The organism is Undibacterium sp. RuRC25W, from assembly GCF_049339825.1.
Taxonomy (GTDB): domain Bacteria; phylum Pseudomonadota; class Gammaproteobacteria; order Burkholderiales; family Burkholderiaceae_D; genus Undibacterium.
This window is the reverse complement of record NZ_JBMPPD010000013.1, coordinates 1-57,671: the sequence shown is the minus strand read 5'-3', so window position 1 is coordinate 57,671 and position 57,671 is coordinate 1. Positions and strand designations below refer to the sequence as shown.

Annotated in this window: 48 protein-coding genes, 2 pseudogenes and 1 riboswitch (1 of these 51 running past the window's edge); of the genes and pseudogenes, 23 read left to right on the top strand and 27 right to left on the bottom strand. The window is 47.5% G+C overall.

Going from position 1 to position 57,671, the window contains the following annotated elements; translation table 11 throughout:
- The 9 genes from pilQ to ACO0KV_RS08090 all read left to right on the top strand — a co-directional run.
- A protein-coding gene (pilQ, locus tag ACO0KV_RS08130; protein ID WP_423041688.1) for a type IV pilus secretin PilQ crosses the window boundary here: on the top strand, positions 1 to 206 show its 3' portion. It extends 1,942 nt beyond the left edge of the window; only the last 206 of its 2,148 coding nucleotides appear in the window; the start codon falls outside the window, past its left edge; it ends in the stop codon at positions 204 to 206.
- Between the two features lie 50 nt (positions 207 to 256).
- Positions 257 to 2,524 (top strand): beta strand repeat-containing protein, encoded by a 2,268-nt coding sequence (locus ACO0KV_RS08125; RefSeq protein ID WP_423041686.1) that lies wholly within the window; start codon positions 257 to 259, stop codon positions 2,522 to 2,524.
- Between the two features lie 111 nt (positions 2,525 to 2,635).
- A complete protein-coding gene (gene aroKB, locus ACO0KV_RS08120; protein WP_423041684.1) occupies positions 2,636 to 4,288 on the top strand; it encodes a bifunctional shikimate kinase/3-dehydroquinate synthase AroKB in 1,653 nt (550 codons plus the stop codon).
- Between the two features lie 2 nt (positions 4,289 to 4,290).
- Positions 4,291 to 5,445 (top strand): deoxyguanosinetriphosphate triphosphohydrolase, encoded by a 1,155-nt coding sequence (locus ACO0KV_RS08115; RefSeq protein ID WP_423041682.1) that lies wholly within the window; start codon positions 4,291 to 4,293, stop codon positions 5,443 to 5,445.
- 57 nt (positions 5,446 to 5,502) lie between these two features.
- Positions 5,503 to 6,213 carry a DUF4197 domain-containing protein gene (locus ACO0KV_RS08110; protein ID WP_423041680.1) on the top strand — a complete coding sequence of 237 codons (711 nt, stop codon included), beginning with the start codon at positions 5,503 to 5,505 and terminating at the stop codon, positions 6,211 to 6,213.
- Between the two features lie 639 nt (positions 6,214 to 6,852).
- Positions 6,853 to 7,998 carry an ABC transporter substrate-binding protein gene (locus ACO0KV_RS08105; RefSeq protein ID WP_423041742.1) on the top strand — a complete coding sequence of 382 codons (1,146 nt, stop codon included), beginning with the start codon at positions 6,853 to 6,855 and terminating at the stop codon, positions 7,996 to 7,998.
- A gap of 190 nt (positions 7,999 to 8,188) precedes the next feature.
- Positions 8,189 to 9,079 (top strand): branched-chain amino acid ABC transporter permease, encoded by an 891-nt coding sequence (locus ACO0KV_RS08100; RefSeq protein WP_423041678.1) that lies wholly within the window; start codon positions 8,189 to 8,191, stop codon positions 9,077 to 9,079.
- Between the two features lie 9 nt (positions 9,080 to 9,088).
- Positions 9,089 to 11,053: an ABC transporter permease subunit gene (locus ACO0KV_RS08095; RefSeq protein WP_423041676.1), complete on the top strand. Its 1,965-nt coding sequence runs from the start codon at positions 9,089 to 9,091 to the stop codon at positions 11,051 to 11,053.
- Positions 11,054 to 11,063: 10 nt separating this feature from the next.
- Positions 11,064 to 11,792 carry an ABC transporter ATP-binding protein gene (locus ACO0KV_RS08090; protein ID WP_423041674.1) on the top strand — a complete coding sequence of 243 codons (729 nt, stop codon included), beginning with the start codon at positions 11,064 to 11,066 and terminating at the stop codon, positions 11,790 to 11,792.
- A 373-nt stretch (positions 11,793 to 12,165) separates the two neighbouring features.
- On the opposite strand, the gene ACO0KV_RS08085 is transcribed toward ACO0KV_RS08090, so the two are convergent.
- From ACO0KV_RS08085 to ACO0KV_RS08050, 8 genes are all read right to left on the bottom strand, one after another.
- Positions 12,166 to 13,260: an enoyl-CoA hydratase/isomerase family protein gene (locus ACO0KV_RS08085; protein WP_423041672.1), complete on the bottom strand. Its 1,095-nt coding sequence runs from the start codon at positions 13,258 to 13,260 to the stop codon at positions 12,166 to 12,168.
- A gap of 164 nt (positions 13,261 to 13,424) precedes the next feature.
- Complete coding sequence (gene hpf / locus ACO0KV_RS08080) at positions 13,425 to 13,769, bottom strand: ribosome hibernation-promoting factor, HPF/YfiA family (RefSeq protein ID WP_423041670.1); 345 nt, start codon at positions 13,767 to 13,769, stop codon at positions 13,425 to 13,427.
- Between the two features lie 109 nt (positions 13,770 to 13,878).
- Positions 13,879 to 15,363 carry an RNA polymerase factor sigma-54 gene (locus ACO0KV_RS08075; RefSeq protein WP_423041668.1) on the bottom strand — a complete coding sequence of 495 codons (1,485 nt, stop codon included), beginning with the start codon at positions 15,361 to 15,363 and terminating at the stop codon, positions 13,879 to 13,881.
- Positions 15,364 to 15,373: 10 nt separating this feature from the next.
- Positions 15,374 to 16,138, bottom strand: a complete 765-nt coding sequence (lptB, locus tag ACO0KV_RS08070; protein WP_423041666.1) for an LPS export ABC transporter ATP-binding protein — start codon at positions 16,136 to 16,138, stop codon at positions 15,374 to 15,376.
- Positions 16,139 to 16,157: 19 nt separating this feature from the next.
- Complete coding sequence (lptA, locus tag ACO0KV_RS08065; RefSeq protein WP_423041664.1) at positions 16,158 to 16,724, bottom strand: lipopolysaccharide transport periplasmic protein LptA; 567 nt, start codon at positions 16,722 to 16,724, stop codon at positions 16,158 to 16,160.
- Between the two features lie 38 nt (positions 16,725 to 16,762).
- A complete protein-coding gene (lptC, locus tag ACO0KV_RS08060) occupies positions 16,763 to 17,386 on the bottom strand; it encodes an LPS export ABC transporter periplasmic protein LptC (RefSeq protein ID WP_423041662.1) in 624 nt (207 codons plus the stop codon).
- Entirely contained in the window at positions 17,383 to 17,919 is a 537-nt protein-coding gene (locus ACO0KV_RS08055; RefSeq protein ID WP_423041660.1) for a KdsC family phosphatase, read from the bottom strand. The genes lptC and ACO0KV_RS08055 overlap by 4 nt, the downstream gene beginning before the upstream one ends.
- The gene (locus ACO0KV_RS08050; RefSeq protein WP_423041740.1) at positions 17,919 to 18,893 is read right to left on the bottom strand and encodes a KpsF/GutQ family sugar-phosphate isomerase; all 975 of its coding nucleotides are present in this window, start codon (positions 18,891 to 18,893) and stop codon (positions 17,919 to 17,921) included. Before ACO0KV_RS08050 ends, ACO0KV_RS08055 begins: the two co-directional genes overlap by 1 nt.
- 209 nt (positions 18,894 to 19,102) lie before the next feature.
- Here ACO0KV_RS08050 and ACO0KV_RS08045 point away from each other — a divergent pair, with 209 nt between their 5' ends.
- The 7 genes from ACO0KV_RS08045 to ACO0KV_RS08015 all read left to right on the top strand — a co-directional run bounded on the left by ACO0KV_RS08045 (position 19,103) and on the right by ACO0KV_RS08015 (position 26,668).
- Entirely contained in the window at positions 19,103 to 21,094 is a 1,992-nt protein-coding gene (locus tag ACO0KV_RS08045; protein ID WP_423041658.1) for a cation:proton antiporter, read from the top strand.
- Positions 21,095 to 21,127: 33 nt separating this feature from the next.
- Positions 21,128 to 21,670 (top strand): adenine phosphoribosyltransferase, encoded by a 543-nt coding sequence (locus ACO0KV_RS08040; protein WP_423041656.1) that lies wholly within the window; start codon positions 21,128 to 21,130, stop codon positions 21,668 to 21,670.
- A gap of 247 nt (positions 21,671 to 21,917) precedes the next feature.
- Positions 21,918 to 22,064, top strand: a riboswitch (S-adenosyl-L-homocysteine riboswitch).
- A 39-nt stretch (positions 22,065 to 22,103) separates the two neighbouring features.
- The gene (ahcY, locus tag ACO0KV_RS08035; protein ID WP_423041654.1) at positions 22,104 to 23,513 is read left to right on the top strand and encodes an adenosylhomocysteinase; all 1,410 of its coding nucleotides are present in this window, start codon (positions 22,104 to 22,106) and stop codon (positions 23,511 to 23,513) included.
- 75 nt (positions 23,514 to 23,588) lie between these two features.
- Positions 23,589 to 23,933 (top strand): phage holin family protein, encoded by a 345-nt coding sequence (locus ACO0KV_RS08030; protein ID WP_423041652.1) that lies wholly within the window; start codon positions 23,589 to 23,591, stop codon positions 23,931 to 23,933.
- On the top strand, positions 23,930 to 24,757 hold the full coding sequence (gene metF / locus ACO0KV_RS08025) for a methylenetetrahydrofolate reductase [NAD(P)H] (protein WP_423041650.1): 828 nt from the start codon (positions 23,930 to 23,932) through the stop codon (positions 24,755 to 24,757). Before ACO0KV_RS08030 ends, metF begins: the two co-directional genes overlap by 4 nt.
- Before the next feature lie 122 nt (positions 24,758 to 24,879).
- Positions 24,880 to 25,596: an IS6 family transposase gene (locus tag ACO0KV_RS08020; RefSeq protein WP_423041648.1), complete on the top strand. Its 717-nt coding sequence runs from the start codon at positions 24,880 to 24,882 to the stop codon at positions 25,594 to 25,596.
- Positions 25,597 to 25,885: 289 nt separating this feature from the next.
- Positions 25,886 to 26,668, top strand: coding sequence for an MBL fold metallo-hydrolase (locus tag ACO0KV_RS08015; RefSeq protein ID WP_423041646.1), 783 nt, complete (start codon positions 25,886 to 25,888; stop codon positions 26,666 to 26,668).
- Positions 26,669 to 26,718: 50 nt separating this feature from the next.
- On the opposite strand, the gene ACO0KV_RS08010 is transcribed toward ACO0KV_RS08015, so the two are convergent.
- Complete coding sequence (locus tag ACO0KV_RS08010; RefSeq protein WP_423041644.1) at positions 26,719 to 27,201, bottom strand: Lrp/AsnC family transcriptional regulator; 483 nt, start codon at positions 27,199 to 27,201, stop codon at positions 26,719 to 26,721.
- Positions 27,202 to 27,354: 153 nt separating this feature from the next.
- On the opposite strand from ACO0KV_RS08010, the gene metC reads away from it, so the two are divergent.
- On the top strand, positions 27,355 to 28,560 hold the full coding sequence (metC, locus tag ACO0KV_RS08005; protein ID WP_423041642.1) for a cystathionine beta-lyase: 1,206 nt from the start codon (positions 27,355 to 27,357) through the stop codon (positions 28,558 to 28,560).
- Positions 28,561 to 28,656: 96 nt separating this feature from the next.
- On the opposite strand, the gene ACO0KV_RS08000 is transcribed toward metC, so the two are convergent.
- From ACO0KV_RS08000 to metK, 8 genes are all read right to left on the bottom strand, one after another.
- Positions 28,657 to 29,166 carry a hypothetical protein gene (locus ACO0KV_RS08000; RefSeq protein ID WP_423041640.1) on the bottom strand — a complete coding sequence of 170 codons (510 nt, stop codon included), beginning with the start codon at positions 29,164 to 29,166 and terminating at the stop codon, positions 28,657 to 28,659.
- A 244-nt stretch (positions 29,167 to 29,410) separates the two neighbouring features.
- The gene (locus ACO0KV_RS07995) at positions 29,411 to 31,678 is read right to left on the bottom strand and encodes a penicillin-binding protein 1A (RefSeq protein ID WP_423041638.1); all 2,268 of its coding nucleotides are present in this window, start codon (positions 31,676 to 31,678) and stop codon (positions 29,411 to 29,413) included.
- A gap of 9 nt (positions 31,679 to 31,687) precedes the next feature.
- Complete coding sequence (locus ACO0KV_RS07990; RefSeq protein ID WP_423041636.1) at positions 31,688 to 33,460, bottom strand: ABC transporter ATP-binding protein; 1,773 nt, start codon at positions 33,458 to 33,460, stop codon at positions 31,688 to 31,690.
- The gene (locus ACO0KV_RS07985) at positions 33,450 to 35,201 is read right to left on the bottom strand and encodes an ABC transporter ATP-binding protein (protein WP_423041634.1); all 1,752 of its coding nucleotides are present in this window, start codon (positions 35,199 to 35,201) and stop codon (positions 33,450 to 33,452) included. The genes ACO0KV_RS07990 and ACO0KV_RS07985 overlap by 11 nt, the downstream gene beginning before the upstream one ends.
- A 173-nt stretch (positions 35,202 to 35,374) precedes the next feature.
- A complete protein-coding gene (locus ACO0KV_RS07980) occupies positions 35,375 to 37,486 on the bottom strand; it encodes a prolyl oligopeptidase family serine peptidase (RefSeq protein WP_423041632.1) in 2,112 nt (703 codons plus the stop codon).
- Positions 37,487 to 37,701: 215 nt separating this feature from the next.
- Entirely contained in the window at positions 37,702 to 39,537 is a 1,836-nt protein-coding gene (locus ACO0KV_RS07975; RefSeq protein ID WP_423041629.1) for a M4 family metallopeptidase, read from the bottom strand.
- A gap of 348 nt (positions 39,538 to 39,885) precedes the next feature.
- Positions 39,886 to 40,869, bottom strand: coding sequence for a M14 family zinc carboxypeptidase (locus ACO0KV_RS07970; protein WP_423041627.1), 984 nt, complete (start codon positions 40,867 to 40,869; stop codon positions 39,886 to 39,888).
- 24 nt (positions 40,870 to 40,893) lie between these two features.
- Complete coding sequence (metK, locus tag ACO0KV_RS07965; protein ID WP_423041625.1) at positions 40,894 to 42,078, bottom strand: methionine adenosyltransferase; 1,185 nt, start codon at positions 42,076 to 42,078, stop codon at positions 40,894 to 40,896.
- Between the two features lie 232 nt (positions 42,079 to 42,310).
- Here metK and ACO0KV_RS07960 point away from each other — a divergent pair, with 232 nt between their 5' ends.
- From ACO0KV_RS07960 to ACO0KV_RS07950, 3 genes are all read left to right on the top strand, one after another.
- A complete protein-coding gene (locus ACO0KV_RS07960) occupies positions 42,311 to 43,171 on the top strand; it encodes a lysophospholipid acyltransferase family protein (RefSeq protein WP_423041623.1) in 861 nt (286 codons plus the stop codon).
- A complete protein-coding gene (locus ACO0KV_RS07955) occupies positions 43,168 to 44,037 on the top strand; it encodes a lipid A biosynthesis acyltransferase (protein WP_423041621.1) in 870 nt (289 codons plus the stop codon). The genes ACO0KV_RS07960 and ACO0KV_RS07955 overlap by 4 nt, the downstream gene beginning before the upstream one ends.
- 316 nt (positions 44,038 to 44,353) lie before the next feature.
- Positions 44,354 to 45,199, top strand: a complete 846-nt coding sequence (locus ACO0KV_RS07950) for a DUF2087 domain-containing protein (RefSeq protein ID WP_423041619.1) — start codon at positions 44,354 to 44,356, stop codon at positions 45,197 to 45,199.
- A gap of 106 nt (positions 45,200 to 45,305) precedes the next feature.
- On the opposite strand, the gene phhA is transcribed toward ACO0KV_RS07950, so the two are convergent.
- On the bottom strand, positions 45,306 to 46,199 hold the full coding sequence (gene phhA, locus ACO0KV_RS07945) for a phenylalanine 4-monooxygenase (protein WP_423041617.1): 894 nt from the start codon (positions 46,197 to 46,199) through the stop codon (positions 45,306 to 45,308).
- Positions 46,200 to 46,309: 110 nt separating this feature from the next.
- Positions 46,310 to 47,425 carry a 4-hydroxyphenylpyruvate dioxygenase gene (gene hppD, locus ACO0KV_RS07940; protein ID WP_423041615.1) on the bottom strand — a complete coding sequence of 372 codons (1,116 nt, stop codon included), beginning with the start codon at positions 47,423 to 47,425 and terminating at the stop codon, positions 46,310 to 46,312.
- A gap of 215 nt (positions 47,426 to 47,640) precedes the next feature.
- On the opposite strand from hppD, the gene ACO0KV_RS07935 reads away from it, so the two are divergent.
- Positions 47,641 to 48,147, top strand: coding sequence for an Lrp/AsnC family transcriptional regulator (locus tag ACO0KV_RS07935; protein WP_423041613.1), 507 nt, complete (start codon positions 47,641 to 47,643; stop codon positions 48,145 to 48,147).
- A gap of 65 nt (positions 48,148 to 48,212) precedes the next feature.
- Here the strand turns inward: ACO0KV_RS07935 and ACO0KV_RS07930 are convergent.
- A pseudogene (locus ACO0KV_RS07930) lies at positions 48,213 to 48,458 on the bottom strand (Crp/Fnr family transcriptional regulator); the annotation flags it as partial.
- A 33-nt stretch (positions 48,459 to 48,491) separates the two neighbouring features.
- Between ACO0KV_RS07930 and ACO0KV_RS07925 the strand changes: the two are divergent.
- Positions 48,492 to 49,397 (top strand): annotated as a pseudogene (locus ACO0KV_RS07925) (phenylacetate--CoA ligase family protein); the annotation flags it as partial.
- 234 nt (positions 49,398 to 49,631) lie between these two features.
- On the opposite strand, the gene ACO0KV_RS07920 reads toward ACO0KV_RS07925, so the two are convergent.
- From ACO0KV_RS07920 to ACO0KV_RS07905, 4 genes are all read right to left on the bottom strand, one after another.
- Positions 49,632 to 50,300, bottom strand: a complete 669-nt coding sequence (locus tag ACO0KV_RS07920) for a GNAT family N-acetyltransferase (protein ID WP_423041610.1) — start codon at positions 50,298 to 50,300, stop codon at positions 49,632 to 49,634.
- Between the two features lie 95 nt (positions 50,301 to 50,395).
- Positions 50,396 to 51,628 (bottom strand): multifunctional CCA addition/repair protein, encoded by a 1,233-nt coding sequence (locus tag ACO0KV_RS07915; RefSeq protein WP_423041608.1) that lies wholly within the window; start codon positions 51,626 to 51,628, stop codon positions 50,396 to 50,398.
- Positions 51,629 to 51,630: 2 nt separating this feature from the next.
- Positions 51,631 to 52,344: a glutathione S-transferase family protein gene (locus tag ACO0KV_RS07910; RefSeq protein WP_423041606.1), complete on the bottom strand. Its 714-nt coding sequence runs from the start codon at positions 52,342 to 52,344 to the stop codon at positions 51,631 to 51,633.
- The gene (locus tag ACO0KV_RS07905; RefSeq protein ID WP_423041604.1) at positions 52,344 to 54,314 is read right to left on the bottom strand and encodes a transglycosylase SLT domain-containing protein; all 1,971 of its coding nucleotides are present in this window, start codon (positions 54,312 to 54,314) and stop codon (positions 52,344 to 52,346) included. The genes ACO0KV_RS07910 and ACO0KV_RS07905 overlap by 1 nt, the downstream gene beginning before the upstream one ends.
- 62 nt (positions 54,315 to 54,376) lie before the next feature.
- Between ACO0KV_RS07905 and ACO0KV_RS07900 the strand changes: the two genes are divergently transcribed.
- On the top strand, positions 54,377 to 54,937 hold the full coding sequence (locus ACO0KV_RS07900; RefSeq protein ID WP_423041602.1) for a 5-formyltetrahydrofolate cyclo-ligase: 561 nt from the start codon (positions 54,377 to 54,379) through the stop codon (positions 54,935 to 54,937).
- A gap of 71 nt (positions 54,938 to 55,008) precedes the next feature.
- Here ACO0KV_RS07900 and ACO0KV_RS07895 read toward each other — a convergent pair whose 3' ends face one another.
- The 3 genes from ACO0KV_RS07895 to ggt form a co-directional block, all read right to left on the bottom strand.
- Complete coding sequence (locus tag ACO0KV_RS07895) at positions 55,009 to 55,212, bottom strand: hypothetical protein (RefSeq protein WP_423041738.1); 204 nt, start codon at positions 55,210 to 55,212, stop codon at positions 55,009 to 55,011.
- On the bottom strand, positions 55,209 to 55,493 hold the full coding sequence (locus ACO0KV_RS07890; RefSeq protein ID WP_423041600.1) for a hypothetical protein: 285 nt from the start codon (positions 55,491 to 55,493) through the stop codon (positions 55,209 to 55,211). Before ACO0KV_RS07890 ends, ACO0KV_RS07895 begins: the two co-directional genes overlap by 4 nt.
- Positions 55,494 to 55,637: 144 nt before the next feature.
- Entirely contained in the window at positions 55,638 to 57,377 is a 1,740-nt protein-coding gene (gene ggt / locus ACO0KV_RS07885; RefSeq protein WP_423041598.1) for a gamma-glutamyltransferase, read from the bottom strand.
- Between the last annotated feature and the right edge of the window lie 294 nt (positions 57,378 to 57,671).

The window sequence follows — 57,671 nt, the reverse complement described above, 5'->3', positions numbered from 1 at the left end:
TGGTTTTGGTTGAAAATGGGGGGACCGTTGTATTGGGCGGTATTTATCAGCAAACAGAAAATGATAGCGTGACAAAAATTCCATTTTTTGGCGATTTGCCTTTATTGGGTAACTTGTTTAAGACAACGGGTAAAAGTAATCAAAAAACTGAATTGTTGATTTTTATTACTCCCAAAATTATGACTGACCGTTTAGGTTTAAAGTAAACTTAACTTTTTTGAATATTTAAATGCTCTCGCTCAACTACAGGTGTTACATGAAAAGCTTTTTCCGGATAATTTCTGGCCTATTTTTACTGGCACTCATGTCAGCTTGTGGCGGCGGGGGTGGTTCACCTGGTGCGACGGGATCGAAAACCATTCTCAGTACATCTGCCAACTCGACCGTTACGGTTGCTGCTGGTCAGAGCCAGACTTTCACAATCACTGGTGGAGTTCCAAATTATCTGGTGACGAGTAGTAACATCAGTGCGCTCACAGTGACCAGTACGAATGCCAACTCGTCGACTGCAGCACAATTCACGGTTACAGGTATCTCTTCCGGTGCTGCCACAATAAAAATTGTTGATAATGCTGGAACAATCATTAGCATTGCAGTGACTGTTAGCGGAACTACGTCTACTACCTTAGCCACCTCTGCCGCTGTTAATAATAATTTAGCAGTTGGCGCGGCAGGTGTTTATCGCGTTACAGGTGGAACGCCTCCGTGGACAGTGTTTAGCAGCAATCAAAGTGCCGCCGGTGTGTCAATTTCTAATAATGTTATTACGGTGACTGGTAAAGCCGTGGGCTCGTCTACGATCACGGTGTTTGACTCATTGACGCAATCAGCAAGTTTTGCTGTGCAAGTGGCATCTTCTGGGAGTCTGGCGACGGCAGCACCCAGTTCAATTACTGTTGGTTCTGGGAACAGTACCGCTCCAGGGTATCAAATCTTCGGCGGTAGCCAGGTCTACGCCGTCGCAAGTGCTAACACTGCTATTGCTACCGCAAGTTGCACCACACCTTGTACTGCATTTACCGTGTTTGGCATCAGCCCTGGTACAACTAACGTTCAGATATCTGACACGGCAGGTGCATCGGTTCAGATTAATGTGACTGTAACAGGTACAGCAAGTACGCCATTGTACACAACCGCTCCTCTTGCAATTACGATGAGCGTTGGTACGCCAACCAACTACCTAATAGGTGGCGGTACGCCAAACACAACTTCACCAAAGTATTTTGCTGTGAGTAGCAATACCAGCGTTCTCACCGCGTCAGTTGATCTTACTGGAATCTTGACAATTAGCCCTCTTGCATCGGGTGTGGCAACAGTCACAATTAAAGATGCTGTCGGTGCAGCGTTAACGCCGATCTCAGTTACTGTCTCGGGTGGTACAACGAATGCGATGTACACGACAGCACCTGCGTCGATTTCCTTGAATATTAACGATACGCCTAGTTATTTAGTGAGCGGTGGTGTTCCATTTATTGATTCGAAAGTTGCGCAATATCAGGTCGTAAGTAGTAATGCGTCAATCGCTCAGGTCGTATCGACGCCGGGAAGTGCCAACTTCACGGTGATAGGTATCGCTTCTGGGTCTGCCACTCTCCAGATCAATGATTCAACGGGTACCAAACCTATCACTATTAAAGTGACAGTGGGCACAACGGGCGTACTATTTTATACGTCCGCACCCGGCACACTGACGATTGGCGCACCATTGGCTGGTGTGACACCGACTGCTTCCGTGTATGCGCTGGGCGGAGGTACACCGCCATACAATGCCAGCTCGAGTGATGTCACTGTTGCGACCGTTGTAGCGAATCCGAATAGTTTACAGATTACTGGGATATCCCCTGGAACTGCGACTGTGCAGATCGTTGACGCTGCGGGTACTCCCCTTTCGACGAAGGTTAACGTCGTTGCAACCACGAGTACAACCATGGCGGTCTCACCATCTGCGGTAGGTAATGCTTATGTCGGTGATGTGCTGACATTCCGTATTGATGGTGGTACTCCGCCATATACAGTGATATCGAATAACCCTGCTAGCGTTTCGATTCCAACAGGTACCGTGTCCGCGAGCGGAGGAACTTTCACTGCGACTATGGCGAACATCAACACGGGTGTCATTATTACCGTGTCGGATAAAAATGGTGCCCCAGTCCAAGTGACAATCGGTACTATCGCCGCTAAATCCGCGTCGTTAACCTTAAGCCCAAGTTCGTTTATTCTGGGACAGACTTCGCCAGTGGCTACGCCAGCACCAGTACCATTAACCTTATCGGGGGGCAACGCACCGTTCCAGGCATTTACGGATAACCCAGTGGTCAGCGTCAATGATGCATCGACTAACCTTCCCGTCGCAACCTTCTTCACAAACAGAAGTTTGTCAGTAGTAACACAATCAAGTGTGTGCACATCCAAGACCGCTTATACGGTCAATGGAGTCACAATCAATGGCGCAAAAATTACTATTACCGTCATTGATAATTTGAATAATGTGACGAAGAGTTTGATGTATGTAAATTGCCCTTAATAAAAGCGAGTAATTGGCGCTCATTAAGTAGGTTAAAGAAGTTGTAAAAAGTTGTGCAGGAGACTTTGTGAGTGTCCAGGCGCTGAATTTAATTTGCCCCAGGAAATTGCGATGTCTGGCAATATTTTTTTAGTAGGTCTTATGGGGTCCGGGAAGACGACAGTCGGCCGGGCCCTGGCGAGAAAGTTAAACAAACGTTTTATTGATTCTGATCATGAAATTGAGGCGCGTACCGGCGTCTCAATTCCTGTGATTTTTGAGATAGAAGGTGAAGCTAGTTTTCGCCAAAGAGAGGCAGATGTTATCTGTGATCTAACCGCCCAAAACGATATTGTATTGGCGACAGGCGGTGGTGCCATTCTCAACCCAGAAAGTTTGAGATACTTGCATGAGCGCGGCACGGTTATTTATCTCCGAGCTGGTATCAATAGCATTCTTCAGCGTACACGGAACGATAAAAATCGTCCTCTGTTGCGCACGGCTGACCCACGGAAAAAGCTTGAAGAGTTAGAGGCGCAACGCCATCCTTTGTATCAAAAAGTGGCACATTTGGTCATCGAAACAGGTCGTCCGAATGTACAGCATCTTGTCCAAAGCATTCTGGAAAAGTTACCTAAACCATTAATAGAAACATACCTTCAATCTCATTTTACTGATATGCATTCTGTACAAAACGGCACAATTAATACTTTGAACGTTCAGTTAGGTGAGCGCAGCTATTCGATTTCCATTGGTCAAGAACTCCTCGATAATATAGCCTTGTTAGAAGAAAAAATCCGTGGCAAGCATGTGGTGATCGTGACTAACACCGTTGTCGCTCCTCTCTACCTTGCGCACGTTGAGGCGCAATGCAAGGCTTTGGGTAAAGTAAGTAGCGCAGTTGTTTTGCCTGACGGTGAAGCGCATAAAAATTGGGACAATCTGAATTTAATTTTCGATCATCTACTTAATCACAAATGCGATCGTAAAACGACGTTAATTGCCCTCGGTGGTGGCGTGATTGGCGATATGACGGGATTTGCTGCAGCTACGTATATGCGTGGTATTCCGTTTGTGCAAATTCCCACCACGCTCTTGTCGCAAGTTGATTCGTCAGTTGGTGGTAAAACGGGTATTAATCATCCACTTGGTAAGAATATGATCGGAGCGTTTTATCAGCCGCAGGCGGTTATTGCTGATACCACAACATTAAACACATTACCGGACAAAGAGCTATCAGCAGGTTTGGCCGAGGTCATTAAGCACGGAGCGATCATTGATGCGACCTTCTTTACATGGCTCGAGCAAAATATGACGAAATTACGCGCCAAAGATCCGCAAGCATTAGCTTATGTGATTGCGCGCTCCTGTGAGATCAAAGCAGACGTGGTTCAACAGGATGAGCGCGAAGGCGGGTTACGCGCAATTTTGAATTTTGGTCATACATTCGGGCATGCAATTGAAGCTGGTCTAGGGTTCGGTACGTGGCTGCACGGCGAAGCTGTCGGCTGTGGTATGGTGATGGCTGCCGAGTTGTCGTTCAGACTTGGTTATATCGATTATGTGAGCAAGACACGAATCAAGCAATTGGTCGAAGACGCAGGTCTCCCAGTGATTGCCCCAGATCTTGGTGAGCAACGCTGGTTAGAACTGATGGAAGTGGATAAGAAAAATGAAGGTGGGCAAATTAAATTTATTTTGCTAAAACCGCTCGGAGCGTCGATTATTACCAGTGTGCCAGAAGTCGTGTTATTGGAAACTTTACGCCACTGTATTTTAGAATAGTGATGACATTGACTGACCAACATCTAGCATCGTATGCCGCCCAATCAACTACGTCGAGAGGGCGGCTTTTTATTGAGCCTGCGTCAAGCTCGCGTAGTGAATTTCAACGTGACCGCGATCGCATCATTCACTGCTCGGCATTCCGCCGTCTTGAATATAAAACGCAGGTCTTTGTCAATCATGAGGGCGATCTATTTCGTACTCGATTAACGCATAGCCTTGAAGTTGCACAAATTGGTCGTTCTATCGCCAGAAATCTGCATTTAAACGAAGATCTGGTCGAAGCGATCGCACTCGCACATGATCTTGGTCACACGCCGTTCGGACATGCTGGACAAGATGCTCTGAATGCTTGTATGCATCCTTATGGCGGCTTTGAACATAATCTCCAGAGCTTGCGTATCGTCGATAAACTCGAAGAGCGGTACGCCGCTTTTGATGGACTAAATCTGTGTTTTGAAACCCGCGAGGGGATACTCAAACATTGCTCGCTGAAAAATGCCGAATCGATGGGTGATGTCGGTCAGCGCTTTATCCATAAGACGCAACCTGGACTCGAAGCGCAACTCACTAACCTAGCAGATGAGATTGCCTATAACAATCACGACATTGATGATGGACTGAGATCGGGACTAATCACAGAAAAACAGCTACTCCAAGTTGAGATTTTTGCTCGCCACAGGGCGGAAGTTGAGTCTGTATATCCAGGACTATCCGGGCGTCGCGCAATATCTGAAACGATTCGTCGCATGATCAACACCCTGATTACAGATCTCATTAAAACGTCTGCGGCTTTGATTCAAAAATATGGCCCGAAGTCTGTCGATGATGTGCGCAACATGCCTAAAATGATTGCATTTTCTGATTCACAATATCAGGAAGCAAAAGTGCTCAAGCAGTTTTTGCATCAATATTTGTATCGCCACTATCAAGTCAACCGCGTGATGTCAAAAGCTAGACGTATCATTCACGAATTATTTGATGCATTCATGGCCGAACCGAACCTGTTGCCGCCCGATTACCAAGTTCTGTCTGCAAGTGATGAGCAGCAAAAGTGTTTACAGCAGGCGCGTAAAATTGCTGATTATATCGCCGGCATGACTGACCGCTATGCAGTAAGAGAGCACCGTCGCTTGTTCTCTATCGATGAAAACTGATTCGTCCCTACTATGTAATCTTAATAGCCGCTATTTATTCAACTGACGGAGAAAATTATGTCTCACAAATCACTCATTCCAGGTACCCATTTCCAACGTGTGATCGCCTGTACATTACTGGGTGTCGCAGTAACTGCGAATGCGTTGTCACTGAGTGACCTGAGCAATCAAGATGCAAGTGCAGGACTGAAAGCGGCATTAGATAAAGGATCGACTGTCGCTGTTAGCAAATTAGGCGTAGAAAATGGATTTCTGAATAACGATAAAGTGAAGATTCAGCTCCCATCCGTGCTGGAAAAAGCGATGCCGATTCTGAAAATGACAGGCAAAGGGCAGCAACTCGATGAGCTCGTTGTCTCAATGAATCGGGCAGCGGAGACCGCTGTTCCTATGGCAAAACCGCTTTTACTCAACGCTGTTAAATCAATGACGTTGACTGACGCAAAAAATATTCTGAGCGGTGGCGAGACTTCCGTCACTGAGTTTTTCAAACAAAAAACTGCCGCACCCTTGTCAGTCAAATTTTTACCTCTCGTCAAAGGTGTGACCGACAAAGCCGGATTGTCCTCAAAATACAACGCTGTTATGGGGCAAGTACAAAAATTTGGGGTGGTGCCAGAACAAGAAGCAACCGTCGAAGGCTACGTAACACAAAAAACGATGGATGGGTTGTTTCTGATGATTGCTGAAGAAGAGAAACAGATCCGTCGGGATCCGCTTGGTGCCGGCAGTGCTGCCATTAGTAAGGTTTTTAGCTTGCTTAAATAAGACTAGCTAGAAATGATCGTCACCGAGTTCATGCGGTATTGCCTGAACTCGGAACTCTCTGCACTGTCCTGCCATCCATTCAAAGAGCGATTTTGGGTTAGTTCTGAGATGATAAGACGCAATGTTGGAACCAACTTTTGGCGAGGTCGGAGTCGTGCTTTGAAGTAGACGCCAATGCTCTTCTCTTAATGTGATTTTTCCGACACAAAAATTGCTGCTTTTTTTCGACTTCTAACAATAATTTGCATTTCAGTGTGATTTGCGAATAGGAAATAGATCGCGATTCTTCCATAACTCTCAATTCATATTTTGTGCTCGACTAGTGCTATTTTTCAATAGATCGCAGAGGGGGTATGACTATTTTCACCTTCTTTTTTGTCTTTACCTCGACAAAAACCACAAACTGCGTAGTTTTACTTAAGTAGATAGTGTTGCAGTGCAGCATTGAAATATCTGTTAAGTTATCTCTTGTGTGTACCGACAATATAAAAGCATTAATCACAGTGCGGTGGCGCGACATGATTGAGATGTGGAAGACACAGAGGGTGAACATACACCACACAGATTCTCATACCTCAGTCCTGTAATGAAAAAGTTGAAATTAACATCAATAATCTGGAGACCAACATGTCACACAAAATGAAAACCCTGATTGCCTCTGCATTGATCACATGGTCAGTTGCAGGTGTTGCCGCTGAACCGATTAAGATTGGTGTCTCCGGCCCACTGACCGGTGGCTCTGCGCCAATGGGCGTATCGATGCGCGACGGCGTAAAATTGGCCGTGGCTGAAATCAATGCAAAGGGCGGTATTCTTGGACGCCAATTGCAAGTAGTGGAACGTGATGATGAAGCAAAAAATGAACGTGGTGTGCAAGTCGCACAAGAACTGATTAACAAAGAGCGTGTTGTTGCTACGGTCGGTTATGCCAATACCGGCGTGGCGATTGCTTCACAGCGTTTTTATCAAAACGCCAAAATCCCAGTCATGAACAACGTGGCGACCGGTTCTATCGTGACGAAGCAGTTTGTCGGCCCTGAGTTCCCAGAAAACTATATTTTCCGTAACGCTGCCAACGATACAGTGCAATCTGCAATGATCGTTGACGAAGCGATTGTGAAACGTAAATTCACTAAAGTTGCGATTCTTGCTGACTCCACTAACTATGGTCAGTTGGGTCGTGAAGATTTGGAACGCACTCTCAACGCAAAAGGTATTAAACCGGTCGCTGTTGAGAAATTCAACATCAAAGACGTAGACATGACAGCGCAATTGCTCAAAGCGAAGCAAGGCGGTGCACAAGCGATTCTGACCTATGGTATCGGACCTGAGTTGGCGCAGATCGCAAACGGTATGGAAAAACTGGGTTGGAAAGTGCCAATGATCGGTAGCTGGACTTTGTCTATGGGTAACTTCCTCGACAACGCAGGCAAAAACGGTGACGGTGCAAGCATGCCACAGACTTTCATCCAGGATCCGAATACACCAAAGCGTAAGGCATTTATCGAGGCCTACCAAAAAGCCTATAAAATCGACCGTATCCCATCTCCAGTGTCAGCTGCACAAGGCTATGACTCCATTTATTTGTTAGCTGCTGCGATGAAACAAGCTGGCACGACAGATGGACCTAAGGTACGTGAAGCATTAGAAAGCTTGAATGAAAAAGTAGAAGGCGTGGTCACCACTTACGTCAAACCATTCACACATGATGATCACGAAGCGATCAAAGCTGGCATGCCTGTCATGGGCGAAGCTAAAGACGGTCACATTGTCTTAGCAAAATAAGGCTATTTAGTCGTCAACGTATTATTGAGTAAGACCGGAATCAGGTGACTTGCAAGATCACATCGTAAGCACCTGAACCTTTTCTACATACTGCACCCGTTTAATTTGGTCCGCGAATCTTCGATATGCAACATAGCGAGGGTGGGGCGGATTCACGTCTAAGCTGGTGCACTCCATTCGGGTAATAAAAATGGAAATCCTATTACAACTCGTGTTTAGTGGCATTGCCCTCGGCATGATTTACGCGGTCATCGCGTTTGGTTATCAACTCACTTTTGCAACGTCCGGCACACTTAATTTTGGCCAAGGTGAGTCGTTGATGTTGGGTGCTTTAGTTGGCCTGAGTTTGGTTGGTAGCATCCATGGTGGTCCTTACATGAATTACTGGCTGATGATCCCACTGGTGATCTTGTTTGGCGGCCTGCAAGGTGTGGTCGTTGAGTGGATTGCTGTACGACCTGCGATCAAAATTAAATCGGAATTTGGTTGGATCATGTCCACCATCGCGATGGCGATTATTTTTAAAAATGTTGCAGAAAATATCTGGGGTAAAGACGATCTGACTTTCCCATCACCCTTATCCGCGCAGCCATTTCAGATTTTTGGCGCGAACGTTCAACCGATGCAAATCGTCGTGATCGTCGGTGCGTTGGCAATCATGTTGGCAGTGGAATTATTTAATCGTAAGTCGATTTACGGTAAGGCTGTTGTCGCTACTTCTAATGACAGAGATGCTGCTGGCTTGATGGGCATTAATACCAGAATGGTGATTACGTTCTCTTATGCGCTGTCTTCGGCAACTGCGGCGTTTGCAGGTGTTCTGGTTGCACCATTAACTTTAACTGGTGCAACGATGGGCTCATCGCTGGGATTGAAAGCGTTTGCGGTCGCGATTATCGGTGGTTTGACATCGGGTGTTGGTGCGATTGTTGGTGGGTTGATTTTAGGGATTGCCGAAACATTGACAGGTTTTTATGTCTCTACTGGCTACAAAGAAGTACCAGGCCTGGTTCTGCTGTTGTTAGTGTTGGCAATCAAACCTGCTGGCCTGTTTGGTAAAACAGCGATCAAGAAAGTATAAGGAGACATCATGAATAAAAAGACCTTAGCACTTTCCGTCATCGGTATTGCTGCGCTCGGTTTGTTCCCAGTGTTTATGCACAATCCGTATTACCTGCATCTTGCAGAAACGATCTTAATTTATGCAATCCTGTTGTTTGGTCTGGATATTGTGGTCGGTTATACCGGCCAGGTCTCCTTAGGACATGCGGGCTTGTTTGGTATTGGCTCGTACACGACTGGTGTTCTTTACCTCAAACTTGGCTTACCAATTCTGCTCGCGTTACCTGCGAGTATTGTGGTTGCTGCCGTTTTTGGTGCGGTAATGGCTCTGCCAGCATTGCGAGTTACTGGGCCATATCTGGCAATGGTGACGCTGGCGTTTGGTACTATCACACAGATTCTGATTAATGAGATGAGCTTTTTAACTGAGGGTCCAATGGGCATTCAGATTACGAAGCCGGGCTGGTTCGGTCAGAAGATGGATGAGACAACGTTCTTTTATTTGGTCGCGGTATTGATGGTAGTGGCGTTAATTGTTGTTCATCGTATATTGCGCTCGCATCTTGGTCGCGCGTTTCAGGCATTACGTGACAGCCCGATTGCATCGGATTGTATGGGCGTTTCGGTTTATCGCTACAAAGTATATGCCTTTGTAATCAGTGCAGCGTTAGCAGGTCTTGCAGGTAGTTTGTATGCCTATTCTGAACAATATATTTCTCCGAATACCTATAACTTTGAACTGACTATTTTGTTTTTGTTAGCAGTCATTATGGGTGGACGTAAGAGTCGCATCGGTTCTTTAATTGGCGCCTTTATTGTGGTGATGTTGCCATCGCTGTTGGCTGACATTGACTTGTTCCGCCAGATATCAACTGCAGCAGCGGTGATCGCAGTGATTGGCGCAGTGATCGCTTTAGTACAGAAGCGTAAAACAGCCCGAGAGATTGTCGTACCCGTGGTAGCAACGATAGGTATGGCATTGTTTTCCTATAAATTGGAAAATATTACCGATTGGCGTCTGACTATTTTTGGTCTGATGACCTTATTCGTTGTCTATTATTTGCAGGATGGTATTGTCGGTTTTGTGAGTGCCATGTTTGGTAAAGGTCCTCGTCATCTTATCGCTCAGTCAGGTGCGCAGGCTGTGGACGAATCGTTGGCAATTGCGAATGCGGGCGGTGAGCGCGTTGGCGTGTTGTTGAGTGCCCGCCAGTTGTTGATGCAGTTTGGTGGATTAAAAGCCCTGAATCATGTTGACCTGCAAATTGCCCAAGGTACGGTGCATGGATTGATCGGCCCGAATGGATCCGGTAAAAGCACAATGATGAATGTGTTGACCGGTATCTACAAACCAACTGACGGTGTGGTTGAGTTTGCTGGGCGGGTAATTTCAGGAACGACGCCATCAGCGATCGCTTTAGGCGGTGTTGCGCGGACTTTCCAGAACGTACAATTGTTTGGCGAAATGACTGCTACCGAAAACGTGTTGGTGGGTTTGCATAGTACTTTCCGTAGTAACGTTTTTGATGCCATGCTGCACACACCACGGTATCTGCGTGAAGAGCGTGCAGCACGTGAACGCGCTGCGAGCATTTTGCACTTTGTTGGTTTATCTGATCTGGCAAATGAAGAAGCCCGTAATCTGCCTTATGGTAAACAACGCTTGTTGGAAATTGGTCGTGCGCTGGGTTTAAATCCACAATTGTTATTGCTTGATGAGCCAGCCGCAGGATTGACTGCGCCTGACATCAAAGAGCTGATCGCGATCATTCGTAAAATTCGCGAACACGGCATCACGATTATTCTGATTGAGCATCATATGGATGTGGTGATGTCGCTATGCGACACCGTCACCGTACTCGATTTTGGTCAGAAAATTTGTGAGGGCAAGCCAGCCGCAGTTCAGGCTGATCCGAAAGTGATTGAGGCTTACCTTGGTGGAAGCGTCAGTGAAGAGCTGAGTGGCGCAGCCCATCCAGTGGCTACGGCGTAAGGAGAACCGCATGTTAGAGATTTCAAATTTACACGCCGCGTACGGTAAGGTGCAAGTATTGCACGGCATTTCTTTGTCCGTCCCAAAAGGCAAAGTGGTGACTCTGATTGGCTCAAATGGTGCAGGTAAAACGACGACCATGCGCGCTATTTCCGGTATGTTAAAACCGAAAGAGGGTACCGTTAATCTTGGAGGACAGGACATTACCGGACTCGATTCGCACAAAATTGCACGCGCTGGTCTGGCACATTCACCGGAAGGTCGACGGGTATTTGCAACCATGTCGGTCAAAGATAATTTATTGCTCGGCGCGTTCCCTCGTTTTACAGGATCGCGCAGTCGCGGCGATATTGATACGGATTTGCAAAAGGCGATGGAGTTATTTCCTCGCCTGCGTGAACGTCGCGATCAGCTCGCTGGCACCTTGTCTGGTGGTGAGCAGCAAATGCTGGCGATGGCACGTGCAGTCATGTTAAATCCTGAAGTGATTTTGCTCGATGAGCCATCGATGGGATTGGCGCCGATTTTAGTGGATGAAGTTTTCCGGATTATTCAGCGTCTAAAGCACGAAGGGATGACTATGTTGCTCGTAGAGCAGTTTGCAGCTGCTGCGTTGGCGGTTGCTGATTATGGTTATGTGCTTGAGAATGGGCGGATTTCTGTTCATGGGCCTGCGGCGAGTTTGCAGAACGATCCGGCGGTGAAGGCGGCGTATTTGGGGGGGAATGCGCAGCATTGATGTGCTGGCATTTTGTTGCGTATCTCGGCAGCCAATCACGTTTCTTTTCGCAAGGGTTTGCTGGGAAAAGCGAGCCAAAGAAACGCTCCGCAGACTTCGTTCTTCGAATGCAACACAGTGTGTAGGAACAATGTGCGCGTCACGTAAAACGGGAAAGTATCTAAATTCGCTTCGCTCAGACAAAGATACTTTCTGATCCGTTTTCCGTGAAGCACAAATTGCTTTATCTAAAGCGGATAAAGGTAATTGCACAATCAAAACTAGCTACGCTAAATGGAAAGCAGAAAACGCCCCTCTACTGCAAGCGCAATGGAGGGGCGGCTTTTGGATTAGGTATCAACGACCAACGTCACTTCACCGAAGCATTACCCCATCACCCCACTAACGAACGCAATGGGTGGGCGTATTTTGGCCATACTGGCGTGAAGAATTCCACTACCATATCGCGTGTGACTTCTGATAAGTCTGCAGGTGACCATCGTGGTTGATTGTCTTTGTCGACAACTAAAGCACGTACACCTTCTAAGACTTCGCCATGTTTGAAGCAGTGGCGCACCATCGTTCTTTCCATACGCAGGCAATCTGAGACTGACATACTGGCGCTGCGGCGCAATTGTTCTAACGTGACGCTCATCAGTAATGGCGAGCGTTTTGCCATTGTTGCGAGGGTCGTCTGGGCAAAGGTACTGTCGCTTGCTTTCAGGCGTTCAGTAATAACAGGAACGCTATCTCCAATGAACAATGCATCAATTTCTGCACGTTGCGCGGCGAGTTTGCTTTGTGCTGGGTCGACTTTTGACGCAAACGCACTAGCAAAATCGTGAATCGCTTTACGCCAATCAGTCGCATCGCTATTGCTCAAGAAATCCATCAAAGCAGGGATTTCAGTGGTTGGAACAAACACATCGGCCAGCCCAGCATAAAGGGCATCGGCAGCAACAATGATCTCTCCACTTAATCCAAGATAAGTGCCGATTTGGCCTGGTGTGCGGGATAAGAAATAACCACCACCGACATCTGGAAATAAACCGATATTTACCTCAGGCATCGCCATTTTTGTGCGCTCAGTAACGATGCGCACGCTAGTGTCAGGGCCTGCTTGAGCAATGCCCATGCCGCCGCCCATGACGACGCCGTTCATCAGCGCGATGTAAGGTTTTGGATAGAAATGAATTAAATGGTTTAATGCATATTCTTCGGTGAAAAAATCTTCTAATAGCGCGCTGTCACCCGTCGGCGTTGCTGTTCCGACGTCATAAAAAAAGCGAATATCACCTCCTGCACATAAAGCCTTTTCGCTACTACTCTGAATAAACACGGCACGGATGTGTTCATCTTCTCGCCACTGGAGCAAGCTAGCAGTCATCGCGCGTACCATGTCCAGAGATAATGAATTAAGGGCTTTGGGGCGGTCAAGCGTAATAAAACCGATATGATTTTTAACGGATGTCAGGACGTGTTCGCTCATAGGATTACCAATAAATTGATCGTGATGAAGCAATCATTTTATGCTTTGGTTGGCAAGACGTCACGTGCTTTCAACATCGCTAAACAAAGAGCTTGGTATAAACAAAAAAGGACGCCAGAAAGCGTCCTTTGTTTTGATGTCCCCGATTATTCAGGGGATGGAAATTATGCCGATGCCGGGTCTGGCATATGTTTTATTGCATCGTGCTGATGTTCCTGAATTTTGTCTTTATGCTTAATGACTTGACGGTCCAGTTTGTCGACCAGTGAATCAATGGCGGCATATAAATCATGCGCCAGACTTTCAACATGGATATCTTTTCCGCTGATGTGTAGATTGATATCGGCTTTGTGACGTTTTTCTTTTTCTCGGAGCTTGTCTACCGTCAGGATGACGGCAATATCAATGACTTGATCAAAGTGACGCCGTACCCGTTCTAGCTTGGTATGTACGTATTCGCGAATTGCAGGAGTTACTTCGACGTGATGTCCACTGATGGTGAGATTCATACTGTGCTCCTATAATAATGTTCCATACTATGATGATGCGCTCATTTCATCGGAAGTGTTTTGAGCTAAATCATATATAGCAATTTAAACCGTAAATACAAGGACAAACTTATAAAGATTTACGCATACTCACTGGAGGAATTTTCAAGGCTTCTCGGTATTTGGCGACGGTACGTCGGGCAATTACCATGCCCTGTTCACCCAGCATGTCTGCAATTTTACTGTCAGAGAGTGGGTTCTTCTGGTCTTCTGCTCCTATCAACTGCTTGATGAGTGCTCGTATCGCGGTGGACGATGCTTCTCCCCCAGTTTCCGTCGCGACATGGCTGCCGAAAAAGTACTTCAACTCAAACATGCCATGTGGGGTCAACATGTATTTTTGGGTCGTTACACGAGAAATTGTGCTTTCGTGTAGTCCTAGTGTATCAGCTATTTCGCGCAAAACAAGGGGGCGCATAGCAACTGCACCGTGCGTAAAAAAATTACGCTGCCTTTCTACTATCGCTTGCGCAACGCGCAATATGGTTTCAAAGCGTTGGCGCATATTTTTGATGAGCCAGCGTGCTTCCTGGAGTTGGGTGTTTAGACCATTTTCGCCGCGATGCTGACGCATCAGATTCGCGTACATGCTACTCACGCGCAGTTTGGGCATGACGTCCTGATTGAGTACGACTTGCCAGCCATTCGCCGTTTTTTTGACAATTACATCTGGGACGACATAGTCTGAACTACTTTTAGCAAATTCACTGCCTGGGCGTGGTTTGCATGTTCGGATGACAAGCTGTGCTTCACGTAAATCTTCATCATCACAATCAAAAATTTTCTTTAATTTAGTGAAGTCCCGTTGGGCAAATAAATTTAATTGATTTTCAACAATACTTAATGCCAAGCGACGCGTCACGAATGGGATATGAGGTAAACGTTTTATCTGCAATGCCAAACATTCTGCCGGACATCTTGCACCGACTCCGGCGGGGTCGAAACTTTGCACCATAGAGAGCGCAAATGATAATTCTTCTAGCTCAACAGTCAGTTCTATTGGCAGACTCGCATGAATTTCTTCTAATGTTTCGCTGAGATAACCATTATCATCAATGGCATCAATGATGAGTTCAACCAGCGCCAAATCACGCGGTTCGCGCAAATTGAGTCGCATTTGTTCTGATAAATGCTCACGCAGACCAATGTGCGCTGCTTCTAGCTGACGTTGACCGTCATCATCTTCGGCATTGTATTGGCCTGCTGGCGCATCATTGAAGCTCCAGTCTTCCTCGTTTGCGCTGACACTGTCATTCGTTGCAAATTCAGTGTCAGATTGTGAATCCTGCGACGTAGTGGTATTTGCTTGTAAATCTGGTATTTCCATGCCTGCATCAGGTGTTGTACTGGTGCTATTGATTGCGCCATCTGCCAATAGCCTGACTGCATTATCCATAGGATCATCGACCCGTTCCAAGAGTGGGTTCTCGATGAGTAGTGTTTCCAGTTCCTGATGTAACTCAAGGGTCGACAATTGCAATAACCGTATCGATTGTTGCAATTGTGGAGTGAGCGCCAGATGCTGGGAAGTGCGGAGTTGCAGGCTTTGTTTCATGATGCTTCCGTCACATCCGGAAATGTTCTCCCAGATACACCCGTCTGACCGATTCATTTTCAATGATGTCGTCAGGCTTGCCACTGGCTAATACTGCACCTTGATTGATGATATAGGCATGATCACAGATACCCAATGTTTCACGCACGTTGTGGTCAGTGATCAAAACGCCAATACCACGCTCTTTGAGAAAGCGTACGATACGCTGAATCTCAATGACCGCGATGGGATCAACGCCCGCAAATGGTTCATCTAACAGGACGAACCGCGGATTTGTTGCCAAAGCACGGGCAATTTCGACGCGTCGCCGCTCCCCCCCCGACAGAGATAAGGCAGGGTTGTCGCGGATTTTTTCGATTTGTAAATCTGCCAATAAGGCATCTAGTCGTTGTTGAATAACACCTTTAGATAAAAATTTGTTATTTTCATCTTTTTGTATCTCCAAAACCGCGCGGATGTTTTCTTCAACAGTGAGTTTTCTAAAAACTGAGGCTTCTTGCGGTAAGTAAGATAAACCTAAGACCGCACGTTCATGAATCGCCAGTCCAGAGGCGGGTATGCCGTCTATGGTAATACTTCCACCATCCGATGGGACGAGGCCAACAATCATGTAAAACGAGGTGGTTTTTCCCGCCCCGTTAGGGCCAAGCAAGCCAACAACTTCGCCGCTCTTCACGGTCAATGACACATCTCTGACAACCTGCCTCGCGCCGTAGCGTTTTTGCAGGCCTTTTACCACCAGCGTGCTGGTTTTTTCTGAGGTATTGGTTGGCATCTTATATTTCTTTGATATTTTATTTGTCGTTCTTTGGCTGAATAGTCAGACGGATTCTTCCACCGCCAGATACAGCAGTGCCATTGCTTGTATTCGAGCCAACAAAGACATCGTTTTTACTATCGTAAGAGAGATACTCGCCTTCTTGTTCGTCGGTGACCTTGCTACCTTCAAGGTAACGTACTTTGGCACGAGAGATGAATTTAATAAATTCTGTTTTTTCGTCATATTCGGCACGCTCAGCTTCACCCTCTACCCACAGGTCTGGCCCGCCGTCGCGTTTCTGGCGAAACCTGACCTTACCCCCAGCCTTAGCGTAGAGTTTTACGTTTTGAAAATCATCAGGGGTTTTGCTAGCAACAGCACGTTCCGCGCTGACGACCAAGGTCCCTTTGGTGATGTGCACATCACCAGAGCAAGTGGTGACATTGGTTTTGCCGTCACTGATCAGATGATCCGCTTCAATGACCATTTCTTTTTTGCTATCGGCTTTTTCGGCGTGTGCCGATAAAACTACCGAAGTGCAGAGGCCAAAAAATACTATCGAGCTCACAATCTGACGAGTAGAAATGAGAGTCAGGCGCATGGTTTACTTTCTAATTGGGTTTCTTGTCAGGTAAGTTCTCAATCAACACGTTTTTTTAAACGTGCGCGTACTTTGCTTAATAATTCCAGTTGCTGCGTTGAATTATTAGCGACCATACCAATTGCATGAGATTCTATACCGTGGGTAAATAATGTGACGGGATGATCCGAAGTAATTAAATCATCATCCGGGGTCAACATCAGATAATCTGTTTCTAAACGCATAAAATGTGAGTTGTCGCCCTCTGGGCGTTCAACGGTCACGTTGTCATACAGGCGCACTATATCGTGTTCGCGTTTCGGTAGGACTGTATTGGATTTCTGATCTACAACAGCCCGTGCTGCAATGATTGTGACTGCGGTGCGTTGATCGGCAAAGCTATTAATGTGTGGATTGGTAATTTCATACTGATCGGTACGTGGCAGATGGATCAGCTTCTCACCAGTTAAATGGTAATTCGCTTTGTTGCTATTCGATAGTCGTATGAAGTTGAATTTTTCTACATAGTAATCAGGCTCAAGGCGCACGGAAGATTTTTGTGCATCTTCTTCTCCACTCTGGCGAAACGCATTTTCCACCCAAAAGCTTCCGAGCGCAATAAACCCTAGGACTGCTACTGCAATCCAGATTTGTGCTCGGTCAATGGTGATTTGTGGTTTCATGCCAGATAGTCAGCTAAAGCGAGTTGGTATTTGTTCTGCGCCCGTAAAATGTAGTCACACACCTCACGTGCAGCGCCTTTACCACCAAGTGCCGTGGTCACATAATCTACTCTTGAGCGAACTTCTGGATGGCCATTGGGGACACTTGCGGCAAATCCGACACGGGTCAATACTGGTAAATCGATGACGTCGTCCCCAATGAAGCCACATTCGTCGCTGGTAAGATTCAATTCCGCCAGAAGTTCAAAGAAGGCAGTTTTTTTATCATGGATGCCTTGACGGACATGCGTAATGTCGAGGTCTGAAGCGCGTTTAGAAACGATCGCAGATTTGCGGGCGCTGATAATTGCAGTAGCGATACCCGCTTTTTGTAATAAGCGGATCCCTTGTCCATCGAGAACATTAAACGTTTTCAGTGCTTCGCCGTCAGGACTAAAATGCAGGCTGCCATCCGTCAGAATACCATCGACATCAAATATCATCAGCTTGATTTTTGCTGCTTTTGCTGTTGCTTTTATGAATGCGTCAGACATTAAATTACCTTTGCTCTTGTCAGATCATGGATATGCAGCGCACCGACCAGTTTGCTATCTTCATCTACGACCAGCACTTGATTGATCCTGTAGGTTTCCATGACCTCGACTGCTTCTACAGCTAGCTGATCGGCACGAATTGTGCGCGGATGAGGATGCATGACATCAGCAATGCTGATTTGCGTAAAATCACACACACCTTCCATCATGCGGCGTAAATCACCGTCAGTGAATACACCAACAATATGGCGGTCTGAATCGACGACTGCCGTCATCGCCATCCCTTTTTTGGTGATTTCAAGGAGTGCGGACGTGAGTTTGGTATCGGGTGAGACGCTCGGAATAGCATCCCCTGTACGCATAACATCTCTGACATAAGTGAGCAGTCGTCGGCCCAGAGCACCACCGGGATGAGAGCGGGCGAAATCTTCTTCGCGGAAGCCACGCGCATCTAATACGGCTACAGCTAATGCATCACCTAAAGCCAGCGTTACTGTGGTACTGGCGGTGGGCGCCAGATTGAGTGGGCACGCCTCTTTATCTACCTGCAGGCTTAAATGTACATCTGAAATTTTACCCAAACTTGAGGCTGGATTGCCTGTCATTGAAATCAGTTTTACACCGAGTCGCTTGATAATTGGCAAAATGGCCATCAGCTCTGTCGCTTCGCCTGAGTATGAGATGGCAATAAAGACATCTTGTGGCGTTACCATACCCAAGTCGCCATGAGCGGCTTCTGCCGGATGGACAAAAAATGACGGCGTACCGGTCGATGCAAATGTGGCTGCAATTTTGCGGGCGATATGCCCTGACTTACCTATTCCAGAGACAACAACTCGGCCTTTACATTGCAGTAGCATCCGTACCGCGTGTGCGAAGCCTGCGGCATCCTCATTGTTGAGGCGCTTTTGTAGGGCAATTAAAGCATCAGCTTCAATTTGTATAGTTTGGCTCGCCAACTCAACAGCACGCATGGCAGCGTCGTTCGTGACGTCATCAGAGGCAGTGTGCGCGTCTGGGAGGGAGGATGCGTTCAAATCATTCATCCCGACAGTATAAACGAAATCCACAAAGCAAAAACTTTGCCAGATGTAACGAAGTGATGATGAATCGCAAAATATGGACTGCATTAATGTAAATTTTGCTTAGGAAAACGACAGTAATTTCTCATAAATCGGCAATAATGCGTCTTATGAATGCTCTTGATACCACTCTCGCTCTGTTAGCTGCTGCCGTCCTTGGGGTAGTGGCTTTTCGTATGCTGCAATTGCCGCCTATCCTTGGCTATTTGACGGTAGGTATTCTCGTTGGCCCTTTTGGTCTTAATGTCGCTGAAGATGGTGCCGTGACGCATGAATTAGCGGAATTTGGCGTTGTTTTTTTGATGTTTTCAATAGGTTTGGAATTTTCGCTATCGAAGTTACTGGCAATGCGTAAGGACGTTTTCGGACTGGGACTGGCGCAGGTTGTGATGACGATCATCGTCAGCTTACTGGTGGGATGGGTGACTGCCACGTGGATGCCAGGCTTCTTTCATATCGGTTGGGAAGGTGCATTCGCTTTGGGCGGCGCTCTGGCGATGTCCTCAACTGCCATTGTGTCGAAGATGCTGACTGAGCGTCTTGAATTAGAAAGTCAGCATGGTCGTAAAATCATCAGTGTGTTGCTCTTCCAGGATCTTGCAGTCGTCCCCTTACTGATTCTTGTCCCCGCGTTAGCGACACACGATGGCAATATTGTACAAACCTTAGCTTGGGCGAGCGCGAAAGCAGTGTTAGTCCTAGTCATCCTTTTGTTCGTTGGTCAGAAGGTGATACGTACCTGGTTCAAGATTGTCGTCAAGCGGCGTTCGCAAGAATTATTCATGCTCAATCTGCTACTCATTACATTGGGCGCTGCATGGCTGACGGACAAAGCCGGATTGTCGATGGCGCTGGGCGCTTTCGTTGCTGGAATGCTGATTTCTGAGACCGAATACCGGCATCAGGTGGAAGAAGATATCAAGCCCTTCCGCGATGTCTTGTTAGGACTGTTCTTTATTACCATCGGCATGATGCTCAATTTTAGCGTGGTAGTCGGTAATAAATGGTTGGTATTGCTGCTGTTTGTCGGACCACTCTTGCTGAAATTAGTGCTGATTACCGGTTTGGCAAAAGTATTTGGTAATTCAACCAGTGTGTCTCTTCGTACAGGTCTTGCCTTGGCGCAGGCAGGTGAATTTGGTTTCGTGCTATTGAATCAAATTGGTGATTTGCATTTGATCGATAGCAATTTAATGCAGGTGATTCTTGCGTCAATGGTGTTGTCTATGTTGGCTTCTCCGCTGATTCTGGCGAAATCAGATGCGATTGTGATGAAGTTGTCTGCCAATGAGTGGATGATGCAGTCGCTAGCGCTGACGCAGATTGCAGCGCGAACAATGACTGCAAAAAAACACGTGATCATTGCCGGTTTTGGACGCAGTGGGCAAAGCCTAGCTCGTTTGCTGGCAGAAGAAAAAATTGCTTATCATGCGCTCGATCTTGATCCCGACCGGGTGCAAGAGGCACAAATCGCGGGTGATCACGTGTCCTACGGTGATGCTGCAAGGCGGGAGAGTTTAATGGCAGCCGGGATTAATCGCGCAGCAGCGTTGGTCGTTACTTATACGAGTACCCCGTCAGCCTTAAAGATTTTGCATTTGGTCACGGAGCTCAATCCCAGTTTGCCAGTGATCGTACGTAGCCATGACGATACCGATTTGGATAAACTCAAAGCGGCAGGCGCAACCGAAGTAGTCCCTGAATTGATGGAGGGCAGTCTCATGTTGGCCTCCCATGCACTGGTGTTGCTTGGCGTTCCTCTGCGGCGCGTCGTGCATCGTGTTCAGGCAGCGCGGGATGCCCGGTATGAATCGCTGAGGGGCTTTTTTCATGGTGTCAGTGATGCGACTGATAGTCCGGAAAATATGCAAATTCGCCTCCACACGGTGGTGTTGAGTAGTAAATCTCAGTTTGTTGGTAAGTTGTTGCCTGAGCTGCGTCTTTCTGAACTGGGGGTTGATGTCCAGGCAATACGACGTGGGAAAAATCGTGTAGAACTGACGAATGATCTGATTTTACAGGCAGCAGACGTATTAGTTTTACGCGGCACGTCAGAAGCGGTCGCTAGAGCGGAGTCGCGGCTGTTAAAATAGCGGGTTATTTTTAAAATTGAAGGACATCTGGCGATGTTAAATCCCTCCGAATACATTAAACAACATATCCGCACTGTGCCAAACTGGCCGCAAGAGGGGGTCATGTTCCGTGATATTACGCCTTTGTTGCAGAACCCGAAGGTATTCCGGGTTTTGATCGATATGTTCGTGCATCGTTATATGGATGAAAAAATCGACGTGGTCGCCGGCCTGGATGCGCGTGGTTTTATCATCGGTTCGGTATTGGCATATGAATTGAATCTGGGCTTTGTACCGATTCGTAAAAAAGGCAAATTGCCGTTTCATACGGTGTCGGAACAATACGAGCTAGAGTACGGCAGCGCGACCGTCGAGTTGCATTCTGACGCCTGTAAAGCAGGTGATCGTGTGGTATTGATTGATGATCTGATTGCCACGGGTGGCACGATGATGGCTGGCAAGAAACTTCTGGAGCGTTTAGGTGCTACCGTCGTCGAAGGCGCCGTCATTGTTGATTTGCCTGAATTGGGCGGTTCTAAATTGATCAAAGACAGTGGCTTACCGTTATTTACTGTGTGTAATTTCGACGGCCATTAATTTTTAAAAAATAAATCTGGTACAAAAAAGCAGGTACGACGAGATGATTGTCGTACCTGCTTTTTTATTTTTAGTGTCAGTATTAAGAGGATCTTTTATTTTGTTGTTGAAAATAAAATTTTTATAGCGGTTGAACTTTTCTCAGTGAAAAGTTTCAGTATGTGAATTTTAGTCAACGAACGCCGAAACACTGGCATTCGTGGTTCTGAAAAAATGCAGAAATTCTGAAGCTGCGCTATACTTCCGATCTTCCAAGGAGCGTTGCGACGAGAATCTACATCTCGCCAGGCTTGGAACAAAAGGCGAAAGTCGGATAAATTGGTGTTTTTTAATCAATACTGATGAAAAATACATCTGTCTCCGGCATCCCTTGCCACAACTGCGCTCACGTTACTTTTTTCTACTGAAAGGAGGGCGTGAGAACGCCACCACTATGACTACTCAAACTACCCACCAGGATTACCACGTTGCTGACATTAGTCTCGCCAGCTGGGGACGTAAAGAAATCGCTATCGCAGAAACGGAAATGCCAGGCTTGATGGCCATTCGTGAAGAGTTCGCTGCCAGCCAGCCACTCAAGGGCGCACGTATTACTGGTTCTTTGCACATGACGATCCAGACGGCGGTTCTGATTGAAACCTTGAATGCACTGGGCGCAGAAGTTCGTTGGGCTTCTTGCAATATCTATTCAACACAAGATCATGCGGCGGCGGCGATTGCTGCTGGTGGTACACCAGTATTTGCATTCAAAGGTGAAAATCTGGATGAATACTGGGAATTCACACACCGTATTTTTGAATGGACTGACGGCGGTTTCTCCAACATGATTCTGGATGACGGCGGGGATGCAACACTGTTGTTGCACCTTGGTACACGTGCAGAAAAAGATCTTTCTGTGCTCGACAATCCAGGCTCAGAAGAAGAAATCTGCTTGTTCAATGCGATCAAATCCCATTTGAAAAATGAGCCAGACTGGTACTCCAAACGTTTGGCTGCAATCAAAGGCGTAACGGAAGAAACAACAACCGGTGTACATCGTCTGTACCAGATGCACAAAGATGGCAAACTGGCTTTCCCAGCAATTAACGTTAATGACTCTGTCACCAAATCCAAGTTCGATAACTTGTATGGCTGCCGTGAATCTCTGGTTGACGGTATCAAACGCGCAACCGACGTCATGATCGCCGGTAAAGTGGCTGTCATTGCTGGTTACGGTGATGTAGGTAAAGGCAGCGCACAAGCAATGCGTGCATTGTCTGCGCAAGTGTGGGTGACTGAAATCGATCCTATCTGCGCATTGCAGGCAGCGATGGAAGGCTATCGTGTTGTGACGATGGATTACGCAGCAGAATTTGGCGATATTTTCGTGACAACGACTGGTAACTACCACGTCATCAGTCACGCACATATGCTGAAGATGAAAAATCAGGCGATCGTTTGCAACATCGGTCACTTCGATAACGAAATCGACGTCGCTTCCCTGAAAAAGTACACATGGGAAAACATCAAGCCACAAGTAGATCACGTGGTCTTCCCTGATGGCAAGCGCATCATTCTGCTGGCTGAAGGCCGTCTGGTGAATCTGGGCTGTGGTACGGGTCACCCATCCTACGTGATGAGTTCTTCGTTTGCGAACCAGACTATTGCACAAATTGAACTGTTCCTCAATAACGACAAATATCCAGTCGGCGTTTATACATTACCAAAACACTTGGATGAAAAAGTAGCTCGTTTACAATTGAAAACACTCAATGCACAATTGAGTGAGTTAACTGACGAGCAGGCTACGTATATCGGTGTGTCAAAAGCAGGCCCATTCAAGCCTGATCACTATCGTTATTAATCCCGTCGCCAGACTCCTCGTCGCATTACAATGACGAGGAGTTTTTTTTAAATCTTTTTCATGTCTGGATTGTTCATGCGATTGCTTGCAACCTGGTTAATTAACGCGCTGGCTTTATTGGCGATTCCTTATCTTATGCATTCGGTGTCGATTGATAGCTTTGGAACAGCGTTGATCGTCGCTGTAGTACTAGGGCTGGTCAATGCAGTGCTAAGGCCATTGCTGGTTTTACTAACCTTACCGGCCACCGTGATGACAATGGGTTTGTTTATCTTTGTCATTAATGGTCTGTTATTTTGGGGTGTTGCAAACATGGTTGATGGATTTCACGTTGCCGGATTTTGGGCGGCTGTCGGCGGTGCTTTGTTATACAGCGTGATTTCGTGGACACTCTCGACACTTCTTTTGCAAAAATCATGAAACCGCATAATTTCAGCATAGAATTTTTCCCTCCTAAAACTGGCGAGGGAGCAGAAAAATTACGCGTTACCCGTACCAAATTGGCGGCGCTCAATCCTAAATACTTCTCTGTCACTTTTGGTGCCGGTGGGACAACGCAGCAAGGGACGCTTGATACAGTGATTGAGATTCGCCGTGAGGGTTTTGATGCTGCACCACATCTGTCCTGTGTTGGTGGCACACGCGAATCGATACGCGAGATTCTGCAAGAGTACAAAACTAATGATATTCGTCGCTTGGTTGCTTTGCGCGGCGATCTGCCAAGTGGTTATGGCATGGGTGGCGAGTTCCGCTTTGCTAATGAGCTGGTCGAATTTATTCGCGCGGAGACAGGTGACTGGTTTCATATCGAAGTCGCAGCCTATCCAGAAATGCATCCGCAAGCACGATCTCCACAAGATGATCTGAATAACTTTGCCCGCAAAATCCAAGCCGGTGCAAACGCTGCGATTACGCAGTATTTTTATAATGCTGATGCGTATTTCCGCTTTGTGGAAGAGGCTGGAAAATTAGGTGTGACCGCACCTATCGTAGCAGGTATTATGCCGATCACTAATAGTAGTCAGCTACAACGTTTTTCTGAAATGTGTGGTGCAGAAATCCCACGCTGGATTCGTTTGAAACTTAATAGCTATGGCGACGACAGCGCTTCGATTAAAGCATTCGGTCTCGATGTCGTGACCAGCATGTGTGAGCGTCTGTTGCAAGGCGGCGCACCGGGATTGCATTTTTATTCGCTCAATCAGGCAGCTGCAACAACGGCTATCTGGCAACGTTTGTTATAGTCTTTGGTAGCTTGCTATCAATGATTCTTGCTATATCTGCGATCATTTTTAAAATTTTTTGAATATTCGCCTACGATAAATCGGGTTCTGTCGCGATAAGCCAAACTTGATAAAATGTTTAGATGAAATCACTGCCTAAACAAATTGAAGAGTCTGTACTTCGTCAGGTTTTAAAACGCTTGCATTATCCGCTCGACGTGATGTTGTTATGTGTGCGCTGGTATGCAGCCTATGTGCTGAGTTTGCGCAACTTGGAGGGAATGATAGCTGAACGTGGTGTACAGGTTGATCATGCTACGGTGCATAGTTGGGCGCTGAAGATATTGCCGGTTTTGGCTACGGTGTTTCGCCGTCGCAAGCATCCAGTTAGTCGGAGTTGGCGGATGGACGAAACCTACATTCAAGTCGGTGGGCAATGGAAGTATCTGTATCGCGCTGTTGACCGACTTGGCCATACGGTGGATTTCCTGCTCACCGCAAAACGTGACCATGCTGCTGCGCGACGCTTCTTCGAGCGGGCGATTGGATTACACGATGTGCCGGAGAAAATTACCATCGACAAGAGCGGCGCTAATACTGCGGCAGTGAACAGCCTGATCGCCGACAGCGGCCTGGAAATCACGTTGCGCCAATCGAAATATTTGAACAATCTTGTGGAACAAGACCACCGAGCCATCAAGCGCCGAACGCGACCCATGCTGGGATTCAAAAAATTTCATTGTGCCACCAAACTCATCGCCGGCATTGAAACGATGCACATGATTAAAAAGGGACAGCTCAATTGTCCCGATGGTCAAGTTACATCTGCTGCAGATCAATTCTACTCTTTAGCTTTCTGATTTTTCCGCTACCTCGCTGCTTCAGCTAAACTTTAGTTCCTTATCGCGACAGAACCGGAAAACGTAAGCCTTTGGTGTTCAACGTCGCCATCAAAAATTATCGCTTGTATCAAACGCCTTAGTTTAAGTTAATCACTCTCTTTTCAAAATTAATGCGACCAAATCTTTTTTCTTTTGTCATCGCCTCTTTAAGAGGGAATTAGCATGTTGATCTGCGTCAAGATTGTCATCAGCTGATCTGACTACAATCGCATGACATATTTTGAGGTCCAAACGGACGGGAGATCACTTGGCTATAGAACTATTTAACGATGGTAAGCATGTCTGCGTGATGTTTAATGATCTGCTAAAGGACGCCGGCGATCATGCCATCCAAGCCAACCAGTTTCTGATTGTGTCTGACGGCGAGGGGGCGCTCATTGATCCATCCGGACATCTGACCTATAACTCGCTTGTCCTTGCAATGCATAAGTATCTCCCTAAGCAGCAACTAAAATATTTATTCGCATCCCATCAGGACCCAGACATTATCGGCGCGTTGGATAAATGGTTATTCAGTACCGAATGTAGTTTGTACGTTTCTAAATTATGGTCGCGGTTCGTGCCGCATTTTTGTAATCTGAATCGGGCTGAAGGCCGTATTATTGGTATTCCTGATGAGGGCATGCCGATTCGTTTGCGTGATACGACGTTGTACGCTGTGCCTGCACATTTTTTACACGCCGAAGGTAACTTTCAATTTTACGATAGCAAATCTAAAATTCTTTTTTCTGGTGATATGGGCGCATCGATGGTGGATGCCGCTGATATTCATCATCCGATCACAACTAAAGAAGATTTTTATCAGGAACTGCACACCATGAGCGGTTTCCATAAGCGCTATATGGTGTCGAATAAAGTCTGCCGCTTGTGGGCAAATATGGTGCGTGAGATGGATATTGACATGATGGTGCCGCAGCATGGACGCTACTTTGTCGGTAAAGAAGCGATTCATGCATTTCTGGACTGGATTGAAAATTTACAGTGCGGTATCGATTTATTTACCCAGGAACATTATCGCTTCCGTGAGTAAATACGAGGGGTAGATACTGTGAGTAGAGGCTATTTGTGTTTGTCATCGAATCAATTTCCTTTTGCCTGTTTGACGATCGCATAGTCTAGGGGCAGTGCGGTTGTACTCTTAATCACCTCCATCACAAAGCTCGAACTGACGTCTTGTAAGTCAGCGACTTTCACCAGTTTTTTATACACTAGATCAAAACCAGCCATGTCTGGTACATGTACTTTGAGCAGGTAATCAATATCGCCGCTCATCCGCAAAATCTCGACAATCTCGGGAATATCTCTGACGCCGGTAATAAATTTTTGCATCCACTTCTCATTGTGTTGTGCTGCCTTGAGCGTGACCATTACCGTCAGGCCCAGATTCAGTTTAACTGGATCGCATAACACCACCTGTTTCCGAATGACGCCGTCTTCTTGTAGCTTCTGCAATCGACGCCAGCACGGTGTCACTGACAGATGTACAGACTGCGCGAGATCGGTTAATGCAATAGATGCATCTTTTTGTAGAAAACTCAGTATTTCTAGATCTTTTTTATCCATGACTCAACAATAGTAGAAAATTTTTCTAAAAATAGCATATTTTTCTAAACTATTTGGTAAAAAATTTCTGTTCATGATTGCTACGATGGAGTCCTTGCTGCCAGCGATTGGCTGGCGCACCGAATGAGTAAAAAACCAACATCAGGAGTTTCCATGAACCAGCACGAATCTACCCTTCTAACCGCGACCCGTCTGACCCATGCCGGGCGTAAGGGCAAAGATCATCATGGTCCTGTGAATCCGCCATTGGTACGTGCTTCGACGATGTTGTTTCCTGATTGTGCCGCGCTTCAGGAAGCGAACGGCACACGCCGCGTGTATGGCCGCCATGCGACCGAGACGACACTAGCGCTGGAGCAGGCCTTGTGCTCAGCAGAGGGCGCTGCCGCATGCATGCTGACACCCTCCGGCCTCTCGGCGATTACCACTACGCTGTTGGCGCTGTTGCAGCCGGGCGATCACTTGTTAATGGTTGATACCGCCTACGATCCAACGCGTTTGTTTTGTGATGGACTCCTTAAACAACACGGTATCTCGACCACCTACTATGACCCAATGATTGGTGCAGACATAGCACGAATCATGCAACCGAATACCAAGGTTGTTTTTGTTGAGTCTCCTGGATCGTTGACCTTTGAAGTGCAGGATATCCCAGCGATTTCCGCGGTGGCACATGCTGCTGGCGCTGTGTTGGTGTCTGATAGTACTTGGGCGACGCCGATCGGCTGGGCCTCGTTTGAGTTGGGTGTGGACGTCTCTATTCATGCAGCGACCAAATATATCGTGGGCCATTCAGACGCATTGATGGGAGCGATTCTGACCAACGAAGCCTTGCAGCATAAAATCCGCGATACCTATAAACAATTGGGCATGTCTATCGGTAGCGATGATGCTGCGCTCGCTTTACGTGGCTTGCGGACCATGGCAGCCCGTCTTGCCGTTCATCGCGAAAGCGCACAGATTGTGGCGCGCTGGTTGCAAGCACAACCGGAGGTTGCTGAGGTGTTATACCCACCGCTGGAAGGTACGGCGGGACATGACATATGGAAGCGCGATTTCCGTCCAGAATATGCTTGTGGTTTGATGGGTGCTGTATTTCGAAGCGACGTCACAGAGCAACAAGTTGCTGCCTTAATTGATCGTACGCGTCTCTTTGGTATCGGCTTTAGTTGGGGCGGTTACGAAAGTCTGATTTTGCCGACGAAGCCTGCCCGCTGCCGCACAGTGAATGCAGAAAAATGGTCAGCACCGATGCTGCGCTTGCATGTAGGGCTGGAGGCTGTTGAAGATTTATTGGTCGATCTGGATGTCGGATTTAGTGCCTTGCGCACGTTGCCAACATTGGCGTCTGTTGCCTGAGTTTATTGCGTGGTGTTGATGACGACTGTCTATGCGGACAACAAAATTTGCCGGCACAGTCTAGATGATACCGTGTAGTATTTTTTTTGATCGTAATCAGTTGGCAACCCACTCAAGTGCTTTTCTAAAAAAGCTTGGCGGTGGGCTGAAAACCGCGTTATTTGCTGGTTCTAGATCCGGCAGCAAGTGGCGCATTAACTCGGGTGCGTGTTGCTGTCTGAGGTTGGCTTTTTCTACAGCAATGGTGTTGATTTCTGCGATGATACTGACGATCGTGTTACTCGCTTCTTCAAGATCTAACAGGAAAAAATCGAGATTTTTTTTGCCGTGACGACGGGACTCAAATTTTCTGTAAATCACATCGAGTGCCATGCCGCAATCTTTGCTGTGTAATTCAAACACACAGTCGTAATTACCGGGCAACATGTTCTGTGCATCGCGATTAAATTCCATTGCCTTTGAGACGCCAGAGCGGCGTGTTGCTCCAATACGATATAAACCAGGACGCAGCCCATCATTTTGTAAAATGAAGATCGTGCCAGGCGTGCCATCCAAAAATTTTGGCTCTTGTGGCAAGGTGCGGTAATTGCGGTATCCGGTTGACATGGCTGTCTCTGAATCTAATTTCGGTACCGACAGTGTACAAACAGTGGAGTCAAAACGAGTGCATGAACAGAGGGGGAATTACCCCTTTATTTGATACTCTTTGGGAAGAAGTCGTAGGAAAAATGCCGGTTGTCATCATCTTGTCATGCCTAATGATTATGATGCCCCCATCCTACTGCTTCTCCTCCAAAGGTCAGGATATTTGCCCGCAATGTTATGTTGCGGGCTTTTTTTTACTATTTGACTAATTGACAGGCTGGGTGGTAGGTGCTGTCTTGTCCGCATCACCTGCTGGTTGGACATCGAGATCGACGGATTTTACGCCTGCACCGTTGAGGAATTCGGAATACATCCAGTCACCTTCAGCATTACTGACGCCGTCAGGGGCGGTTCGTTGTGTTTCAGGCTTACCGGCTAAGCTCACACGCATACTGTCGATCCAGATGGGTAAGGCGAGGGTTGCGCCGAATTCACGGCCACCGAGCGATTTAGGATCGTCGTAACCCATCCACGCAACGCCAACAATATTGTCTGCATAGCCTGCAAACCATCCGTCGACGGCCTCACTACTGGTACCTGTTTTTCCTGCGAGATCGCGGCGCCCTAGGCGTTGATCGGCAGCTGCCCCTGTACCCCGCAATGCCACTTCGCGAAGCATGCTATCAGTGATAAAGGCATTTCTACTATCGATCACACGATCACTATCCTGCGCAATTGCCGGTGCTTTGGTTTCACTTAATACTTTGCCACGCGCATCGGTGACTTTGCTGATCAGCCATGGTGTGACTTGATATCCACCATTCGCAAAGACCGCATAACCAGCCGCTAACTGAACAGGTGTGACTTGTCCTGTGCCTAAGGCGAGGGTCAGATTGCTAGGATGCTTGTCTTTATTGAAACCAAAATGTGGCAGCCATTCCAGTGCAGTACTGACACCAATCGTTTTCAAAATGCGGACGGAAACTACGTTCTTCGATTGCGCCAGCGCAGTGCGCATGGTTACAGGGCCATCGTATTTTCCATCGTCATTGCGCGGATCCCACTTGAGTGATTCTTCGGTGGTTGCCGACAGTTGGACGTCATTGATTAAGGTCGATGGTGAGAAGCCTTTTTCCAGTGCAGCGGAGTAAATAAACGGTTTGATACTGGAGCCGGGTTGACGCCACGCACTGGTGACGTGATTGAATTTTTTACGATTGAAATCAAATCCACCGACCATTGCGCGATAGGCACCAGTTTGCGCATTGATGGCGACATACGCACCTTCAACTTCAGGTAGTTGGGTGATGCTCCAACGCATTTTGGTATCTTGAATAACGCGGATGATCGCACCAGGGATCACCTTCAGATCCGATTTTGCTTTACTTTGAAGTGCGCTACTGGCAAACCGCAAGCCATCGCCATTGATCTCAATACTTTCACCCGATGCTAAGTCCGCTTGTACTGTTTTGCTACTGACCTTGGTGACGACGGCTGCGATTAATTTGTCATTTGCGGGATGTTTTTTTAATACTTCATCAATTGCATCATCACGTTCATCTTCGTCGGCAGGTAAGCTGATAAACGCTTCTGGTCCGCGGTAGCCATGACGTTGATCGTAATCCATGACATTTTTGCGCACGGCTTCATAGGCGGCTTCCTGATCCGCTTTGAGTAGTGTCGTATAGACTTTAATACCAGCGGTATATGCCGTGTCTTTGTATTCTGCAACGATACTTTGTCTGACCATCTCAGCGGCGTAATCAGCATGGGCATCGTACATTTGTTTTCCTGTGACTGTCAGATGCTCATGACTGGCGGTATCAAATTGCGCTTCGGTAATCATACCTTTGTTGAGCATGCTCTTAAGCACTAACATCTGGCGCTGTTTTGCCTTGGGAAAATTGACAGCCGGATTATGCCGTACTGGATTCTGCGGAATACCAGCCAACATCGCCGCTTCTGCTAAGGTGATCTGATTCAATGATTTGCCAAAGTAAGTTTTTGCCGCGCTCGAAAAACCATGGGTCCGTTGACCAAGATAGATTTGGTTCATATAGAGCTCAAGAATCTGATCTTTGCTCAGTGCGGCTTCAATTCGGAAGGTCAGTAAAATTTCTTTGATTTTCCGCGTCACTGTTTTTTCTTGTGACAAGAAAAAATTTCTGGCGACCTGCATCGTAATCGTCGAAGCGCCTTGATGAAAACCGCCACCAAGATCGGCGACAAAGGCGCGTGTGAGGCCAATAAAATCGACACCATTATGTTCATAAAAACGCGCATCTTCAATCGATAACAGGGCGTTTTTCATCACATCCGGAATGTCTTTGATGGGAACAAAATCACGGTGCTCTTCGCCAAATTCACCAATAAGCGCGTTGTCAGCAGTGTAGATACGTAGTGGTATTTTAGGCTGGTAATCGGTAATCGCATCAAGCGCAGGTAAGCCTGGCGCGAGCCCTAAAAAAATATACGCCAGCGCACCGATGATGAGCGTGCTCAATAAAACCACGAGGGCGAGTATCCATTTCATTCTTATTCCTTAGTCTTCCAATGTTTGCAGCAAATATAGTTTTTGATAAATGCCCTGATCGATCTGCATCAGTTCCTGATGTTTTCCGCGTTCTGTCAGCTTGCCGTGATTAAGTACAATGATGCAGTCCGCATCACGAATCGTTGATAGACGGTGGGCGATAGCGATGATCGTGACCTGATGACGTAATTCGTTTAACGCAATTTGAATAATCTGTTCGGTTTCACTATCAATATGTGAAGTGGCTTCATCTAAGAACAAAATACGTGGTTTTCCAGCCAGTGCACGGGCGATGGCGACCAGTTGTTTTTGACCGGTAGAAAGTTTAGCTCCCCCTTCGCCCAAGGGCGTTTCATACCCTAATTCCAAATCGAGAATCAGTTCGTGCACATGCGCTGCTTTGGCGGCGGCAATGATATCGGCTTCACTGATATCTCTGCCCATGGCGATGTTTTCTCTGGCGCTGGCTGCGAGTAAGAAGGGCTCTTGAGGAACGAGTCCGACGCTAGCTCTGAAGTGATCTTCCGAAAAGTCTGCAATACTTCTGCCATCAATCGTAATGCTGCCGGTTTGTGCTGTATAGAAGCGTAATAACAGGCTCATTAGCGTTGATTTTCCGCTGCCTGTATGGCCGACGATACCAAAAAAAGATCCTGATGGAATCAATAGGTTCACGTCGTGCAAGACCGGATGCGCTGGCGTATAGCCGAAGGTCAGGTGAGAGATATGGACCTCGCCCGATTCCATGACGGCATTCGTGCTGGTGTTGGTGGTGATAGGCTCATGCAACAGCGTATTAACGCGTGCAGCAGAGACCACTGCCTGTTGAATCTGACCGAATTGCAATGTGATTTGGATCAGTGGGTCGACGACACGTGCAATGTAGCTGACAAAGGCATACAAAATACCCACTTCAACGCCAGAAAAACTACGTTGTCCAAAACAAAAAATCACCACAACAAGTAGTACTGAATTTAAAAAATCCAGCGCTGGTCGTAATAACCAGGCATTCGCTCTTAATTCATCGAGCCTTGCCCGATAATGTAATTGATTGGTGTTGGCAAACCGTTCGCCAAACCGCTGCTCCGCATTGCTAGCCTGTAAAGCGCTCATGCCGCTGATGCTCTCCGCGACCTGGGCATTGATTTCGCTGCGCAACTGGCGCGCTTTACTGACAGCGGGTGCGCTCCAGCGTTGGTAGAACCAGACGATAATAACGACTGCCGGAATCAGCATGGTGACAATCAGCATCAAACGCCAATCGAGCCATGCCATCGCACCTAAGGCACCGATGACAACGATAGAACTGTCGAGCATCACAAATAAAACTTGGACGTATAGATTCTTCACCGCCTCGGTATCATTCGTGACGCGACTGACCAGTTGTCCGGTCATCGCTTTATCAAAGAATGCCATCGGTAAGCGTAAGACATGCGTATAGACTTGTTCACGTAAGCGCCTTACCGAACGCATAGCGACGCCCGCCAATCGCGTTAACTGGAGGTAGCGCAGCCAAGTAGCACCCCAGCCAGTGAAGACATAGGCAGTGAGCAAACCAATCACAATCTGCATGTCCATCTGATGGGGCAGCAAATAGCGGTCGATAAATGCTTTGCCTAGTAAAGGGCCCAGTGCTTCCAACGCTGCGGCGATGAGTAAAAAAATAACACCTCGAATAACCTGCGATTTTTCAGGGCGTGCAGATGAAATCAGAAGCTCCACCGCCATTTTCTTTTCTGAGGGGATGTCTTTTTTTTCTGGGATATGCTGATCACGCGGCATTTAAACTTGCCTCCAGTTGTTGATAACGCCATTGAGAGGCGTACCAGTGATTCGCGGCCAGCAGGTCAGCATGGGTTCCCTGTTCAACGATTTTTCCTTCGCGTAAAACCACAATATGATCGGCACTGGCGACGGCGCTTAAGCGATGACTGACAATCACTGCACTGCGGTTTGTTTGTTCTTCACGTAATGTCGCCAGATGCTGCAGGATCCGGCTCTCCGTCTCGGTATCCACCGCAGACAAAGCGTCATCCAGAAGTAATAAGGGACTATCTGTGAGTAATGCGCGGGCAATGGAGACGCGCTGGCGTTGACCACCAGATAAGGTCACACCGCGCTCGCCGACCGGTGTGTCATAGCCTTGCGGGAAGCGCACGATATCGTCATGCACGGAGGCTAAAGTCGCTGCGTGGATGATTTCTTCGCGTGTGGCGTCTGGTCTGGCGAGCGCAATGTTTTCTGCAATGGAGGCGGAGAACAAAAATGGTTCTTGCGCCACCCAGTTAATTGCGCGCCGCAGCGTATGCAAGGGGTATCCATCAATGTGGTGATCACCCCACCGTATTTCGCCTTGCGTCGTTTCAATCTGACGCAATAAGAGTTTGATGATGCTGGATTTGCCCGCACCGGTCGGACCCACGATGCCCAAGGTTTTTCCGGGTAGTAGCGAGAGTGAAACACCATCCAAAGCAGCACGTATTTGTGATGGGTAGGTAAAATAGATCTGGCTCAGCTCGATAGCACCGCCAGGAAGTTGCTTTACTGCGCCATGGTCTTCAATGGACAAAGGCATAGTCAGAACAGGCTCTAAACGGTTCCAGGCTGCCTTACCGCGCTCCAGCAACGACAAGACCCAGCCGGCAGCAAACATAGGCCAGATCAATTGGCCTAGATACATCGTAAAGCTGGTCAGCATACCGATACTCATCTCACCATGCCACACCAGATAACCACCCATCGCCAGTGTGAGTGCGCCAGCGGAGGTCAGTGTAATGCCGACCGCAGGTTCATACGCCGCTTCCCAGCTCTGCGCTGCCAAGCTGGCATCGGCTGCTTGTTCTGCTAGTGCTGCAAACTGAGTTGCACTACGTTGCTCAAGACCCAGCGCACGTAGGGTCCGGACGCCGGCGAGGGTTTCCTGCACCTGATCATTGAGTGCGCTGAAACGCTGTAATGAGTCGCGCGAGGCTTCGTGGACATGGTGTGTAATACGTTTGAACGCCCATCCCATAAACGGGAAGGGTAGTAACGCCACGAGGGCCAGACGCCAGTCGACACCCAATAACATCATGCCAATCACCAGCGCAAACGTTAACGAGCCATCAAAACCCGCTAGTGCGGCTTCACCCGATGCCAGCTCGATGGCGTCTGCATCATTGGTACCTAGCGCCATCAGATCACCGGTGCGCTGTTGCTGAAAGAAGCTTTGCCCTTGCAAGCTGAGGCGTTGATATAAGCGCGTGCGCAATTCAGCGCCGAGTTGGTAGGAGGCGGTGAACAGTTGCATGCGCCAGCCTACTCTTAAAAAGTAGATAGCAACGCCCATGAGCAACAAATAGCCCAGTTGTACCATGAGTCCATGCTGATCCAGTTGGTGGGTAACCATGCCGTCAATCACCGCACCGACACGGCGCGGGATTAGCACCGTCATGACAGCAACGGCGAGCAACATCGCGCCCGCAGCACAATAATGCTGCCAATGACGGCGGATAAATTCTCTAAGTAGTTGAAACAGTGTCATGCCAATTCTTTAATAAATCTTTTGTAAAATCATTTCAGCGTCGTCGCGCCGAAGTGTCATACCCTGCCGGGATCATTTTTATCAGTCCCGTCGAATAAAAAATCCGTTATCCTTTTTGAGGATAACGGATCGTCAGTGTAAATCAGCTTTGAATGGCTGACTTGAATGAGCGATCAATGGACAACATAGGCCGTATTATCCCACTTCAGCATGTTCCACAAGAAAGAATACGTAATGGCGCTCATATCGGCACGTTGGGTATTATTTGCTGCACCACCGTGACCACCTTCGGTATTTTCAAAATACCAGACATGCTGATGGCCTTGATCAAGCATCTTTGCTGCCATTTTCCGCGCATGACCGGGATGGACACGGTCATCGCGGGTGGACGTGATAAAAAGCACATTGGGATATGTGACGTTAGCTTTAATATTTTGATAAGGTGAGTAGGCTTTAATATACGCCCATTCATCGGCTATATCAGGATTACCATATTCTCCCATCCACGATGCTCCTGCCAGTAATTTATTAAAACGTTGCATGTCCAGTAATGGCACCTGACTGACGATGGCATTAAATAGTTCAGGATGCTGGGTCAGTGTCACGCCCGCCAACAAGCCGCCATTACTTCCTCCCATGGCCCCCAAATGTTGTGGGCTGGTAATTTTGCTCGTGATTAAACTCTGAGCAACTGCCACAAAGTCATCATAGGCGCGTTGGCGGTATTCTTTTAATGCTGCCTGATGCCAGCGTGGTCCATATTCGCCGCCACCTCGAATATTGGCGACAACGTAGACGCCGCCTTTCTCCAGCCAAGCTTTACCCAACGTGCCAGAATAGGAGGGCGTCAGGGAAATCTGAAATCCACCGTAACCGTATAGCAGGGTAGGGTTGTTGCCATCGGCCCGCAGATCTTTTCGCTTAACGATAAAGTAAGGAATTTTTGTACCATCGTTTGAGGTAGCAAATTGCTGAATTGTTTCGTAGGGCGAAGCATCAAAAAACGCAGGCGCCGATTTTAGCGTGTTGCGCTGATCATTGCCTGCATGGGCTAAGAGATACACACTGGGCGTCAGATAATCAGAGTAACTGAGCAGATAATCGTCTGTTTTTTTCGGATTCATCGGGCTGATCAAAACGCTGCCCAGCGTTGGTAATGTCACCTCGCGCGTTGACCATTTGCCGTCTTTTAACGACCATTCATTCAGTTTGCCTTTGACATTGTCTAGCGATTGTACAAGAAGGAAATGACGCGTTGCCGCTAAACTGGTGAACGAAGTACTTTCGCTTGGTGCAAATAAGATATTGAACTGCCTGTCACCTTTTTCAAACGCTGCAAAATTAATCGCCAGAACTGCGCCTGAAGGATACGTCTTGTCTTTTAACGTCCACGCTTCTCTCAATGTGACGATGAGTTGATCCTCAAAAAAGCTCAGGTCAGACTGAGATGGCACATCGAGTTTTTGTAATTTTCCATGGTCGCGCAGATACTGCTCTGAACTGTAAAAATCAATTTGTCTTTGTACTAATTCGTAATGGTAGCCACCGTGATTGACACTCTGGGCTGCAACGGACAGATCCGTGCTTTTACTTTCCAGTATCAGTTTTGCAGCGGTGATCGGCGTGCCACGCTTCCATTCTTTGACCTGGCGCGGGTAGCCTGAGTCTGTCAACGTATCCTTACCAAAATCGGTGGCGATGAAGACGGTGTCGAGGTCGCGCCAATCCGCAGTGAGCTTTGCTTCAGGTAAGTTAAAACCGTTTTTTACAAACTGTTTGGTGCGCAGGTCAAATTCACGCAATGTCACCGCATCGGCACCGCCGTGCGACAATTCGATCAAGCAACGGTCATACACAGGTTCACGACACACGCTGTTTTTAAATACCCAGTTTTCTTTTTCATTTTTTGCCAGCGCATCAATATCTAACACGGTGTCCCATTTTGGATTGCTCTTACGATATTCTTCTAGGGTCGTTTTACGCCATACACCGCGCGGATGCTCTGCATCCATCCAGAAATTGTAGACCGCATTACCCATCTGAGTAATGCCAGGAATTCGATCTTTGGAGTCTAAAATTGTTTGCAATTGACCGCGCAATTGTTGAAATCCAGCATCATTATCGAGTTTGTTGCGTGTTTCCTGATTACGTAACTTGACCCAATCCAGTGCTTTATCTCCGGTAACGTCTTCCAGCCACAGAAAAGGGTCTTGGTTCTGTGCAATACTTAAACTGGCGACACTACACAGGCAGATTGCTGCAAGGATATTGGATGGGTGTCTCATGGTTTCTCCGATTGTTGATCGTTAGACGAATGATGATACGGTTTGCTTACTTTTTAGGTCAGCTGGTCGTTCCCGCCGCGAAGATGTGGATCTTTGGCGATGATGAATCATAATCGAAACCAGAAGAAAAAGGCCGCTACATTTTCAGGCAGCGGCACTTTGTTTTCGAAGCGAAAAAAGGGGGATTGAGGAGTAGTCCTGGTGATCAGTCGTGGTTAATAGCTAGTGACCAGACTGGCGTCTTTGACCTCACTAGCAGCATAAAAAAGGAGGTAGTATGTTGCAGCTGATGGTGCCAGCAGGTTGATCGTTTCTGTATTACCCGCACCCGATGATTTGACATCATAGCTTGTGAGCGTGGGCGCGACGGCTAACTTCACGTATACTTCTCCACCACTACCGCCTATTCGTTTAATCGTCAGTTTTTTAGCACTAGCCGGAACTTGGATTTTATACAGCTGTCCGCTACCTAGAGGTAGATTAACGTGATCGACGCTGACGCCTTTCTTTAAAATGATTTCTGTACTAGTCGAAGGACAACTCACCCCCACTGTCAAAAATGCATTCGTGACGTCGGCAACATTGTAGTTACGATTCGCCGCCGCTTTTTCAACGCCGCACGCACCTTGGTTGAAGGTACTGTTACTTGTCCAGTAAAACCGGTTAGCATCTGCCATCACTTCAAATGCTTTACGGGTTGTCCAGTTTGGGCTAGTCGCTAACAAATAGAAGGCTTTATTGTAGACACCACTGGCTTCGTGTACATCAAGACTGCTGTTGTATTTATTGGCATTGTCTATTGATCGGCCATCTAGGGGTGGGTTAGAGAAATAACGTAATGCATCGCCAGATTTGATAATGTCGCTGCCAACTTTAAAATCGTTGTTTCCTTTGACGAAATACTTGACGGCTTCACCTGCCATATCAGAGAAAGCTTCGTTCATCGCACCTGACATACCAACGTACACCAGATTTGAGTTTTGTTCAGTAAATCCATGGCTGATCTCGTGTCCGATCACATCTAACGAGGTGAGTGGATAAAAACTCGAAGCGCCATCCCCAAAAGTCATGCCGGCACCATCCCAGAAGGCGTTTTCATATCCCACGCCATAATGCACCTTCATTTTGAGTTTCTGCGTGATAGGACGAATACCAAAGTAAGTCTGGTACATATTAAATACTTGATTGCCAAAGTAATGGGCATCATTCATTGGTGCGTAGGCACCATTGACTGGTAGTGCAGTATTACGTGGACAAGTAAAAGCGTGCAGCGTCCCGTTTCCTGAGGTCTTGTTAGCCATGTTATAGGTGTCAACATTCGTGCTACTGAGCTTACAATTGGCCCCATTGACGGTGATATCTAGAAACCGATAACCCTGCGTACTACCAAATTCGTACTGACCGGTTTTCTTGTTACCGCCTGGTCCCGTACCAGTCGCTGTATTGGTCAGTCCCTCCCATTGCTGCACGATGAGGCCGGTATTGGCATCGATCAAAAAATGCGGTCGTGATGGCCGGTTGGGATGTGACGTATCAATGAGTGATACCAGATAGACTAACTGAGCACTTCCTCCCTGATTGAGACGCACAAATAATTGTACTTGCTCGTTCTCAGTTGCTGTCGTCCGTGCACGCGTTTTGGCAAGGGAGAGAATTTGCTCGGCGTTGTAGAACGGTTTTATATCTGGGACGTCTTTAACAACGTCACGCAAAATTGCACCTGCCAGTGCAGGATGTTGAGCGCCGGGTGTGACGAGTTCTGTCACGGTTTCTCCCCATACAGGAATGCCTTGATGGTATTGCTGGTACCGCGTGATTTGTTTGCCATTGGCGTATTGTTGACTCCGCACGGGACGCAGCTCTTGATCGCTTAAGCCTAACAATTGATGTGCTGTCTGGGGCGTGTCGGCATTGAAGGCTCTGCCGCTATTGAGAGGAAGAAACTGTTCCAGTTCGATCCGCTCCGCTGCTTGCGCAGACAGAGTGCTAGCAGCGAACAGAGCCACGAGGGATGGTCGTAGTGCATATTTATTTGCAAAAGATAAGCGCATTTTTTCTCCGGTGGTGGCGTGAAAACACACGTTTGCAGTTGGTCCCATTCTGCATCGTGGTTGCCAAAAGTTAATAGACGTTATCAGTCTCGCGCAATAACGAAGCCCACAGAGTGCAGTCATGGATAGACGAAGATGTTGTCTATACGTCCGTTTTTACGTACGGTCTGATAACGATAAACAGTTGATCAGAGATCGGAGATCAGGCAGATTTTAAGTGTGTCGTAATGTTTCAAACTCATCTGAGAAAACGGCGACATGTGGTGGTGGCAAGATGAAGGTAGAGCGAGAGATGCAATTCAATCTCAGGGGTGCTAGCAAGTTACAGTTGCTTGCAAAAAAAATGCGCTAGGAGTGATGCTTGGTCGCTTTAGTACGCGTGACGATATTCTGTCTGATCCATTTCTGCATATCCTGCCAGATCCGTTCAATTTCGATATCAGGTGGCATTTGGCTTGCATTCGGCAATTCTATCGTCACGACGGGAATGTCTTTGTGCAGACCACTATAGTTGCCCAACGAGCCTGGATAGACACCGACCCGGTTATAGATCAGACGCCCAAAGCGGCTCGGTGGCGATGTCGGGCCATCAAAATCTAAGACGCCAAACGGTGCATGAACAGAGATGACGACATCGGGTTTGAATTTTTCTATCGTGTCGTACACCCAACGGCTTTCGGGTTCAGAAATCGGTGCTTTACCTGGGTAGCGGCGTGGATCGCTGCGCGTGACGCGAGACCAATAAGCTGGCGCTTCTTTTTGCCAGTCTGGGGTCGGGAAATTACGATTGAGATCAATGCCGTGGGCGTTCATGCGACGCGGTTTGGGCGCCAGCAAACCATCGGGGTTCACAACGGGTGCGACCTTCCATTGAAACTCTTGCGTACTACTTTTTTGCATGTCTCCCAGCCATTTAAAGACGATCGCCGATGCCGTCTGCTCGTCACCATGGATCCCACCAATCAGTAAAATTTTGATGGCGTGGGGATGTTTGCTATCCGCATTGATATCGCGTGACAACAAGGGAAAACCGTTAAGCGATTTCGTGCCCGTCGCTTGTAATTTGGCATTTTGGCAATCGTTGACTGAGACCTTGGGTAAACGTGCTGCCAGCGGCGTACACCAGTCTGTGACGACCTTTGTTTTTGTAGATGCAGGTGTTGCTGACCGCGCTGAGGCGGCAGGCGTGGAAGGTGCGGCGGTGGCTAAAGCCGGAAAGAATGAAGCGCACGCCGCGATCAACAACGCAGCATGCGCTTTTATGTTCACTTCTGAGTAAAACCGGTTGCAGCAAGATGCAATGACACTACTTTTCAACGGACTCCATTGCATCTCTACTTCAACTCCTTACTTTGTTTACTTTAGACCTGCGGCGGCGCGCAGAATGGCTGCTTTGTCAGTGCGTTCCCATGTGAACTCAGGCTCTTCACGACCAAAGTGACCGTAAGCAGCAGTTTTAGAGTAAATTGGGCGCAGCAGATCGAGCATTTGGATAATCCCTCGTGGACGCAAGTCAAAATGTTCGTTCACCAATGCGGCGATCTGATCATCAGGAATCACACCAGTACCTTCAGTGTAGACAGTCACGTTCATCGGACGGGCAACACCAATCGCGTAAGCAACTTGGATCTGGCACTGACGCGCGAGACCAGCAGCGACGATATTTTTCGCAACATAACGCGCTGCGTACGCTGCAGAACGGTCGACTTTTGTAGGATCTTTACCAGAGAACGCACCACCGCCGTGTGGGCAAGCGCCACCGTAGGTATCGACGATAATTTTACGACCTGTTAAGCCGCAATCACCTTGCGGACCACCGATCACAAAACGGCCAGTCGGGTTAATCAGATACTTCGTATCTTGCAACCATTCTTTTGGCAGTACTGGCTTGATGATCTCTTCAATCACGGCATCAATGAAGGATTGCTTCATTTTTGCCGCTGATTCACTTTGATCAGGGCTGTGCTGTGTGGATAACACGACTGTATCGATACTGTGTGGCTTACCATCGACATAACGCATGGTGACCTGGGATTTTGCATCCGGGCGCAAGAATGGCAGACGGCCATCTTTACGCAACTGCGCTTGACGTTCTACCAGACGATGCGCGTAGTAAATCGGTGCAGGCATCAATTCTGGTGTTTCATCGCAAGCATAACCAAACATCAGACCCTGGTCGCCAGCACCGATGTTGAGGTAATCATCGCTGGCGCGATCAACGCCCTGAGCAATATCGTTGGATTGTTTGTCGTACGCCACCAGTACCGCGCAACCTTTATGGTCAATGCCATAATCGGTATTGTCGTAGCCGATACGCTTGATCGTGTCACGTGCTACCTGGATGTAATCGACGTGAGCGTTTGTGGTGATTTCACCTGCCAGAACGACCAGACCAGTATTGGTCAGGGTTTCGGCAGCAACGCGGGAACGTGGATCTTGTTCAAGAATCGCATCCAGAATCGCATCAGAGATCTGATCCGCGACTTTGTCCGGATGTCCTTCGGACACGGATTCGGAGGTAAAAAGAAAATCATTTGCCATCGCAGGCTCCTATAAAAAATGACCGTAAAAAATTATGCCGCAGTCGAAAAGAGAACCTGCGACGCTTTAGCGGAACTTGTATACCGCCTCGCAAGTTGTCTGTTAACTCGGCGGTGGCTTGCTTTTGTGCTCCAACGGAACGTCCAAAGCAAGCCAATATGTGATATTTTACGCCTTCTATTCAAGCTGTGTCGAATACCCTTCATTTTTTCTACTACTCTTGATCAGCCTCATGCTCGTCACTCTATTCCGTTTCTTATCAATTTTCCCTCTGTCAGTGCTGCATTTTGTTGGCGCGATACTGGGGCGTCTCGTCTATTTGTTGTCAGGATCATATCGGCAGCGGTTGCAAGAAAACCTCGCACGCGCGGGTTTTTCTGACCATATTGGCGACGCCATCCGCGAAGCAGGCAAGAATGTGCTCGAACTCCCATTTATCTGGTGCGCTAAACCGGAACGGGTGTTAGCAACGGCAACAATGGAAAACTGGGACATCCTTCAAGAGGCATTAGATGCCAAAAAGGGCGTTATTTTATTGACGCCTCATTTAGGCTGTTTTGAAATTGTGGCGCAAATGATTGCCGTCAGAACGCGCTTGACTGTTTTATATCGCCCCCCGCGTAAAGACGCCCTCAAACCACTCATTGAGGGCGCCCGCGCCCGCGACAATTTATTGCTCGCTGCTGCCAACCTGTCGGGGGTGCGGATCATGGCAAAGGCGCTGAAAAAAGGCGAAGCAATTGGGTTGCTGCCCGATCAGGTGCCGCAAGAAGGTGAGGGCGTCTGGGCAAATTTTTTTGGTAAGCAGGCCTATACCATGACCTTGTCAGCAAAACTGCACAGCATGAGCGGTGCACCAATTATTCTGACCTACGCCGAGCGTTTGCCCCATGGCAAAGGGTTTGTCGTACGTTTTGTGAAATTTGAAGAAGAATTAACAGGTGACGTGACGCAACAAGCCGAAGCGATCAATCGTTCGATGGAAAAACTAATTGCTCGATCACCAGCACAATATTTCTGGAGTTATAACCGCTACAAGACGCCGGAAGGGGTGGCTGGTCCTAAAGCAACTACCGCGCGGGAGCAAGCATGAGACTAGTGCTCTTCCTGATGTGGCTCTTGCATTGGCTACCGTTGTCGGTGTTAGGCCGCATCGGTGCAGGTGTCGGCCGCCTGTTGTTTATGCTGATCCGCTCGCGCCGGCACATTACGCTGACTAATTTGCGCTTGTGTCTGCCGCATCTGAGCGAAGTCGAGCGGGAAAAAATAGCGAAACAGCACTTTGAAATGTATGCACGCAGCGTGCTGGAACGCGGCATTTTGTGGTGGGGCTCTGAAGCCCGTTTAAAACGGCTGATTCAGGTTGATCCAAAAGTGCCGCTGGAGGTGATTCAATCTGGACCGACGATTTTGATGTGCCCGCATTTTGTCTGTCTGGATGTGGCTGGTGTGGCGGTGATGCTGGAATCCTCTTTGTGTTCGATTTATACCGAACAACGCAACAAGGTGTTCGATCGCGCATTACGACAGGGGCGATCGCGTTTTCGTCCTGTCAAACTCTTTTCACGTGCCGAAGGTGTTAAGCCGATTATTCGTGCTATGACCAAAGAAGGCTTACCTTATTTCATGTTGCCAGACATGGATTTTGGGGTAAAGAACGCTGAATTTATTCCGTTCTTTGGCATTCCCGCCGCCACACTGACTGCGATGCCACGCCTCGCAGCCAGTACCGGCGCCAGAATTGTGCCGGTCATTGCGACCATGTTGCCACATTATCGTGGCTGGAAAGTGACGTTTCATCCGCCTTGGGAAAACTATCCCGGTGACGAAGATATGACCACCGCGACGCGGCGTATGAACGCGTTTATTGAGCAAGAAATTTTAAAAGCGCCGTCTGAATATTTCTGGGCACATAAACGTTTTAAAACACGTCCTGAGGGCGTTCCTAGCGTGTATTGATGAGTTGATTTGGATGCTGACTTTTCACTTTGACATGTTTGCACCATCGTTGACATAACGTTCTGAACCAATTTACAATCGACCCACAGGTGCTAAGGGGCGCCTCCCCGCACAAGAGGCTCTCACCCTGCTATTTCACGTATTTCACTTTGATTAATGTGAACTTGCCATTTTCGTTTGACGTCAGCGGGTCGTCGATAAGCGAATTGGAGCCTGTCATGTTAATGTCTTGTCGTAGTTTCTTTGTTCTCCTCCCCCAAACTGATTGTCAGTGGCCTTCTTTGCGAACCGATTTTTGTGGTCATGGAGCGTCGTTATGAATGCCTTGACGACTGAAATCAAAACCCGCGCACGGTTGTTGCTCAAACTGTTGCAAAATAAAAATGTTGCCGCCAATAAGCGAGCGCTTATGTTGAGTCGCAAGCAAAAATGGGCATTACCTGAGGAGTGGCAATTGCGCCATTGTCTCAATCTGGCTGCCGCCGATTGTGGTTTTCAGCATTGGGAACATGCCCGTGAAGTCTTAAGTGGAAGAGCCCTTGCTGGTGCAGATATGGGGGATTTCTGGCATGGTGCAGAGGTGGGTGGTTACACGAATCATTGGTTTTCAAGCTATGCGCAGGCGCTTACGCAATTACAGGCGCATCCAGATGATTATTTGTTGCCGTATCGGCGCCAGTATGTGGTTGTTGGTGTCGATTACGTTCGCGCTTTAGGAATGAATCCAGAGGACGCATCGTGGGACATCATCGGCCGCAATTTGATCGCGGGCTACAGCTCAAACAGCTGGCTAACATTAGCGCAATATCGTCTACAGGCAACACGCGTTGAACGTTTTGAAAAAATCTGGGATGTGCAGCAAAGTAAGTTGGATTTGCAATCGACTGAGGACGAAGCGCAACGCGTATTGAAATCGTTTGTACAACAGGGACGCTTGATTAAAATTCCTGAACAACGAAAAAAACGCTTGGTGATTTTGCAGTGGCTGGTCAATCAATTAGAGACGACACGCCGCTATTCAGAAGCAGAAATGAACAGGTTCTTTTTGGGTTTTCATGAAGACTATGCAACCTTGAGGCGCGAAATGATCGTGAATGGTTTGATGATCAGGCAAGAAGGGGTGTATTGGCGTCAGCCTGAAGATGTCGATATCGCCGTCTAAATAAAAATACTCCCCCTATCTGTCTCGAAAAAATGACCTTATGTCATTGCAATATAAGGACATCATTTTAATACTACGGGGGAGTATATTTTTCTCTTGGAAAGATTTACGGTAACAGCGCTACTTCACCAGGCAATAAACTATTTGCCGGAAATGCCTCGCCCAATTTGAGTTTGTCGTAGTAGGGTTTAAAATCTGGTGCTGTACCATCAAATAATTCTTGGAAATTATTGATGACAAAATAGGTTTCTTGATAGCTGTCGATTTTGTAGAGCGTATTAAGGCAGCGCTCAATATCGAGGTGGATATGACGCGACGTGGTACCGGGTGTTAGACAGTATTCGACTTCGCCACCCGACGACAAAATACCAGCACCATAAATCCGCATACCGTCTTTGGTATTGATCAGACCAAATTCTACGGTGTACCAGTACAAGCGCGCCAGTTGATCTAGGCCGCCTAATTTCATCGCCTTTAACCCGCCTTTGCCATACAACTGCATGTAGTCTGCAAAAACAGGGTTAAACAACATCGGTACGTGTCCAAAAAAGTCATGAAAGACGTCTGGTTCAACGATGTAATTAAATTCTTCTGGGGTGCGCAGCCAGACCGTGACCGGGAAGCGACGGTTGGCCAGATGTTCAAAAAACGTCAGTTCCGGAATCAGTCCCGGCACAGCAACAATCGTCCAGCCCGTTGCTTTGAATAATTCTTCTGAGGTTTTAGTAAATTCAGGAATGCCATCCGCGGCATTCATTTGCACGAGTGCGTCGATAAACTCATCACACGCACGACCTGGCAATAAGCTCATTTGACGTTGATACAGTTTTCGCCAGAGCGCATGCTCTTCGTTGGAATAAGAATCCCAGTGTTGCTGAACGACATATTGTTCGTCAGCGTGCGTATAGTCACCACGCAGGGCCGCACCATCCGATTTGGTCGCGACGGTCGCTAAAAAATCTGCGTTCGAAACGGTAGTATCGAGAGTTGTCGTATCCATGTTTTTTCTTTGTTATTTTTTAAGGACAAAAAGCTGACCTTTTGACGTGTCAGCCTTTTGTTGTTGTCTCATTTCAGATAACGTTGATTCGCAAACGTTGATCAGGATAATCAGGCAGATGCCTTGTCCTCTTTCAATACGCCGCGACGAATCTGGTCAAGCTCAATCGATTCAAACAACGCACGGAAGTTACCTTCGCCAAAACCTTGATCGCCTTTACGTTGGATGATTTCAAAGAAGATCGGACCGATGACCGTAGTCGTAAAGATCTGCAATAACAGTTCACGTGATGTCTCTGTGCTCTTACCATCGATTAGAACGCGCAGTTTGCGCAGTTCTTCGAGGTTTTCACCGTGGCCTGGCAAACGGCGATCAACCAGATCATAGTAAGTCTCGATGGTGTCCTGGAAGCTCACGCCAGCAGTTTTCATATCGCCAACGGTTTTGTAGATATTGTCCGTACCCATTGCGATATGTTGAACGCCTTCACCATGGTACTGATCCAGGTATTCAGCGATCTGGGATTTATCATCAGAAGATTCGTTGATAGGAATACGGATTTTGCCGCATGGTGATGTCATCGCTTTTGATTTCAGGCCAGTGTGTTTGCCAGCGATATCGAAATAACGGATCTCACGGAAGTTGAACAGGGTTTCGTAGAAATCTGCCCATTCTTTCATGCGGCCACGGTGGACGTTGTGTGTCAGGTGATCGATGTAAGTCAACCCATTACCAAACGGATTAGAGGCAACACCTGGTAAGGCGACGAAGTCAGCGTCATAGATGCTGATGTTGCCGATAGCGCCTGGTTCTGCGCCATCTTTACCGTGCCAGCGATCAACGAAATAAATCAATGAATCGCCAATCCCTTTGATTGCAGGGATGTTCAATTCCATCGGACCGGTTTTGTTGTCAAAACCCCATGCACCTAATTCCAGCGCACGTTTGTAAGCGGCGTTCGCATCTTTAACGCGGAACGCAAAAGCACAAACAGACTGACCGTGCTTACGGGCAAATTTTTGTGCGAAAGAATCGGGTTCTGCATTGATGATGAAGTTGACATCGCCTTGACGGAATAAAGTTACATCTTTCGTGCGGTGTTTAGCAATCGCAGTAAAGCCCATGGTGATGAATAAATCGCCGAGTGCTTTTGGGTCTGGTGCTGCATATTCGATAAACTCAAAGCCATCGGTACCCATTGGGTTTTCCCATGTCTGTAATGTCATGCTGGTCTCCGTTATTAATAAGGTCAACGAAATTCAATGAAGTTCATTGGTGTTCATTCGTGTTCTACGCCATATTGATGCCGTTTTGATGGCGATTTGACGTAGATCAACGTATCAGTATAGTCCGTCAAACGCGCCATAAAATTTCAAAATAACCCAAGGAAAACAAAATATGAGCAATAATATTGCGTATATTAATAAATTTGTGGCAAGTTATGGCTGAAATAGTATTGGATAAAATTGACCGTAAAATTCTTGCTATCTTGCAAGCAGACGGACAACTGACAAATCAGGAAGTGGCTGAGCGCATCAATCTCTCGCCGTCGCCCTGTCTTCGACGGATTAATCGTCTGGAAGAAACAGGTGTGATTCGTAAGTATGTTGCCTTGCTTGAGCCAGCCAAAATTGGGCTCGGATTATTGGCGTATGTGAATGTGAGATTAGAAAAACACAGCGATCACCCTGGCAAAGGCGCCTCGCGTTCGCCTCGCGACGATTTCTCTGCTTCCGTAGCACAGTGGCCCGAAGTCGTCGCCTGCTATGCGATGACGGGTGAAATGGATTACTTATTGCGTGTTCATGTGGAAGACATGGATCACTTCTCACGTTTCATGATGGAAACGCTATTGCGCCATCCATCCGTACTTGATGTGAAATCGAGCTTTGCTTTGCAGCAGATTAAAGAGACAACGGCACTGCCTGTCTTGGGGGGAGGGGCATAGTTAATTTCACACAGCAGTAAATTTGTGTTTTAGTTAAAGAGGGCGTCCATTCGATCGTAATACGATCAATCTGTACCCTGAAATTGCCGCAAACCATCCAAATCAAGAATAGTAATGCCACCGTAGTCGTGAGTAATGAGCCCCTGCTTTTCCAGAACCTGTAACACCTGATTGGCGCGCTGCCGCGTGGTTTTACACAAATAGCCAATTTCTTCCTGGGAAATTTGCAAATATAGACCGGAATTCGGATTTAAATGTGGGTGAAAAAGCGCTGCCAGACAACGTGCAACGCGAGTGTCTAGGTTTAATAACATAAATCAGTCCAAGAAATTGTCCGCACCCCCGTGCGTTCTGGCGCAATTATTCAAAACTGTTTTTCTTATCACTTTACCCCAGCGGCATTCATGGTGGAAAGTGCTGCACAGTATTTGGGCTGCACGGTAATTCCCGCGGGCGTTGGGCAAACAGAAATGCAGGTGCAGGCCATTGCGGCATTACGTCCGCAAGTCTATGCAGGAACACCAAGTTTTTTAAAGTTAATTCTGGAAAAGGCACAGGAACTAGGTGCTGACATCAGCAGTTTAAAATATGCCCTTGTCGGTGCTGAAGCACTTCCTCCATCGTTGCGGCAATGGCTACAACAAAATGGAGTAGAACGTGTTTTGCAAATGTATGCCAGCGCAGACATTGGAAATATAGCCTATGAAACAGTGAGTGATAACGAGATCAATCCAGGCATGATTCTGGATGAAGAGCTTTTGCTTGAAATTGTGCGCCCTGGTACCGGCGATGTTCTTGCTGCTGGTGAAGTGGGTGAAGTAGTGATCACTTCATTTAATTCTGATTATCCATTAATCCGCTTTGCCACAGGAGATTTGTCGGCAATTTTGCCAGGAATTTCTCCGTGTGGAAGAACCAGTCAACGCCTTCGTGGCTGGTTAGGACGTGCGGATCAGACCACAAAGATTCGTGCTATGTTTGTGCATCCGTCACAGATCAGCGATATCCTGCGAAGACATCCAGAAATCAACAAAGCGCGCCTAGAAATAACCGGAAAAGTGTCGCGCGACATCATGACGTTGTACTGCGAGGTGAGCAATCCAGACGATGAATTCGCAGAGCGTCGCATCGCCAGTATTATTTCTACGATCCGCGATGTGACTAAATTGCGCGCAGACGTTAAATTACTCAACCTAAATGACTTGCCCAATGATGGTCGCGTGATTGCCGATTTGCGCGATTATACGTAAAAGCGAAGATGCCAGATTTGGCGGTACGGTCAAGTTGTCGCCTCTAGCCGAAAGCGCATAAAATGGTCGGAAAAATTCATACCGCTGTAGCCTTCGATCATTCGTTGCGCTTTGGAAGTCATACGCATGAGTTCGATCCAAGCCAAGAGATTTTTGACGGACTGAAAGGATTTGAATAGTGCATACGCTCTCGTTGCGTCATCGAAGCCCGCCAAGAGCGGGCTTTTTGCTACCTTATTTCTGTCTTATTCCTGGCAAATGCCTGATCCATTTCACCGCCGCACGGGTATTGGCTTTGATCGTGTAATCGATGGAGGCTACTTGTTCTTGTACTGCCTCCCGCAAGACGCTCGCTGGGTTAGCAGGAAGTAGTTTGAGGTAGGCATCTGCCTCACCGTATTCACGATGAATTTCCATACCTGCTTTTTTGGCAATATGGATCATGGTCTGATTCGACGACAGACAATGCATGTATAAGGTATCGACGTCAGCATTGCGGCAATGAATAGCGCCGCGCTCAAATAATTTTGCGCCAACACCTTTGCCACGGGCGGTTTTTGATACGGAGACGCCGAATTCGGCGACGGTATCTTTATCGGTGGCTTCGTCTTTTTCGCTGCGTGGAGCAAAGGCTAAATGGCCGACGCCAACCAGTCGGAAGTGGTGACTCATGACGCCAAAAACCTTGTCACGTGAGAAATCGATCCCTTCCACGTATTTCTCTACCATCGCATCAGGTAAATACGTACCAAAGCGCAATAGGCGGTCACTTTCCTCCAAGGCAAGAAAATGCCGCAGAATACGATGTCTATCTTTTTCTGATAGCTCTTTGACGTAAATACTCGCTTTGCCCGATCCGCTGGACTTACTGAAATTCATGGGGAAAATATCGATAGGATTCATTGTTGCTCCTTGCTACAGCCAAATTGGTGCAGCGCACAAAGTATTCTAGACTATTCGTCCCAATTATTCCAGAAAAGCCTAAAAATAAGAAGAAATCACTTATTTTTAAATTGCTGCACCGCAAAAATTCTAGCTTCGCGGATCGCTTCTGGGATGCGTTGAGGCTGGTCGGCATACTCGCGGGCAATCTCTCCACCATTGACTTGTTGCGCTGCATGCAGAGCCGCTTCTAAAAATGCAGGCTGAGGAAAATCGATGTGCGCTAAACCGCTGCGACCGAAGCAATCGCATTCTGCCGCACGTAGCATATCGACAAAACGTTGCGGCTTTCGAAAGGCGTCATTGCGAATGAATAGCTCAACAAGGGTGGCTGGCCGCATTTCTAGCGCCCGACCCACGTTTCCATGATCGCGTGCAGTCATCAATGCAAGATCGCGGCATTCTGCGGGTACTTTTAGGCGTTGACAGACCTGATCGACTAATTTGGCGCTACGGTCCTCGTGGCCATGATGGCGGGGCCAGAGTTCGGGAGGCGTGGTGCCTTTACCGAGATCGTGTAGTAACGCCGCAAATCGGATTGGGAGTGAATAACCTTTAGCCGCAGCATAATCAATGACCAGCATGACATGAACGCCGGTATCGATCTCAGGGTGATATTTTTCTGGCTGTGGAACACCCCATAGGGCATCGAGTTCCGGTAGTAGGCGTTTAAGTGCGCCACAAGCACGTAGGACCTCGAACATCCTTGAAGGTTTTACTTCCATTAAACCGCGCGATAATTCCTGCCACACACGTTCTGGGACCAGCGCATCGACTTCTCCAGCGTCAACCATGGATGACATGAGCGCCATGGTTTCGGGGGCGACTGAAAAATCATAAGGTGTGACCGAAAAACGTGCGGCAAACCTAGCCACGCGTAATATTCGCACCGGATCTTCTGCAAACGCATCAGACACATGCCGAAATACCCGTTGCTGGAGATCTTGTTGTCCATTAAACGGATCATGAATGACGCCTTGTTCGTCTTGCGCCATCGCATTGATGGTTAGATCACGTCGTATCAGGTCTTGTTCTAACGAGACGTGTTCATCGGTATGAAAGACAAATCCCTTGTAACCAGCTGCCGTTTTACGTTCGGTGCGGGCCAGCGCATATTCTTGGTGGGTTTTAGGATGAAGAAAGACCGGAAAATCCTTGCCTACCGGACGAAATCCTTCGGCCAGCATTTGCTCTGGCGTACTGCCGACGACGACATAATCGCGGTCTTGAATAGGTAACCCGAGCAATACATCACGAACGGCGCCGCCGACAATATACGTCTTCTTCATTGCTATTTTTCAGAACGGGCATCATGCCATGCCATGGTTTCAGTTTCAGCACAGGCTTCACGTATCCATTGCATGACCGCTGGGTGGGCGGTAACGCGGTCTGCGTATGCTTGTAATGCAGGTGCGAGCGAGACACCGTAACTACGGAAACGCATCACAACCGGCGCGAAATATGCATCTGCAACAGAGAAGTCACCAAACAGGTAATCATGTGCGCCGTGACTAGCAAAACACTCTTCCCAGATTTCGCAAATACGACCAATATCGGCCTGCGCGCCGAGTGTTCGTCCTTTACCATGAAGAGAGGCGCGAATATTCATTGGCATATCAAAGCGCAGCGATGAAAAACCGGAATGCATCTCGGCGCAGATGCTACGTGCATGCGCTCTTGCTGCAAGATTTTTCGGCCATAAGTGAAACTGTGGAAACTGATCTGCTAAAAATTCGCAGATTGCCATTGAATCCCATACCTTGATGTCATTCATCAGCAGTATCGGCACTTTTCCTGCCATAGAGTAATTGGTAATGCGAGTCGTGGAATCCGGTTGACCAAGAGGAATTCGCACCTCTTCAAATGGAATGCCGAACGCCTTCATTAATACCCATGGTCGCATTGACCATGAAGAATAATTTTTATTGCCGATGACCAACACGATCGGTGATCGTCGATCATTCATAATCGCAGCCAGAGCTGGGTGGATTTCAGTGTCTTGCATTATTGTTTGCTCTCGTCAGGTAATTCTGCATCGCTGGCCGACATGCCCTTTGGCACGACGATTCCCAGACGGGCTTTTAAAGACTGTGGTTTCCTTTCGAACAGCGCTGCGTAGTAAGTCGCATTGGATAGGACGTTTTTAACGTAACCACGCGTTTCGTTGAACGGGATCGTTTCAGCAAAGATGGCACCCTCGACCGGCCTCGTTAGCTTGGCACGCCACGCACGTGGTCGCCCCGGTCCGGCGTTGTAGGCAGCTGATGCCAGCGCCTGAGACCCACCCAAATCGGTCAGCACCATATTCAAATAATTGGTGCCGAGCACAATATTGGTATCAATGTCATTCACTTGCGTAGGGACAAAGTTATCCAAGCCCATTTTTTTTGCGACATAACGGGCTGTCGCTGGCATGATTTGCATCAATCCAGAGGCGCCGACTTGGGACTTCGCTGTCATGATAAAGCGTGATTCCTGTCGTATCAGGCCGTAAACCCAGGCCATATCTAAGCCCAGTGTCTGGGTTGTTTTGTACATGCTTTCATTAAATGGTGTCGGAAAACGCTGGTTAAAATCAACCTCACTTTTGGTTCGGTCTGATGTGTTCACCATTCTATCGAGCAGATTATTTTTACGTGCTAATTCGGCAGCAATTAAGTGTTGACGCTCACTGAATTTACGCAACTCCCAATTCCATTCACGGTTACCTTCGGTACGTAAATTCATCGAATAAAATTTCAAGGCTCGCTGCATATTAGGGTTTTTTTCTATTGGCGCGAGTTCTTCAGCACTGACTGGTCGGGTAGCGATAGGAACACCAATTTTTTGCCCATTTTCTTCGAGTGATAATTGGCCATAAAAATGGATCTGATCGGCGATGCCCGCAAACATTTTCCGAGCTTCATCGTTTTTACCTTCGGCTTTTAAGGCGCGCCCCATCCAATAAATCCAGGTCGGAATATTTTTTAAGTTGGCAGGCATTGCGTTGATTGCATTTTTCAGTAACTTCCAATCGCCCTCACGTAATGCCGTGCGTGCACGCCATTGATAGGCCTCATAAGAGAACGTGGCGCCATCTGCCCGAACCCAGTAGGCGAGGGCGTCTGGTTCTAGCTTTAGTGCAGATTGCAGCGCAATTTGTGCCCATGCATTGCTAAGTTGTTCTTCGTTTAATCTGTTACTAAAACGTGATAACAATGCTGCTGCGTCAGATGGATCACTTTTCGCAATACGTCCTAGCGCTATGACGAATAATTCTCGGCTGGATTGATTGCTCTCCGGACCTTGCTTAAAAAGTTTTTCTGGTTTATCGAACAATAGGGTAATTTTTTTCTCAGGCAGCTCGAGTAATTTTCCTATTCTCTGGGCCAACGGTTGCGCGCCGTTTTCTGCTGCCATTCGCATCTGGGTCCAGAGATCGGACTGGGTGAATTGTCCGATGGCTGTCAAGTAGGTGACCAGCGTGTAGCAACCATCCCCATAATCACGTGGTGCATTGAGTAAATTTTGAGCCTCAATGTTGACTTTTTGACCTTTGACTGCTTTTGACAAAACTGCATAACAACGCAATTGATTATCGTCCGCCACAACAAAGAGCGGATATTGCTGATCAAATATGTCCCAGTTGCCGCGTTTGCCAAGCAGGCTTAGCCAATCATTACGCATTCTGTCGGCGATAGCACTGCCTTCATATTTATTGATAAACTCAACAATTTCCGTGTTCGATGCTTTTAGTAAATGCGCCCGGATACGGTAGTAGTCTACGTAGGAAGGAATGTCGTAGGAGGCTAGTGCTGACGCATGCAGTTCTGCATTCGCTGCATCATCATGATAGGCTGCATCGCGCAATGCCATGAAGCGGTCATCATCGTTGATAAAGCTTCTCTTGTCGATAGCAGAGCAAGAGCCAGGAAAAGCGCTTAAACCTGCTAAGATGACCAGAGTAATTTGTGCTATTTGATATTTTACTGACATCTTGGGATCGTTATAAAAAACTAATTTCTGACAGTATGACACAGCCATCACCCAGCGCACACATGACGACAACAGAAGTTCTTAACGAACGTCGCACATTGCGCAAACACTTGTTACACCAGCGGCGTCAGATTGATCTGCAACAGCGCCAACGCTGGGATCAGTCCTTGATTGATCATTTGCTCGCTTGGTGCGAGGAGGAAAAGCCAGCCAGTCTTGCCGTGTATTCACCAATCCAGTGTGAGCCCGATGTAGGCGGATGTTATTCCAAGATCAGTGCCATGGGGATTCAGATTGCTTTTCCACTTGTCGTTGCAAAAGAGATGCCTTTACAATTTCTTGCGTGGAAGGAAGGTGATCCGATGACAAAGGATGACTTTGGGATACCGGTACCGCTTCAGCGCGATCACTTCGTTATACCGGAAGTCCTGTTGATTCCGTGTGTTGGCTTTAACTCGCGCAACTATCGTCTTGGTTATGGCGGTGGCTTTTATGACCGTACGCTGAGTCAGTTGCCATCCGCGATCTCGATTGGTATTGCTTATCAGAATCAACACTGTGAGTTTGAGCCAGGGATCCATGATGTTGCCATGACGAAGATCCTGACTGAAAGCAGCTCGTAAGTTCGGATTTACTTCAACAATTACGATGGTAGACATGCCTATCGCTTGGGGCAGCGCGATAGTTGTATGACTCATCGAATTCTTTTTCTGTTCAATGCGTTAATTTGTGACGTGAGAAAATTCTGTTTTCTCTTAAGTTCACTTAATACATTGTCAAGTTCGGTAAATTGTTTTGGGTATATTTTCTGGACGGAATTTAAATGTGTTTGTATCGTTTCTGCGCGTGACTGTAGATGGTTCAGTTGCGTGTTGAGACCATTTATTTCATTCTTCAGCGAGCCGCCAGTCGATAGATGGTTGGCGATGATTTTTCCAGCTCGTACGCATAGCCCCTTGAGTAGGAGACACTACCGTAGTTGTCTGTGTTTTCGTCGTCCATCTGAAGCGCAAGGCCTTCGGCAGCGTTGCCCTTTGCAGTAGTTAAACTCTTTCCATTGCCGGTGGCTTCGACGCCATTGATTGTTCCAGCAACAATTTTACCAGTGATAGTGGTATTGATGGTACCGAGGATAGACACGACATCGGTGTCGTTTTCATTGGAGATTTGGACACTCAAGTTCGTGCCGTAGCTTTCTGAATGAGTTTTCAGATAACCATTACTATCAATAATCGGAATGAACGGTGGATTGCGGTTCAGTCTGAGGTTTAGTTTGCAATTGGGATGAGATGCGTCAATCTCATCCCAATAGGTAGCTTGAGATTAAAAGCCAGCCGCTAAACCATCTGGATTTCTCGGGTCAGAGTAACCAAAGAACCCGTCTTTTCCAATTTGAATTGTCTGAGTTTTTCCCAAGACCTGTCCTGCTTTTAAATGCTGCCCTTGCTGCCGCAGAATTGATAGCGTATCGACGCTGATCCCTTTTTCGTACCGCAACTGATCGGGCATCCACTGTTGATGAATGCGTGGCGTCACCGTCGCTTCAGCGACATTCATATTGAAGTCAATCACATTGATGATCATTTGTAAGGTGGTGGTAATGATACGGCTGCCACCTGGGCTGCCGGTAACCAGAAAGGGTTTATTGTCTTTTAATACTATCGTTGGTGACATCGAGCTGAGAGGGCGTTTGAAGGGTTGCACTTCATTTGCTGCACCGCCGATTAAACCAAATGCATTGGGTGCGCCAGGTTTTACGGAAAAATCATCCATTTCATCGTTTAAGACAATGCCGGTACCTGCAGCAACAATGCCGCTGCCAAAATTCAGATTGAGTGTGTAGGTCGTGGCAACGACATTGCCGAATTGATCTGCAACGCTGAAGTGGGTTGTCTGATCACTTTCATAAGCGACAGGCGTACCTGGTTTGATGCTTTCAGAGGCGGTTGCATGCGTCAGGTCGATTTTTTTTACCAATGTGTCAGCATAAGACTTCGAGGTGAGACCGGCTACAGGAACATGCAGAAAATCAGGATCACCCAGATACTCAGAGCGATCTGCATAGGCCAGTTTCATGACTTCGCTCAACTCATGCAGGGTCCTGGCACTATTGACACCCTGATCTGTGAGTGGAAAATGTTCCAACATATTGAGCATTTGCACAATATGTACGCCGCCGGAGCTTGGCGGTGGCATGGAGACAATTTGATAACCACGATAATTACCAGTGACGGGAATCCTTTCAATGGCCTTATAGTTTTTTAAGTCTGCTGCAGAAATTAAGCCATCGTGCTGCTGCATTTCGGTAACGATTTTTTTTGCTATTTCGCCTTCGTAAAATACTTTTGCCCCTTGCTCAGCGATCAGCTTGAGTGAATGCGCGAGATCTTTTTGGACCAGTTTTTCCCCAGTCGTCAAAGGTCTGCCATTTTTAAAAAAGATTGCTTTGCTGGCAGGCCATTTACCGAGGTGATCTCGTTCGGCATCAAGCAGTGATGCCAGATGCGGCGTAATTGGAAAGCCTTGTTCTGCGATGTGAATCGACGGTGCGATGATATCTGCGAGGCGCATGGTGCCGTACTTACGTAGCGCCAGATCTAACCCAGCGATGGTGCCAGGAACGCCGATGGCCTTATGGGTATAGATAGAACTGTTCGCAATGACGTTACCTTTGTCATCCAGATACATATCGCGGTGTGCTTTTGCTGGGGCTAACTCACGAAAATCGAGCGCAATATCTTTACCGGATTTTGCATCATGGATCACCATAAATCCGCCGCCGCCAATATTGCCAGCGTTAGGCAATACGACCGCCAGTGCGAAGCCGACTGCGACAGCGGCATCGATCGCATTACCACCGCGCTTGAGTATATCCGCACCAACTTGTGTCGCTAGTGCCTGTTCAGTGACCACCATCCCATTTTTTGTACTGACTGGGCTAACGATCGGGAAGTTAGTATCGTAGTGAACATTGGCGGCAATTTGTGCCTGACTGACATGACTGGTTACGCAGAATGCAGAGGCGAGAATGAGTGCGAGACAGATTTTTTTATTAATCAACACGGATGGGTCGCTCCAGATAGAGATAGGTGTATTCGGTTTGTCTGCGGAAAAATGGTTCGCGATTTCACTGCAAAAAACTTAATATTGTCATATTCTAACTGCATCGTAACAGAGCTGTTTTTTTTGTTCAGAATGAGATGATGTTAGGCAACAAAAAAGCCACCCGAATGAACTGCACCCCAAAAGTTGGACACCCGTCCTAACTTTTGGGGTGTTTTCATGAGTAAATACACAAAGCAATTCAAACTGGCCGTTGTTAAACGGTATCAAGAAGGTTCAGCGGGTTATCAAGCC

Excerpts from the sequence above, each read along its gene's own strand:
- ACO0KV_RS08125 (WP_423041686.1), top strand. The coding sequence starts at position 257 with ATGAAAAGCTTTTTCCGGATAATTTCTGGCCTATTTTTACTGGCACTC.
- aroKB (WP_423041684.1), top strand. The coding sequence starts at position 2,636 with ATGTCTGGCAATATTTTTTTAGTAGGTCTTATGGGGTCCGGGAAGACG.
- ACO0KV_RS08115 (WP_423041682.1), top strand. The coding sequence starts at position 4,291 with ATGACATTGACTGACCAACATCTAGCATCGTATGCCGCCCAATCAACT.
- ACO0KV_RS08110 (WP_423041680.1), top strand. The coding sequence starts at position 5,503 with ATGTCTCACAAATCACTCATTCCAGGTACCCATTTCCAACGTGTGATC.
- ACO0KV_RS08105 (WP_423041742.1), top strand. The coding sequence starts at position 6,853 with ATGAAAACCCTGATTGCCTCTGCATTGATCACATGGTCAGTTGCAGGT.
- ACO0KV_RS08100 (WP_423041678.1), top strand. The coding sequence starts at position 8,189 with ATGGAAATCCTATTACAACTCGTGTTTAGTGGCATTGCCCTCGGCATG.
- ACO0KV_RS08095 (WP_423041676.1), top strand. The coding sequence starts at position 9,089 with ATGAATAAAAAGACCTTAGCACTTTCCGTCATCGGTATTGCTGCGCTC.
- ACO0KV_RS08090 (WP_423041674.1), top strand. The coding sequence starts at position 11,064 with ATGTTAGAGATTTCAAATTTACACGCCGCGTACGGTAAGGTGCAAGTA.
- ACO0KV_RS08085 (WP_423041672.1), bottom strand. The coding sequence starts at position 13,260 with ATGAGCGAACACGTCCTGACATCCGTTAAAAATCATATCGGTTTTATT.
- hpf (WP_423041670.1), bottom strand. The coding sequence starts at position 13,769 with ATGAATCTCACCATCAGTGGACATCACGTCGAAGTAACTCCTGCAATT.
- ACO0KV_RS08075 (WP_423041668.1), bottom strand. The coding sequence starts at position 15,363 with ATGAAACAAAGCCTGCAACTCCGCACTTCCCAGCATCTGGCGCTCACT.
- lptB (WP_423041666.1), bottom strand. The coding sequence starts at position 16,138 with ATGCCAACCAATACCTCAGAAAAAACCAGCACGCTGGTGGTAAAAGGC.
- lptA (WP_423041664.1), bottom strand. The coding sequence starts at position 16,724 with ATGCGCCTGACTCTCATTTCTACTCGTCAGATTGTGAGCTCGATAGTA.
- lptC (WP_423041662.1), bottom strand. The coding sequence starts at position 17,386 with ATGAAACCACAAATCACCATTGACCGAGCACAAATCTGGATTGCAGTA.
- ACO0KV_RS08055 (WP_423041660.1), bottom strand. The coding sequence starts at position 17,919 with ATGTCTGACGCATTCATAAAAGCAACAGCAAAAGCAGCAAAAATCAAG.
- ACO0KV_RS08050 (WP_423041740.1), bottom strand. The coding sequence starts at position 18,893 with ATGCGTGCTGTTGAGTTGGCGAGCCAAACTATACAAATTGAAGCTGAT.
- ACO0KV_RS08045 (WP_423041658.1), top strand. The coding sequence starts at position 19,103 with ATGCGTCTTATGAATGCTCTTGATACCACTCTCGCTCTGTTAGCTGCT.
- ACO0KV_RS08040 (WP_423041656.1), top strand. The coding sequence starts at position 21,128 with ATGTTAAATCCCTCCGAATACATTAAACAACATATCCGCACTGTGCCA.
- ahcY (WP_423041654.1), top strand. The coding sequence starts at position 22,104 with ATGACTACTCAAACTACCCACCAGGATTACCACGTTGCTGACATTAGT.
- ACO0KV_RS08030 (WP_423041652.1), top strand. The coding sequence starts at position 23,589 with ATGCGATTGCTTGCAACCTGGTTAATTAACGCGCTGGCTTTATTGGCG.
- metF (WP_423041650.1), top strand. The coding sequence starts at position 23,930 with ATGAAACCGCATAATTTCAGCATAGAATTTTTCCCTCCTAAAACTGGC.
- ACO0KV_RS08020 (WP_423041648.1), top strand. The coding sequence starts at position 24,880 with ATGAAATCACTGCCTAAACAAATTGAAGAGTCTGTACTTCGTCAGGTT.
- ACO0KV_RS08010 (WP_423041644.1), bottom strand. The coding sequence starts at position 27,201 with ATGGATAAAAAAGATCTAGAAATACTGAGTTTTCTACAAAAAGATGCA.
- metC (WP_423041642.1), top strand. The coding sequence starts at position 27,355 with ATGAACCAGCACGAATCTACCCTTCTAACCGCGACCCGTCTGACCCAT.
- ACO0KV_RS08000 (WP_423041640.1), bottom strand. The coding sequence starts at position 29,166 with ATGTCAACCGGATACCGCAATTACCGCACCTTGCCACAAGAGCCAAAA.
- ACO0KV_RS07995 (WP_423041638.1), bottom strand. The coding sequence starts at position 31,678 with ATGAAATGGATACTCGCCCTCGTGGTTTTATTGAGCACGCTCATCATC.
- ACO0KV_RS07990 (WP_423041636.1), bottom strand. The coding sequence starts at position 33,460 with ATGCCGCGTGATCAGCATATCCCAGAAAAAAAAGACATCCCCTCAGAA.
- ACO0KV_RS07985 (WP_423041634.1), bottom strand. The coding sequence starts at position 35,201 with ATGACACTGTTTCAACTACTTAGAGAATTTATCCGCCGTCATTGGCAG.
- ACO0KV_RS07980 (WP_423041632.1), bottom strand. The coding sequence starts at position 37,486 with ATGAGACACCCATCCAATATCCTTGCAGCAATCTGCCTGTGTAGTGTC.
- ACO0KV_RS07975 (WP_423041629.1), bottom strand. The coding sequence starts at position 39,537 with ATGCGCTTATCTTTTGCAAATAAATATGCACTACGACCATCCCTCGTG.
- ACO0KV_RS07970 (WP_423041627.1), bottom strand. The coding sequence starts at position 40,869 with ATGCAATGGAGTCCGTTGAAAAGTAGTGTCATTGCATCTTGCTGCAAC.
- metK (WP_423041625.1), bottom strand. The coding sequence starts at position 42,078 with ATGGCAAATGATTTTCTTTTTACCTCCGAATCCGTGTCCGAAGGACAT.
- ACO0KV_RS07960 (WP_423041623.1), top strand. The coding sequence starts at position 42,311 with ATGCTCGTCACTCTATTCCGTTTCTTATCAATTTTCCCTCTGTCAGTG.
- ACO0KV_RS07955 (WP_423041621.1), top strand. The coding sequence starts at position 43,168 with ATGAGACTAGTGCTCTTCCTGATGTGGCTCTTGCATTGGCTACCGTTG.
- ACO0KV_RS07950 (WP_423041619.1), top strand. The coding sequence starts at position 44,354 with ATGAATGCCTTGACGACTGAAATCAAAACCCGCGCACGGTTGTTGCTC.
- phhA (WP_423041617.1), bottom strand. The coding sequence starts at position 46,199 with ATGGATACGACAACTCTCGATACTACCGTTTCGAACGCAGATTTTTTA.
- hppD (WP_423041615.1), bottom strand. The coding sequence starts at position 47,425 with ATGACATTACAGACATGGGAAAACCCAATGGGTACCGATGGCTTTGAG.
- ACO0KV_RS07935 (WP_423041613.1), top strand. The coding sequence starts at position 47,641 with ATGGCTGAAATAGTATTGGATAAAATTGACCGTAAAATTCTTGCTATC.
- ACO0KV_RS07920 (WP_423041610.1), bottom strand. The coding sequence starts at position 50,300 with ATGAATCCTATCGATATTTTCCCCATGAATTTCAGTAAGTCCAGCGGA.
- ACO0KV_RS07915 (WP_423041608.1), bottom strand. The coding sequence starts at position 51,628 with ATGAAGAAGACGTATATTGTCGGCGGCGCCGTTCGTGATGTATTGCTC.
- ACO0KV_RS07910 (WP_423041606.1), bottom strand. The coding sequence starts at position 52,344 with ATGCAAGACACTGAAATCCACCCAGCTCTGGCTGCGATTATGAATGAT.
- ACO0KV_RS07905 (WP_423041604.1), bottom strand. The coding sequence starts at position 54,314 with ATGTCAGTAAAATATCAAATAGCACAAATTACTCTGGTCATCTTAGCA.
- ACO0KV_RS07900 (WP_423041602.1), top strand. The coding sequence starts at position 54,377 with ATGACGACAACAGAAGTTCTTAACGAACGTCGCACATTGCGCAAACAC.